The organism is Actinacidiphila yanglinensis (assembly GCF_900107965.1).
GTDB lineage: Bacteria > Actinomycetota > Actinomycetes > Streptomycetales > Streptomycetaceae > Actinacidiphila > Actinacidiphila yanglinensis.
In genome coordinates, this window is record NZ_FNVU01000003.1 from 288,358 (window position 1) to 345,503 (window position 57,146).

The 57,146-nt window shown below is 73.6% G+C and carries 48 protein-coding genes (2 of these 48 only partly in view); 19 read left to right on the forward strand and 29 right to left on the reverse strand.

Annotated elements, in window-relative coordinates:
• Positions 1–85, forward strand: the 3' portion of a protein-coding gene (locus tag C4U44_RS08225; protein WP_103884989.1) for a ThuA domain-containing protein. 1,166 nt of this gene lie to the left of the window's left edge; only the last 85 of its 1,251 coding nucleotides appear in the window; its start codon lies off the left edge, out of view; its stop codon occupies positions 83–85.
• A 72-nt stretch (positions 86–157) separates the two neighbouring features.
• Here the strand turns inward: C4U44_RS08225 and C4U44_RS08230 are convergent, their stop codons facing one another.
• The 11 genes from C4U44_RS08230 to C4U44_RS08280 all read right to left on the reverse strand — a co-directional run bounded on the left by C4U44_RS08230 (position 158) and on the right by C4U44_RS08280 (position 13,684).
• Positions 158–1,318 (reverse strand): NAD-dependent formate dehydrogenase, encoded by a 1,161-nt coding sequence (locus C4U44_RS08230; protein WP_103884990.1) that lies wholly within the window; start codon positions 1,316–1,318, stop codon positions 158–160.
• A 102-nt stretch (positions 1,319–1,420) separates the two neighbouring features.
• Positions 1,421–2,347 (reverse strand): LysR family transcriptional regulator, encoded by a 927-nt coding sequence (locus C4U44_RS08235; protein ID WP_103884991.1) that lies wholly within the window; start codon positions 2,345–2,347, stop codon positions 1,421–1,423.
• 24 nt (positions 2,348–2,371) lie between these two features.
• A complete protein-coding gene (locus C4U44_RS08240; RefSeq protein ID WP_407642815.1) occupies positions 2,372–3,538 on the reverse strand; it encodes an ABC transporter ATP-binding protein in 1,167 nt (388 codons plus the stop codon).
• Between the two features lie 68 nt (positions 3,539–3,606).
• Positions 3,607–4,467, reverse strand: coding sequence for an ABC transporter permease (locus C4U44_RS08245; protein WP_407642803.1), 861 nt, complete (start codon positions 4,465–4,467; stop codon positions 3,607–3,609).
• Entirely contained in the window at positions 4,464–5,333 is an 870-nt protein-coding gene (modA, locus tag C4U44_RS08250) for a molybdate ABC transporter substrate-binding protein (RefSeq protein ID WP_407642804.1), read from the reverse strand. Before modA ends, C4U44_RS08245 begins: the two co-directional genes overlap by 4 nt.
• A 185-nt stretch (positions 5,334–5,518) precedes the next feature.
• The gene (locus tag C4U44_RS08255; RefSeq protein WP_103884994.1) at positions 5,519–6,202 is read right to left on the reverse strand and encodes a response regulator; all 684 of its coding nucleotides are present in this window, start codon (positions 6,200–6,202) and stop codon (positions 5,519–5,521) included.
• A 2-nt stretch (positions 6,203–6,204) separates the two neighbouring features.
• Entirely contained in the window at positions 6,205–6,801 is a 597-nt protein-coding gene (gene kdpC, locus C4U44_RS08260; RefSeq protein WP_265737313.1) for a potassium-transporting ATPase subunit KdpC, read from the reverse strand.
• 25 nt (positions 6,802–6,826) lie between these two features.
• The gene (kdpB, locus tag C4U44_RS08265) at positions 6,827–8,968 is read right to left on the reverse strand and encodes a potassium-transporting ATPase subunit KdpB (protein ID WP_103884996.1); all 2,142 of its coding nucleotides are present in this window, start codon (positions 8,966–8,968) and stop codon (positions 6,827–6,829) included.
• Positions 8,968–10,632, reverse strand: a complete 1,665-nt coding sequence (kdpA, locus tag C4U44_RS08270) for a potassium-transporting ATPase subunit KdpA (RefSeq protein ID WP_103884997.1) — start codon at positions 10,630–10,632, stop codon at positions 8,968–8,970. The genes kdpB and kdpA overlap by 1 nt, the downstream gene beginning before the upstream one ends.
• A complete protein-coding gene (gene kdpF, locus C4U44_RS08275) occupies positions 10,632–10,721 on the reverse strand; it encodes a K(+)-transporting ATPase subunit F (RefSeq protein WP_103884998.1) in 90 nt (29 codons plus the stop codon). The genes kdpA and kdpF overlap by 1 nt, the downstream gene beginning before the upstream one ends.
• Positions 10,722–11,023: 302 nt before the next feature.
• On the reverse strand, positions 11,024–13,684 hold the full coding sequence (locus tag C4U44_RS08280; RefSeq protein ID WP_103884999.1) for a sensor histidine kinase: 2,661 nt from the start codon (positions 13,682–13,684) through the stop codon (positions 11,024–11,026).
• A gap of 241 nt (positions 13,685–13,925) precedes the next feature.
• Here C4U44_RS08280 and C4U44_RS08285 point away from each other — a divergent pair, with 241 nt between their 5' ends.
• The 3 genes from C4U44_RS08285 (at position 13,926) to C4U44_RS08295 (ending at position 17,601) form a co-directional block, all read left to right on the forward strand.
• Positions 13,926–15,446: a metallophosphoesterase family protein gene (locus tag C4U44_RS08285; RefSeq protein WP_103885000.1), complete on the forward strand. Its 1,521-nt coding sequence runs from the start codon at positions 13,926–13,928 to the stop codon at positions 15,444–15,446.
• 225 nt (positions 15,447–15,671) lie between these two features.
• On the forward strand, positions 15,672–16,373 hold the full coding sequence (locus C4U44_RS08290) for a GOLPH3/VPS74 family protein (protein WP_103885001.1): 702 nt from the start codon (positions 15,672–15,674) through the stop codon (positions 16,371–16,373).
• An 85-nt stretch (positions 16,374–16,458) separates the two neighbouring features.
• Positions 16,459–17,601 carry a cytochrome P450 gene (locus C4U44_RS08295; protein WP_103885002.1) on the forward strand — a complete coding sequence of 381 codons (1,143 nt, stop codon included), beginning with the start codon at positions 16,459–16,461 and terminating at the stop codon, positions 17,599–17,601.
• 52 nt (positions 17,602–17,653) lie between these two features.
• Here C4U44_RS08295 and C4U44_RS08300 read toward each other — a convergent pair whose 3' ends face one another.
• On the reverse strand, positions 17,654–18,877 hold the full coding sequence (locus tag C4U44_RS08300) for an AAA family ATPase (protein WP_103885003.1): 1,224 nt from the start codon (positions 18,875–18,877) through the stop codon (positions 17,654–17,656).
• A gap of 204 nt (positions 18,878–19,081) precedes the next feature.
• Here C4U44_RS08300 and lhgO point away from each other — a divergent pair, with 204 nt between their 5' ends.
• Positions 19,082–20,281: an L-2-hydroxyglutarate oxidase gene (lhgO, locus tag C4U44_RS08305; protein WP_103885004.1), complete on the forward strand. Its 1,200-nt coding sequence runs from the start codon at positions 19,082–19,084 to the stop codon at positions 20,279–20,281.
• A gap of 63 nt (positions 20,282–20,344) precedes the next feature.
• Here lhgO and C4U44_RS08310 read toward each other — a convergent pair whose 3' ends face one another.
• The 4 genes from C4U44_RS08310 to C4U44_RS08325 all read right to left on the reverse strand — a co-directional run bounded on the left by C4U44_RS08310 (position 20,345) and on the right by C4U44_RS08325 (position 24,988).
• Positions 20,345–22,090, reverse strand: a complete 1,746-nt coding sequence (locus tag C4U44_RS08310; protein ID WP_103885005.1) for an ABC-F family ATP-binding cassette domain-containing protein — start codon at positions 22,088–22,090, stop codon at positions 20,345–20,347.
• A gap of 331 nt (positions 22,091–22,421) precedes the next feature.
• Positions 22,422–22,616: an FHA domain-containing protein gene (locus C4U44_RS08315; protein ID WP_103885006.1), complete on the reverse strand. Its 195-nt coding sequence runs from the start codon at positions 22,614–22,616 to the stop codon at positions 22,422–22,424.
• Between the two features lie 198 nt (positions 22,617–22,814).
• On the reverse strand, positions 22,815–23,612 hold the full coding sequence (locus C4U44_RS08320) for a maleylpyruvate isomerase N-terminal domain-containing protein (protein WP_103885007.1): 798 nt from the start codon (positions 23,610–23,612) through the stop codon (positions 22,815–22,817).
• Between the two features lie 119 nt (positions 23,613–23,731).
• Positions 23,732–24,988: a YbfB/YjiJ family MFS transporter gene (locus tag C4U44_RS08325; protein WP_103885008.1), complete on the reverse strand. Its 1,257-nt coding sequence runs from the start codon at positions 24,986–24,988 to the stop codon at positions 23,732–23,734.
• An 81-nt stretch (positions 24,989–25,069) separates the two neighbouring features.
• On the opposite strand from C4U44_RS08325, the gene C4U44_RS08330 reads away from it, so the two are divergent.
• Together C4U44_RS08330 and C4U44_RS08335 are read left to right on the forward strand one after the other, a co-directional pair.
• A complete protein-coding gene (locus tag C4U44_RS08330; RefSeq protein ID WP_103885009.1) occupies positions 25,070–25,570 on the forward strand; it encodes an RrF2 family transcriptional regulator in 501 nt (166 codons plus the stop codon).
• 250 nt (positions 25,571–25,820) lie between these two features.
• On the forward strand, positions 25,821–26,630 hold the full coding sequence (locus tag C4U44_RS08335) for a trypsin-like serine peptidase (RefSeq protein ID WP_103885010.1): 810 nt from the start codon (positions 25,821–25,823) through the stop codon (positions 26,628–26,630).
• Positions 26,631–26,836: 206 nt separating this feature from the next.
• On the opposite strand, the gene C4U44_RS08340 is transcribed toward C4U44_RS08335, so the two are convergent.
• Together C4U44_RS08340 and C4U44_RS08345 are read right to left on the reverse strand one after the other, a co-directional pair.
• Complete coding sequence (locus tag C4U44_RS08340; RefSeq protein ID WP_146088218.1) at positions 26,837–28,309, reverse strand: glycosyl hydrolase family 79 C-terminal domain-containing protein; 1,473 nt, start codon at positions 28,307–28,309, stop codon at positions 26,837–26,839.
• Positions 28,310–28,398: 89 nt separating this feature from the next.
• Entirely contained in the window at positions 28,399–29,001 is a 603-nt protein-coding gene (locus tag C4U44_RS08345) for a TetR/AcrR family transcriptional regulator (RefSeq protein ID WP_103885012.1), read from the reverse strand.
• A gap of 56 nt (positions 29,002–29,057) precedes the next feature.
• Between C4U44_RS08345 and C4U44_RS08350 the strand changes: the two genes are divergently transcribed.
• Both C4U44_RS08350 and rsgA read left to right on the forward strand, forming a co-directional pair.
• Positions 29,058–29,483, forward strand: coding sequence for a VOC family protein (locus tag C4U44_RS08350; RefSeq protein WP_103885013.1), 426 nt, complete (start codon positions 29,058–29,060; stop codon positions 29,481–29,483).
• A 279-nt stretch (positions 29,484–29,762) separates the two neighbouring features.
• Positions 29,763–30,875 (forward strand): ribosome small subunit-dependent GTPase A, encoded by a 1,113-nt coding sequence (gene rsgA, locus C4U44_RS08355; RefSeq protein WP_103885014.1) that lies wholly within the window; start codon positions 29,763–29,765, stop codon positions 30,873–30,875.
• A gap of 40 nt (positions 30,876–30,915) precedes the next feature.
• Here rsgA and C4U44_RS43210 read toward each other — a convergent pair whose 3' ends face one another.
• Both C4U44_RS43210 and C4U44_RS08360 read right to left on the reverse strand, forming a co-directional pair.
• Positions 30,916–31,047 (reverse strand): hypothetical protein, encoded by a 132-nt coding sequence (locus tag C4U44_RS43210; RefSeq protein ID WP_265737314.1) that lies wholly within the window; start codon positions 31,045–31,047, stop codon positions 30,916–30,918.
• 196 nt (positions 31,048–31,243) lie between these two features.
• Positions 31,244–32,278: a LacI family DNA-binding transcriptional regulator gene (locus C4U44_RS08360; protein WP_103885015.1), complete on the reverse strand. Its 1,035-nt coding sequence runs from the start codon at positions 32,276–32,278 to the stop codon at positions 31,244–31,246.
• 245 nt (positions 32,279–32,523) lie between these two features.
• Between C4U44_RS08360 and C4U44_RS08365 the strand changes: the two genes are divergently transcribed.
• The gene (locus tag C4U44_RS08365; RefSeq protein ID WP_200823175.1) at positions 32,524–32,922 is read left to right on the forward strand and encodes a PPOX class F420-dependent oxidoreductase; all 399 of its coding nucleotides are present in this window, start codon (positions 32,524–32,526) and stop codon (positions 32,920–32,922) included.
• Positions 32,923–33,073: 151 nt separating this feature from the next.
• Here C4U44_RS08365 and C4U44_RS08370 read toward each other — a convergent pair whose 3' ends face one another.
• Entirely contained in the window at positions 33,074–33,559 is a 486-nt protein-coding gene (locus C4U44_RS08370) for a DUF456 domain-containing protein (protein ID WP_103885017.1), read from the reverse strand.
• Between the two features lie 132 nt (positions 33,560–33,691).
• Positions 33,692–34,678 (reverse strand): helix-turn-helix domain-containing protein, encoded by a 987-nt coding sequence (locus C4U44_RS08375; protein ID WP_103885018.1) that lies wholly within the window; start codon positions 34,676–34,678, stop codon positions 33,692–33,694.
• 261 nt (positions 34,679–34,939) lie between these two features.
• Between C4U44_RS08375 and C4U44_RS08380 the strand changes: the two genes are divergently transcribed.
• Positions 34,940–37,114: a protein phosphatase 2C domain-containing protein gene (locus C4U44_RS08380; protein ID WP_103885019.1), complete on the forward strand. Its 2,175-nt coding sequence runs from the start codon at positions 34,940–34,942 to the stop codon at positions 37,112–37,114.
• A gap of 28 nt (positions 37,115–37,142) precedes the next feature.
• The gene (locus tag C4U44_RS08385; protein ID WP_103885294.1) at positions 37,143–38,885 is read left to right on the forward strand and encodes a pyruvate dehydrogenase; all 1,743 of its coding nucleotides are present in this window, start codon (positions 37,143–37,145) and stop codon (positions 38,883–38,885) included.
• Positions 38,886–38,936: 51 nt separating this feature from the next.
• Here the strand turns inward: C4U44_RS08385 and C4U44_RS08390 are convergent, their stop codons facing one another.
• A complete protein-coding gene (locus C4U44_RS08390) occupies positions 38,937–41,765 on the reverse strand; it encodes a fascin domain-containing protein (RefSeq protein WP_103885020.1) in 2,829 nt (942 codons plus the stop codon).
• A gap of 350 nt (positions 41,766–42,115) precedes the next feature.
• Between C4U44_RS08390 and C4U44_RS08395 the strand changes: the two genes are divergently transcribed.
• Complete coding sequence (locus C4U44_RS08395; RefSeq protein WP_407642805.1) at positions 42,116–42,559, forward strand: ATP-binding protein; 444 nt, start codon at positions 42,116–42,118, stop codon at positions 42,557–42,559.
• Positions 42,560–42,625: 66 nt separating this feature from the next.
• Here the strand turns inward: C4U44_RS08395 and C4U44_RS08400 are convergent, their stop codons facing one another.
• Together C4U44_RS08400 and C4U44_RS08405 are read right to left on the reverse strand one after the other, a co-directional pair.
• Positions 42,626–43,765: a DUF2637 domain-containing protein gene (locus C4U44_RS08400; RefSeq protein WP_103885022.1), complete on the reverse strand. Its 1,140-nt coding sequence runs from the start codon at positions 43,763–43,765 to the stop codon at positions 42,626–42,628.
• Positions 43,766–43,945: 180 nt separating this feature from the next.
• A complete protein-coding gene (locus C4U44_RS08405; RefSeq protein WP_103885023.1) occupies positions 43,946–44,767 on the reverse strand; it encodes a (2Fe-2S)-binding protein in 822 nt (273 codons plus the stop codon).
• A gap of 198 nt (positions 44,768–44,965) precedes the next feature.
• Between C4U44_RS08405 and C4U44_RS08410 the strand changes: the two genes are divergently transcribed.
• Both C4U44_RS08410 and asnB read left to right on the forward strand, forming a co-directional pair.
• Positions 44,966–45,634: a GntR family transcriptional regulator gene (locus C4U44_RS08410; protein ID WP_235031914.1), complete on the forward strand. Its 669-nt coding sequence runs from the start codon at positions 44,966–44,968 to the stop codon at positions 45,632–45,634.
• A gap of 449 nt (positions 45,635–46,083) precedes the next feature.
• On the forward strand, positions 46,084–47,925 hold the full coding sequence (asnB, locus tag C4U44_RS08415; protein WP_103885025.1) for an asparagine synthase (glutamine-hydrolyzing): 1,842 nt from the start codon (positions 46,084–46,086) through the stop codon (positions 47,923–47,925).
• Between the two features lie 75 nt (positions 47,926–48,000).
• Here asnB and C4U44_RS08420 read toward each other — a convergent pair whose 3' ends face one another.
• Positions 48,001–48,609 (reverse strand): TetR/AcrR family transcriptional regulator, encoded by a 609-nt coding sequence (locus tag C4U44_RS08420; protein WP_103885026.1) that lies wholly within the window; start codon positions 48,607–48,609, stop codon positions 48,001–48,003.
• Between the two features lie 97 nt (positions 48,610–48,706).
• Between C4U44_RS08420 and C4U44_RS08425 the strand changes: the two genes are divergently transcribed.
• The gene (locus tag C4U44_RS08425; RefSeq protein ID WP_103885027.1) at positions 48,707–49,630 is read left to right on the forward strand and encodes an NmrA family NAD(P)-binding protein; all 924 of its coding nucleotides are present in this window, start codon (positions 48,707–48,709) and stop codon (positions 49,628–49,630) included.
• A 60-nt stretch (positions 49,631–49,690) separates the two neighbouring features.
• On the opposite strand, the gene C4U44_RS08430 is transcribed toward C4U44_RS08425, so the two are convergent.
• The 3 genes from C4U44_RS08430 to C4U44_RS08440 form a co-directional block, all read right to left on the reverse strand.
• Positions 49,691–50,398 carry an SDR family NAD(P)-dependent oxidoreductase gene (locus C4U44_RS08430; protein ID WP_103885028.1) on the reverse strand — a complete coding sequence of 236 codons (708 nt, stop codon included), beginning with the start codon at positions 50,396–50,398 and terminating at the stop codon, positions 49,691–49,693.
• A 124-nt stretch (positions 50,399–50,522) separates the two neighbouring features.
• Positions 50,523–51,329, reverse strand: a complete 807-nt coding sequence (locus C4U44_RS08435; RefSeq protein WP_407642806.1) for a hypothetical protein — start codon at positions 51,327–51,329, stop codon at positions 50,523–50,525.
• 192 nt (positions 51,330–51,521) lie between these two features.
• Positions 51,522–53,378 carry a PucR family transcriptional regulator gene (locus tag C4U44_RS08440; RefSeq protein ID WP_103885030.1) on the reverse strand — a complete coding sequence of 619 codons (1,857 nt, stop codon included), beginning with the start codon at positions 53,376–53,378 and terminating at the stop codon, positions 51,522–51,524.
• 457 nt (positions 53,379–53,835) lie between these two features.
• Between C4U44_RS08440 and C4U44_RS08445 the strand changes: the two genes are divergently transcribed.
• The 3 genes from C4U44_RS08445 to C4U44_RS08455 all read left to right on the forward strand — a co-directional run.
• Positions 53,836–54,705 (forward strand): FAD binding domain-containing protein, encoded by an 870-nt coding sequence (locus tag C4U44_RS08445; RefSeq protein WP_103885031.1) that lies wholly within the window; start codon positions 53,836–53,838, stop codon positions 54,703–54,705.
• A gap of 99 nt (positions 54,706–54,804) precedes the next feature.
• Positions 54,805–55,281 carry a (2Fe-2S)-binding protein gene (locus C4U44_RS08450; protein WP_103885032.1) on the forward strand — a complete coding sequence of 159 codons (477 nt, stop codon included), beginning with the start codon at positions 54,805–54,807 and terminating at the stop codon, positions 55,279–55,281.
• Between the two features lie 2 nt (positions 55,282–55,283).
• On the forward strand, positions 55,284–57,146 hold the 5' portion of the coding sequence (locus C4U44_RS08455) for a xanthine dehydrogenase family protein molybdopterin-binding subunit (protein WP_103885033.1). Its footprint extends 576 nt past the window's final position; only the first 1,863 of its 2,439 coding nucleotides appear in the window; its start codon is at positions 55,284–55,286; its stop codon lies beyond the right edge, outside the window.

Sequence of the window (57,146 nt, forward strand, 5' to 3'; positions counted from 1 at the left end):
CGGGCCCAGCTCCGCCAACGGCACCCGGCTGCAGATCTGGAGCTGCACCGGTTCCGCCAACCAGGTCTGGAACCTGCCGGGCTGACCGGCACCCCGCGTGCGGCCCGGACCGACGGGCCCGGGCCGCACGCCGAACCGGCCCCGCCGGCCGGGCCGTTCAGCCGCGGGTGGAGTACGAAGCGGCGCCGGTCCCGGCCAGGCCGCCGCCCGCCACGATCAGGTACTCGTCGCGGATCGGGCTGCCGTCCAGCCAGTCCTCCAGGATCTCCCGGGTGCCGGCCGCGTAGCGGGCCTGCGCCGACAGGGTGGTGCCGGAGATGTGCGGGGTCATGCCGTGGTGCGGCATGGTCCGCCACGGGTGGTCGGCCGGCGCCGGCTGCGGGAACCACACGTCGCCGGCGTACCCAGCCAACTGGCCCGAGCGCAGCGCACGTTCGACCGCATCGCGGTCGGCTATCCGGGCCCGCGCGGTGTTGATCAGGTACGCGCCGCGTTTCATCCGCCCGATCAGCGCGTCGTCGAACATCCCCTCGGTCTGCGGGTGCAGCGGCGCGTTGATCGTCACCACGTCGCAGTGCGGCACCATCGCGGCGCCCGACTCGTGGAAGACCAGGCCGAGTTCGCGCTCCACCGGCTCGGGCAGCCGCTTGCGGTCGGTGTAGTGCAGCGTCACGTCGAACGGGGCCAGCCGGCGCAGCACCGCCAGCCCGATCCGCCCCGCCGCGACCGTTCCGACGTGCATGCCCTCCAGGTCGTACGACCGCTGGGCGCAGTCCGCGATGTTCCAGCCGCCGTCCAGCACCCACCGGTGCGACGGCAGGTAGTTGCGGACCAGCGACAGCGTCATCATCACCACGTGCTCGGCGACGCTGATGCTGTTGGAGAAGGTGACCTCGGCGACCGTGACGCCGTGCGCGATGGCCGCGTCCAGGTCGACGTGGTCCGAGCCGATGCCCGCGGTGACGGCGAGCCTGAGGTTCCGCGCGGTGGCCATCCGCTCCGCGGTCAGGTACGCCGGCCAGAACGGCTGCGAGATCACCACGTCCGTGTCGACCAGTTCCCGCTCGAAGACCGATCCCGGCCGGTCCTTGTCCGAGGTGACCACCAGGGTGTGGCCGCGGCTCTCCAGGAAGGAGCGCAGGCCCAGCTCGCCGGACACGCTGCCGAGCAGCTGCCCGGGCGTGAAGTCGGTGCCCTTCGGGGTGGGGGCGGTCTGCCCGTCGGGGTAGCGGTCGATCACCGGCAGGTCGTCGCGGGCGTAGCCGGACGGGTATCCGTCCACCGGGTCGTCGTACAGCACACACAGCACCTTTGCCATGACGGCGGCTCCTCAACTGGGGTGCGGGAAGGTGCACTTCACGTTCCTCGGGAGCGCGGGGGAGCGTCAAAGCGAACGTTTCTATGCCCGGATAGGCGCCGGCTATCCGGAGGTGTGGGCGGCCAGCAGCAGGTCGAGGCGGTTCCGCACCCGCACCTGCCGGGCGACCGCGAGCAGCGCCCGGGTCAGGGCGGGCACCGGGGCGCGGTCGGCCAGGACCAGGCCGACCCGGGGGCCGTGCGCGGGACCGGCGAGCGGCACCGCCCGCATTCCGGCCGGCACCCCGAACATGTGCAGCCAGGCGTGGGCGATCACGCACGACCAGTGGCCCGCGTCGAGGTGGGCGTAGAGCCCGGCGACGGTGTCCGCCTCCACCGCGGGCGCCGCCACCAGACCCTCGGCGGCGAAGTAGTCGTTCATGATCCGCCGGTTGCGCATCGTCGGCGCCAGCAGGCACAGCGGCAGCGCGGCCACCTCCGCCCAGCTCACCTCGGCCCGGCCGGCCGCAGGGCCGTCCACCGGGGTGAGCAGCAGGTACCGCTCCTCGTACAGCGGTATCTTGCGGACCTGCCGCAGCGTCTCGTCGTCCAGGTAGGTCATGGCGACGTCGAGTTCGGCGTCGGCCAGGCCGGCGGTGATCTCGCGCGAGGACAGCGAGCGCAGCGACACCCGCGCCCGCGGGTGCGCGGCGCAGAACGGCGAGGTCAGCAACGAGGTCGCGGTGAGCGCGGTCGGGATCGCGCCGATCCGCAGGGTGCCGGTCAGCCCGCCCCGCATCACCGACAACTCCTGCTCCAGCGCGTCGCGTTCGGCCAGCACCTGGTGCGCCCAGGCCAGCACCCGCTCGCCCTCGGGGGTCAGCCCCTCGAAGCGGCGCCCGCGCCGGACGATCGGCACGTCCAGTTCGTGCTCCAGCTTCGCGATCGCCGCCGAGAGCGACGGCTGCGAGACGAAGCAGGCCGCGGCCGCCCGCGCGAAGTGCCGTTCCCGCGCCAGGGCCACCAGGTACTCGAGCTGGCGCAGCAACATGGGAGCGGCCCTCCGGACGGGATGTCAGGCAGGATAGGCGTGCGTCTGGGCGGCCTTCACCGACGCCCACACCTCCGTGCCCTCGCGCAGGTCGAGTTCGGCGACCGCGGGCGCGGTCAGGTCGGCGGCCAGCGGCAGCCCGTCCTCGGCGCCGGCCAGCGCGATCCGGAACTGGGCGCCGTGCGACTCCATCCCGGTGATCCGGGCCCGCCACGCGTTGCGTGCGCTGGACTCCGGACGGTCCCGGTGCAGGGTGACCGCGCTCGGCGGGAACGCCACGAAGGCGGGCCCGGCCAGCTCCTCGCTGCCGGTCAGCACGAACTCCGGCCCGACCCGGACCTGGTGGCCCTCGGCCTCGCCCCGGTACAGGTTCAGGCCGACCAGCCGGGCGATGTAGTCGGTGCGCGGGTGGCGGGCGATCTCGACGGGCGTGCCCTGCTGCACCACCGTGCCGTTCTCGACCACCACCAGCCGGTCCGCGAGCACCATCGCGTCCAGCGGGTCGTGCGTGACCAGCACCGCGACCGCCTCGAATGCGGCGAGGTGGCGGCGCAGTTCGGCGCGGACGTCCAGCCGGGCGCCGGCGTCCAGGGCGGCCAGCGGCTCGTCGAGGAGCAGCAGGCGGGGCGCGGTGGCCAGCGCGCGGGCCAGCGCGACCCGCTGGGCCTGGCCGCCGGACAGCCGGCGCGGCTTGGCGTGCGCGTGCGCGGCCAGGCCCATCCGGTCCAGCAGGTCGGCGGCCAGGGCCCGCGCCTCGGACCGGCCGGCGCCGTGGCAGCGCGGCCCGAACGCCACGTTGTCCAGGGCGCTGAGGTGCGGGAAGAGCAGGTAGTCCTGGAAGATCACGCCGACCGGGCGCCGCTCGGGCGCGATCCGCACCCGTCGCTCCGGCTGCTCCAGCACCTGGCCGTCCAGCCGCAGATGGCCCTGCGTGAGCCCGGTCAGCCCGGCGAGGGCGCGCAGCGAGGTGGTCTTGCCGGCGCCGTTGGGGCCGAGCAGTGCCAGGACCTCGCCGGGGGCCACCGACAGCCGCACGTCGAGCCGGAAGTCGCCGCGGTCGACGACGAGATGGGCGTCCAGTCCGAGGTCCGCGCCCGGACCCGCGCCCGTGTCCGGACCCGCGCCCGTGTCCGGACCCGCGCCCGTGTCCGGACCCGCGCCCGCGTCCGCGCCCGCCTCGGTGCCGGACACGCCGCCGTCACGCGCGCCCGTACCCGCGCCCGTACCCGTGCCCGCCTCGGTGCCGGGATCGCCCCCGCTCATACCGCGCCCGCCCCCGTCCAGCGGTCGCGCAGCCCGGCGAGGACCGTGATGGAGACCGCCAGCAGTACCAGGCTCAGCGCGACCGCAGCGTCCGGGTCGTCCTGGAGCGCGAGGTAGACCGACAGCGGCATGGTCTGGGTGCGGCCGGGGAAGCTGCCGGCGAAGGTGATCGTCGCCCCGAACTCGCCGAGCGCACGCGCCCAGGCGAGCACGGCGCCCGCCGCCACCCCGGGCGCGATCATCGGCAGGGTGACCCGGCGGAAGGCGGTGAACCGGGAGGCGCCCAGCGTCGCCGCCGCCTCCTCGTACCTGCTGTCGGCGGCGCGCAGCGTGCCCTCGACGCTGATCACGAGGAACGGCATCGCCACGAACGCCTCGGCGACGACCACCCCGGCCGTGGTGAAGGGCAGGGTGATCCCGAACCACGAGTCGAGCCACTTCCCGACGACCCCGTTGCGGCCGAGCGCCAGCAGCAGCGCCACCCCGCCGACCACCGGCGGCAGCACCAGGGGCAGGGTCACCAGGGCGCGGACGATCCGGCGGCCGGGGAAGCGGGTCCTGGCCAGCAGCCAGGCCAGCGGCACCCCGAGCACCAGGGCCACGGCCGTCGCGGAGGTCGCCGTCTCCAGCGACAGGCGCAGCGCCTGCCACACCGCGGAACTGGTCAGCAGGTCGGGCATGCCCCGCCAGGGGGCCCGGATCAGCAGCGCCAGCAGCGGCACCAGCAGGAAGGCCAGGCCGACCACGGCGGGCAGCAGCAGGGGCAGCGGGACGGCGCCGCCCCTGCCGCGCGGGCGCCGAGCCCGGGCGCGCGGCCCCGGCGGCTCGACGTCCGCGTTCTTCAGTGCGGGGATCACGGGTTCAGGAAGCCCGCCTGGGTGAGCACCTTCTGGCCCTCGGCGGACTTCACCAGCGCGATGAACGCCGCGGCGCCGTCCGGGTTCGGCGCGCCCTTCAGCGGCGCGATCGGGTACTCGTTGATCGCCTTCGCCGACTCGGGGAAGTTGACGCCCTGCACCTTGCCGCCGGCGCTGTTCACGTCGGTCTTGTAGACCACCGCCGCGTCGGCCTCCTTCAGCTCCACTTTGGTCAGCGCGGACTTCACGTCCTGCTCGTACGACTTCGGCGTCAGCTTGAGGCCGCTGGCGGTCAGCGCGGTCTGGGCGGCGGCGCCGCACGGGACCGTCTTGGCGCACAGCACCACCGACAGGCCGGACCCGGTCAGGTCCTTCAGGCTGCTGATGTGCTTGGGGTTGCCCGGCAGCGTGGCGATCTCCAGCTGGTTGCGGACGAAGTCCGAGGGCGTGCCGCTCGCGTCGCCCTTGTCGGTGACGGTCTTCATCGTCGCCGGGCTGGCCGCCGCGAACACGTCCGCGGGTGCACCGCCGGTGATGCTCGCCGCGAGCTGGTCGCTGCCGCCGAAGCTGAAGACGACCTTGGTGCCGGGGTACGCCTGCTGGAAGTCCTTGCCGAGCGTGGTGAAGGTCTCCTTCAGCGATGCCGCCGCGAAGACCACCACCGTGCCGGAGACCTTCTTCTGCGCGCCGGTGGCCGACGCGCTGCCGGACGGCGCGGCCGACGACGACGGGTCCGAGGAGGACGTGTCCGAGGAGGAGGAACACGCGGAGAGCGCGAGGAGCAGCGCGGCGCCGCCGGCGATCGCGCACAGGCCGGGCGCACGCCGTATGTGGGGGTGGGCCGGTCGCGTACGTCGTGTGGTCACAGAAAACTCTCCCTCTCTGCCGCGCCGCAGGACGCGGGCACGGGCACGATGATAGTTCCGCATCTGCCAGGGGAAAGTCTGCTGTCGCATCGCATAATCCAAACAACCGGGAGCCCCACCCTGGCCTGTGCGATCGCACGACGATCGCTTTCAGGCCAGGGTGGGGCCGCCGTCACTGCGGGGGGTCACGGTTCGAAGCGGTACCCCATCCCGGGCTCGGTGACGAAGTGCCGGGGGCGGGTGGGGTCGTCCTCCAGCTTGCGGCGCAGCTGCGCCATGTAGACCCGCAGGTAGTTGGTCTCCGTCCGGTAGGTGGGGCCCCACACGTCCCGCAGCAGCTGCTTCTGGCTGACCAGCCGGCCCGGGTTGCGGACCAGTGCTTCCAGCAGGTGCCACTCGGTGGGGGTCAGCCGGACGTCCACACCGTGCCGGCTGGCCTTCTTGGCGGCCAGGTCCACGGTGAAGGCGTCCGTCTCCAGCCGGGCGGCCGACGGCTCCTGCTCCTGGTCGGAGCGGCGCCGCTCGGCCGCCCGCAGCCGGGCCAGCAGCTCGTCCATCGCGAACGGCTTGGTCACGTAGTCGTCCGCGCCCGCGTCCAGCGCCTCCACCTTCTCGTCGGAGCTGTGCCGGGCCGACAACACGATGATCGGTACCCGGGTCCAGCCCCGTATGCCGGCGATGACGTCCACGCCGTCCATGTCGGGCAGGCCGAGGTCGAGCAGCACCACGTCCGGGTGCCGGTCGGCGGCCATCCGCAGGGCGGTGGTGCCGTCGTAGGCGGCATCCACCTCGTAGCGGCGTGCCCGCAGGTTGATCACCAGGGCCCGTACGATCTGCGGTTCGTCGTCGACGACGAGGATGCGCGTCATGGTCAACCCAGCTTCGCCAGGGCCAGGTTGAGGGTGACCACGTTGACGTACGGCTCACCCAGGAAGCCCACCGCGCGGGTGTGGGTGTTCGACGAGACGAGGCTGCGCACCTTCGCCGGGCTCAGGTCGCGGGCGTTGGCGACCCGGTTGACCTGCTCGGCGGCGTACGCCTTCGAGATGTCCGGGTCCAGGCCGGAACCGGAGGCGGTGATCGCGTCGGCCGGTACGTCCTTCGGGTTCACCCCGTCGAACGCGGCGACCGCGGCGCGGCGCTCCTTGATCGTCTTGACCAGGCCGGGGTCGTTGGGACCCAGGTTGGACGCGCCCGACGCCGTCGGGTCGTAGCCCCCGGCGGACGGCCGCGGCTGGAACCACTTCGGGTCCGGCGACGGCGTCGTCTGGCCCTTCTTGAGCGGCAGGTTGAAGTTCTGCCCGATCAGGCTGGAGCCGACGGTCTTGCCGTCCAGCTTCACCTGCGAGCCGTTGGCCTTGCCGGGGAACGCCGCCTGGGCGACACCGGTGACCAGCAGCGGATAGGCCAGGCCGCAGATCACTGTGAACACCAGGAGCATTCGCAGGGCGGCCAGATGGTTGCGCACGATACGCACGATGACTTGCCCTTTCTCAGTTCAGGCCGGGGATGAACTGCACGACGAGGTCGATGAGTTTGATGCCGGCGAACGGCAGGACCAGCCCGCCCAGGCCGTACACCCATATGTTGCGGCTGAGCAGCGCGGAGGCCGAGGACGGCTTGTAGCGCACGCCGCGCAGGGCCAGCGGGATCAGGGCCACGATGATCAGCGCGTTGAAGATGATCGCGGAGGTGATCGCCGAGGTCGGGCTGTGCAGGCCCATGATGTTGAGGTGGTGCAGGCCCGGGTACACGCCGGCGAACATCGCGGGGATGATCGCGAAGTACTTCGCGACGTCGTTGGCGATGGAGAAGGTGGTCAGCGCGCCGCGGGTGATGAGGAGTTGCTTGCCGATCTCGACGATCTCGATCAGCTTGGTCGGGTTGGAGTCGAGGTCCACCATGTTCCCGGCCTCCTTGGCGGCCGAGGTGCCGGTGTTCATCGCCACGCCGACGTCGGCCTGGGCCAGCGCGGGGGCGTCGTTGGTGCCGTCGCCGGTCATCGCGACCAGCTTCCCGCCCTCCTGCTCCCGCCGGATCAGGGCCATCTTGTCCTCGGGCGTGGCCTCGGCGAGGAAGTCGTCCACGCCGGCCTCGTCCGCGATCGCCTTGGCGGTCATCGGGTTGTCGCCGGTGATCATCACGGTGCGGATGCCCATCCGGCGCAGCTCGTCGAACCGCTCCCGCATGCCTGCCTTGACGACGTCCTTGAGGTTGATGACGCCGAGCACGGTGGCGACCTTGGTCCCCTCGCGCTCGACCACCTCACCGACGACCAGCGGGGTGCCGCCGGCCCCGGCGATGGCGTCGACCATCGGGCCGATCTCCTCGGTGGGGTGGCCGCCGTTCTCGCGGATCCACTGCATCACCGCGGTCGCGGCGCCCTTGCGCAGGCTGCGCTGGTCGCCGTCCTCGACGAGGTCGACACCGCTCATCCGGGTCTGCGCGGTGAACGGCACGAACTGCGCGCCCCGCAACTCGCCCTCGGCGCGGCCGCGCAGGGCGTACCGCTCCTTGGCCAGGACCACGATGGAGCGGCCCTCGGGCGTCTCGTCGGCCAGCGACGACAGCTGGGCGGCGTCGGCGAGTTCCTCGATGGTCACCTTGCCCGCGGGCACGAACTCGGCCGCCTGCCGGTTGCCCAGGGTGATGGTGCCGGTCTTGTCCAGCAGCAGGGTGTTGACGTCGCCCGCCGCCTCGACGGCACGTCCCGACATGGCCAGCACGTTGCGCTGCACCAGCCGGTCCATGCCCGCGATGCCGATCGCGGACAGCAGCGCCCCGATCGTGGTCGGGATCAGTGCCACCAGCAGCGCCACCAGGACCACGATGGTCTGCTCGGCGCCCGCGTAGATCGCGAACGGCTGGAGGGTCACCACGGCCAGCATGAAGATGATGGTCATCGACGCCAGCAGGATGTTCAGCGCGATCTCGTTCGGCGTCTTCTGCCGTGCCGCGCCCTCGACCAGGGCGATCATCCGGTCGATGAAGGTCTCACCCGGCTTGGAGGTGATCTTCACGACGATCCGGTCGGACAGGACCGTCGTACCGCCGGTGACCGCGGAACGGTCGCCGCCGGACTCGCGGATGACCGGTGCGGACTCGCCGGTGATCGCCGACTCGTCGACCGAGGCGACGCCCTCGACGACGTCGCCGTCGCCGGGGATGATCTGCCCGGCCTCGACCACCACGTGGTCGCCGAGCCGGAGTTCGGCGGCCGGCGCCGACTCCTCGCGCGGGTTCGCGGCGCCGTGCCGCCAGTCGACCAGCCGCCGCGCGACGGTGTCGGTCTTGGTCCGGCGCAGCGTCTCGGCCTGCGCCTTGCCGCGGCCCTCGGCCACGGCCTCGGACAGGTTGGCGAAGATCACGGTCAGCCACAGCCAGACGGCGATCACCCAGGCGAAGACGCTCGGGTCCTTGATCGCGGACAGCGTGGTCAGTACCGAGCCGACCTCGACCACGAACATGACCGGGTTGCGGACCATGGTGCGGGGGTCGAGCTTCCGGCACGCGTCAGGAAGCGAGACGAGCAGTTGCTTCGGATCGAGCATCCCGCCGGAGACCCGGTGCCGCTCGGGCGGCTCCGGGGTCGCCCCCGGCGATACGGGGGGTTCGAGGGTGGTCACGGACGACATCAGTGGAGACCTTCCGCAAGCGGCCCCAGCGCGAGCGCGGGGAAGTACGTGAGACCGACGACGATGATGACCACCGCGGTCAGCAGGCCGACGAACTGCGGCCGGTGGGTGGGCAGGGTGCCCGCGGTCGCCGGCACCGGTTGCTGCTTACCGAGCGAGCCGGCCAGCGCCAGGATGAACACCATGGGCAGGAAGCGGCCGATGAGCATGGCCAGGCCCAGCGCGGTGTTCCACCAGTTCGAGGTCACGGTGATACCGGCGAACGCGGAGCCGTTGTTGTTGGCGGCCGAGGTGAAGGCGTACAGCACCTCGGAGAAGCCGTGCGCGCCGGTGTTGAGCATGTTCGCCCGCTCGCCGGGCAGCGCCATCGCGATGCCCGCGCCGACCAGCACCACCGCGGGGGTGGTGAGGATGTACAGCGAGGCGAACTTCATCTCCCGGCCGCCGAGCTTCTTGCCCAGGTACTCCGGGGTGCGGCCGACCATCAGACCGGCCACGAAGACCGTGATGATGGCCAGGATGAGCATGCCGTACAGGCCGGAGCCGGTACCGCCGGGCGCGATCTCGCCCAGCATCATGTTGAAGATGGTCGTGCCGCCGCCCAGCGGCGTGAACGAGTCGTGGAAGGAGTTGACGGCTCCGGTCGAGGTGAGCGTGGTCGACGCCGCGAACAGCGCCGACCCCCAGACCCCGATCCGCTGTTCCTTGCCCTCCAGCATGCCGCCGGCCGCGTGGCCCGCCGCGCTGTGGTAGCTGTGCAGCTCGTTGACGGTGATGATCGCCACCGAGGCGGCCCAGATCAGCGCCATCACCGCGAGGATCGCGTAGCCCTGGCGCTTGTCGCCGACCATCGTGCCGAAGGTGCGCGGCAGGCAGGCGGAGATCACCAGCAGCAGGTAGATCTCGACGATGTTGGTGAAGGCGTTGGGGTTCTCGAAGGGGTGCGCGGAGTTGGCGTTGTAGAACCCGCCGCCGTTGGTGCCGAGTTCCTTGATGGTCTCCTGCGAGGCGACCGGACCGCCGGTGATGCTCTGGTGGTCGCCGACGATCGTGGAGATGGAGTGGACGCCGTGGAAGTTCTGGATGGCGCCGCACGCGACCAGGATGATCGCGAAGACGAAGGCCATCGGGAGCAGCAGCCGCAGCACGATCCGGGTCAGGTCCACCCAGAAGTTGCCGACCCGGTCGGTGCGCCTGCGGGTGAAGCCGCGGATCAGGGCGGCGACGACCGCGATGCCCACGGCGGCCGACACGAAGTTCTGCACCGCCAGACCCGCCATCTGCACCAGGTGGCCCATGGTCGACTCACCGGAGTACGACTGCCAGTTGGTGTTGGTGACGAAGGACACGGCGGTGTTGAAGGACGTCGCCGGGTTGACCGCCGCCATCCCTTCGGCCAGCGGCAGGTGGTTCTGCAGCCGCTGGAGCCCGTACAGGAACAGCACGGACATCGCGGAGAACGCCAGCACGCTGCGCAGGTAGACCGGCCAGCGCTGGTCGGCGTCACCGTCCACCCCGCCGGCCCGGTAGAGGAACTTCTCCACCTTCCAGTGCCGCGGCGAGGTGAGGATGTGGGCCATGTAGTCGCCCAGCGGCCGGTAGGACAGGGCGAGTACGGCGAGCAGCGCGAGGATCTGCAGCCAGCCCGCAAGGGTGTCGTTCACTAGAACTTCTCCGGGTGGATCAGGGCCAGCACCAGGTATCCGACCAGGGCCACCGCGACGACGAGTCCGACGACGTTCTCCACGCTCACAGCCGCTCCACCCCCTTGGCCACCAGGCCGATGACGGCGAAGACGACGACGCTCAGGAGAATGAATAGAAGGTCTGGCATGCGAAGGCACCCCGGGAAGTCATTCGATGAGGGACGGAACCGCCCGCCTGCCGTGGTGGGGCAGGTGGGCGACGCCGACCGGTTCACCGGTCGGCCCCCCTACTGAATCCCGCCGCCACCCGACCGGCGGCCCGCGTTAGCGCCTTCCTGACGCGCCCACCTGCGGCCTTGACGGTGTCTTGACGCCCGTGACCGGGGCGTGATGACCCGCAGGGCGGACGGCTACTGGTAGAGCTCCGACCGGGACGGGTCGGGCTCGGGCACCGGGCCCGGTTCCGGCCCCGCCGAGGGCAGCGAGAGCACCATCGTCAGGCCGCCGCCCGGGGTGTCCTCGGGGGTCAGCGAGCCGTGCATCGCCTCGGTCAGGCCGCGGGCCAGCGCCAGGCCGAGACCGAGGCCGGTGCCGTTGTCGTGGTCGCCCATCCGCTGGAAGGGCTCGAAGGCGCGCTCCCGGTCCCGCTCGGGCAGGCCCGGGCCGCGGTCGACCACCCGCAGCTCCACCCGGTCGCCCAGGGCGCTCGCGGTCAGCACCACCGGGTGCTGGGCCGGCGCGTGCCGTACCGCGTTGGCCAGGAGGTTGGCGATGATCCGCTCCAGCAGCGGCGGATCGGCCAGCACGGCCGGGGCCCGCTCCAGGCCGTGGGTGTCGATGCCGGGGGCGTCCGCGGGCAGCGACTCCAGCGCGGCGGGCAGCACCTCCTCCAGCGCGGTGGCCCGCAGCCGCAGCCGCAGGGCGCCCGCCTGGAGCCTGCTCATGTCCAGTAGGTTGTCCACCAGCCGGCTCAGCCGCGCCAGCGACTCCTCCGCGGTGGCCAGCAGCTCCTCGCGGTCCTCGGCGGAGAACTCCACGTCCTGGCTGCGCAGCGAGCTGACCGCGGCCCAGCCCACCGCCAGCGGGGTGCGCAGGTCGTGGCTGACCGCGGCCAGCAGCGCGGTGCGCATCCGGTCGGCCGCCTTCACCGGCTCCACCTCGGCGGCGACCTCGGCGAGCCTGGCCCGCTCGGCGGCCCCCGAGACGTGCGCGGCGAACGCGGCCAGCACCCGCTGGTCCGACGCGGACAGCGAACGGCCGCGCAGCACCAGCACCATCCCGTCGCCCGCCGGCACCCGGACCTCGCTCGTCCCGCCGGGGCCTTCGGGGCCTTCGGGGCCGGCATCGGAGGCGGCGCCCGGTTCCGGCGGACCCGGATCCGCCGCGACCAGCTCCGCGCTGTCCATGCCGAACGTCTCCCGCGCCCGGTCCAGCAGCGCCGGCAGCGCGTCGCCGCCCCGGACGATGCTGCCCGCCAGGGACGACAGCGTCTCGGCCTCGGCGGTGGCCCGGGCCGCGCGCCGGGACAGCCGGAGCGAGCGGTCCACGACGGCCGCCACCGTGCCGGCCACGACCACGAACACCGCCAGCGCCAGGATGTTGTTGGGCTCGGCAATGGTGAACTTCCCGACCGGCGGGATGAAGTAGTAGTTCAGCAGCAGCGACGCCGTCACCGACGCCACCACCGCGGAGACCACCCCGCCGAAGCACGCGACACCGACCACCGCGAGCAGGAACAGCAGCGCCTCGCTGGTCAGGTTGAGGCTGCCGCGGCTGTTGGCGAGCACCGCGGTGAGCGCCACCGGCAGCACCAGCCCGCTCACCGGGCCGGCGACCAGCCGCCACGTGGTGAGCGTGCGGCGCCGCGACGGCAGCAGCCGGCCGTGCCCGGCCCGCTCGTGCGTGACCATGTGCACGTCGATGTCGGCCGAACTGCCCACCGTGGTCTCGCCGATGCCCCGCCCGGTCAGCAGCCGCTCCCACCGCCGGCGGCTGCTGGTGCCCAGCACCAGCTGGGTCGCGCCCACCCCGCGGGCGAACTCCAGCAGCGCGCCGGACACGTCGTCGCCGACCACCGAGTGGTAGCTGCCGCCCAGGCTCTCCACGAGCTGCCGCTGCCGGGCCAGCGCGGCCGGCGACGCGCCCACCGCGAGCCCGTCGCTGCGCGCCACGTGCACCGCGAGCAGGTCCCGGCCGCCGTCGATGCCGGGCGAACCCCCGCCGGCGGACCGGTCGGCGATCCGGGCCGCCCGGCGGATCAGCGTCTCGCCCTCCGGGCCGCCGGTCAGCGCCACCACCACGCGTTCCTTGGTCTCCCAGACCCGCCCTATGCCGTGCTCGCTGCGGTAGCGGTGCAGCGCCTCGTCGACCCGCCCGGCCACCCACAGCAGTGCCAGCTCCCGCAGCGCGGTCAGGTTGCCGATCCGGAAGTAGTTGGCGAGGGCCGCGTCGACCTTCTCCGCGCTGTAGACGTTGCCGTGCGCCATCCGGCGGCGCAGGGCCTCCGCCGGCATGTCCACCAGCTCGATCTGGTCGGCGCGCCGCACCATCTCGTCGGGTACGGTCTCGCGCTGCGGCACCTCCGTGATCTTCTCGACCACGTCGTTGACGGACTCCAGGTGCTGGATGTTGACGGTGGTGACCACGTCGATACCCGCGGCGAGCAGCGTCTCCACGTCCTGCCAGCGCTTGGCGTTGCGCATGCCGGGCGGGTTGGAGTGCGGCAACTCGTCCACCAGCGCGACCTCGGGGCGGCGGGCGAGCACCGCCTCCAGGTCCATCTCGCTGACCACGGTGCCGCGGTACTCCCGCTCCAGCCGGGGCACCACTTCGAGGCCGTCGACCAGCGCCAGGGTGTGCCGCCTGCGGTGGCACTCCACCAGCGCGACCACCACGTCCGTGCCGCGCTCGGCGCGGCGGTGGCCCTCGTCCAGCATCCGGTAGGTCTTGCCGACGCCGGGCGCCGCGCCGAGGAACACTTTCAGCACTCCGCGGCGGCCCTGCCGCCGTTCCCGTTCCCAGAGGTCGGACGGGGTGGGTGACGGCAGCCGGCCGTCCGTGGCGTCGGGCATGGACACGTCTCCAGGTGCCGGGCAGCGGGCATCGGGCCCGGTCAGGCTGGTTGCCGGGATCATCGTCCCCACGCAAGCCGACGGGGTGGCCCGCGGCCAGATCGTTGACGTTTTCCTGGCACCGGAGCCCGGAATCTTGACGCGCCGTTGACGCCGCACCCGGACCCGCCGGGTGGTACGGGCCGGGCGTGGAGCCGGAGTTGAGGCGACGGCCGGGGGCCACAGTTGTTACTCTGCGTCGATGTCCGCCTCCTCGCGTGAATCGCTGGCCGGTGCCGGCTGGCAGGATCAGGAACCCGGCGCCTACCGGGAGTTGATGCCGCCCAAGGTCGTCAAGCTGTCGTGGCTGGACCCGTCCACCCTGTGGCGGGCCCGCAACGGCCCGCTCGCCTCGATGTTCGGCGACCCCACCGGCACCGACCGGCAGCGCTGGGTCCGGGCCCAGGTCGCGCGCGGGGACGCCGAAGAGGACCTGGTGATCACCCGCACCGACCCGGACACCTTCTCCTTCATGCTGCTCGGCGACACCGGCGAGGGCGACGGCCCGCAGTACGCGGTGGTGCCCGGATTGCTCGAGGCCGGTGCCGGCACCCGCTTCGCGGTGGTGTGCAGCGATGTGCTGTACCCGGTCGGCAGCGGCAACGAGTACCCCACGAAGTTCTTCCGCCCCTACCGCGACTACGCCGCGCCGATCTACGCGATACCCGGCAACCACGACTGGTACGACGGCCTGACCGGCTTCATGCGGGTCTTCTGCCGCGCCCCCGCCCTGCCGCCCGCCGCCCGGCCCCGGCCGCTGTCGCGCGCCTGGTGGCGCGGCCTGCTGTGGGCCCGGCCCGACACCCCCGACGACGCGCTCATCGACGAGGCCAGGACGCTGCGCTCCGCCCCCGAACAGGCCGCGTCGCAGCCGGGCCCGTACTGGGCGATGGACGCCGGGCCGATCCGGATCATCGGCATCGACACGGGGCTGCTCGGCGACATCGACCGGGAGCAGGGGGAGTGGCTGCGCCGGGTCGCACGCGGCCCGCGGCCGAAGATCCTGGTCACCGGCTCGCCGATCTACGTCGACGGCGAGCACCACCCGTGCGCGATAGGTGGCGGCGGGACGGTGGACGACATCGTCCGCGACCCCGCGCACCACTTCGTCGCCGCGATCGGCGGCGACATCCACAACTACCAGCACTATCCGGTCGACGTGGACGGCCGCCGGATCGAGTACGTCGTCTCCGGCGGCGGCGGGGCGTTCATGCACGCCACCCACACCATCCCGCGGGTCGGGGTCGGCGGTGTCACCGAGGACGACTTCCGCTGCTACCCGATGCGCGGCGACTCGCTCGCCTTCTACAGCCGGCTCTACGGCCGCCGGCTGCGGCTGCGCCGGCTGTTCGACCTCACCCCGGACCAGGCGGCCGCGGTGGTCGCGGCCCGGCTCGGCATCACCCCGGTCCGCGCCTCGGCGGACTCGGAGGGCAAGGTCACGCTGCGCGCCCGCTTCGTCGCGTCGATGCTGGGCGTCGCGACCCGCCCGCACCGCCGCCGCCGCGTGCGGCTGCCGGTCCGGCACGCCCTCACGCAGGTGCTCTCCCCGGGCTCGGCCACCTACAGCCCGCCCTTCTTCAAGAACTTCCTGCGGCTGGACGTCGGCCCCGAGGCGATCCGGATCCGCTGCTACGCCGCCACCGGCCTGCGCGCCCAGGAGGTGGATCCGCCGGTGGAGGACGACTTCACGATCCCGTTGCGGCCCGGGGACGGCGGTTGATCCGCGCCGGGCGCCTGACCCGTGTCCGGCGCCAGATCCCCGGCGGGCGGGGCGCCCGGGCATCCCGTGACGCCCGCCCGGCCGCGGTGCCGCCGGGTCGGGCCGCAGGCCGGGGGACCGCCGGGTCGAGCGCCCGGCCGGTCCGCGGGGAGGGATAATCGGCCGGGTGAGCCGGCGGAGGGACCACCCGACACCGGCTGCCGTGCCCTCAGCGGGGAGCCTGCCATGACCACAGCGCGAGATCTTCTGACCGTCACCATGGACATGCCGTCCAGCCGGACCGTGGAGCGGGGCGACCTCTCGCTGGCGCTCGCCGGCGCCGAACTGGCCGACCTGCTGAGGGCGGGCGCGGCCGACGTGGACCGGGGCCGGATCGTGCCGGGCCCGCGCTCCCCGCACGACGACCGGCTGCTGGGCGAGGCGGCGACGGCGATGTCCCGCACCCTGCCGTTCGAGACGGTCGACGACTGGCTGTGGCGCCGGGGCCGCGGGCTGCCCGCGGCGTACCTGGCCGCGCTCACCGACGAGGGCCGGCTCGCCCGGCAGCGGGAGCGGCGCTGGCTGGTCTTCGGCAGCAGCCGGATGGTGCTGCTCGACTCCGCGGACCGGCAACGCGCCGCCCACCGCTGGGCGGCCGAGGAACCGGTGCTGGTCGCCCTCGCCACCACCATCGGCGTCGCCGGGCACCGGCCCGAGCCCGCGCCACCGGACACGTCGGTCGAGGCCCGCCCGGACCTGCGCCCGCACCTCCCCCCGGAACTCCCGTCCGCGCTGCCGCCCGACCTCGCCGCGGAACTGCCGGACCCGGCCGTCGAGGCGGTGCTCTCCGCCGTGGTCCACGCCGTCGCCGAACTGTCCGAGGAGCGCCGCCGCCGTGCCAACCGCCTCAAGGACGCGCATGCCACGACGCTGCGCCGCGGCTACTGACCCGACGCCCGCCGCCTGCCGCCCCGGAGGTGGCGGCGCCGGGGCACCCTGAGGGCGGCGCGGCAGGTGCGCATAGGGTCGGGGCATGGTCACCCTTGCCGAACTCGCCGACGATCCGCACGCCCACCTGGCGGAACTGCGCGCGCAGGGGCCCGTGGTGTGGCTGCCCGCGCTCGGCGGGTGGATGGTGACGGGGCGGGCGACGGCCCTCGAAGTGATGCGCGACGCGGCCGCCTTCACCGTCGACGATCCCCGGTTCACCACCGCGCGGGTGGTCGGCGCGAGCATGCTCTCCCTGGACGGGCCCGCGCACGCGCGGCACCGCGAGCCCTTCGTCGAGCCGTTCAAGCCGCGGGCGGTGCACGCGGCGTTCGGGGAGACCGTGCGGCGCGAGGCGGACCGGCTGCTGGACGGGCTGGTGCCGCGGGGCGCCGCCGAGTTGCGCCGCGACTTCGCCGGGCCGCTGGCGGCGGTGGTGATGGCCGAGGTGCTCGGTCTGACCGGCACCCCCGTCGCCGCGATCCTGGCCTGGTACGACGCGATCGTGCGGGCCGTCGACCGGCTGACCCACGGCGACGACGCGGGGACCGAGGGCCCGGCGGCGTACGCGGCGCTGCGCGAGGCGGTCGCCGGCACCCTCGACGCGGGCCACGCCGACTCGCTCCTGGTCCGCGCCGCCGCCGACGGCCGCCTCGGCCCGCCCGAACTGGCCTCCAACGCCGCCGTGTTGCTTTTCGGCGGCATCGAGACCACCGAGGCGATGATCGCCAACGCGCTGCTGCACGTGCTGCGCGAGCTGGGCCTGCCCGCCCGACTCCTCGCGGACGCCGACCTGCTGGACAACGCCATCGAGGAGTCCCTGCGCCTGGAGCCCGGCGCCGCCGTGGTTGACCGCTACGCCACCCGCGACGTCGACCTCGCGGGCGTACGGGTCGGCGCGGGCGACCTGGTCACCGTCTCGCTGGCCGGCGCCAACCGCGACCCCGGGGTCTTCCCCGACCCGGACCGCTTCGACGTCCACCGTCCCAACGCCCGGCTCCAGTTGGCGTTCGCCCACGGCCCGCACTACTGCGTCGGCGCCCACCTGGCCCGCCTCGAAGCCCGCACCGCGCTGCGCGCCTGCTTCGAGCGGCTGCCCGGACTCCGGCTCGACCCGGATCTGCCGAGCGCGCCGCGCGGCCTCGTCTTCCGCAAACCGCCCGCTCTGGCGGTGCGTTGGCAGGGCTGATGCCCTGACGGCCCGACGCGGGCGGGCCCCGCCCGCCGGGCGGGAGCCGGGGTCAGCGCTGTGCCGCCCGCGGCGCGTCGTCGGAGTCCGCGGCCAGCGCCGGGCGCGGGACCAGCCCATCGGTGCGCAGCAGGTGCCCGGCCGTGTCGAGCCCGGCGCGCAGCGCGAACGCGGCCGGCTCGTCGAGCACGCCGATCACCGAACGCCCGTCCTCCGCGCGGACCGCGCGCACGCTTCCGGCGTCCACCTCCTCGTGGTCGAGCAGGTCGGGGCTGTGGCTGGTGACCAGGACCTGGCGCCGGTCGGCCGCGTCCCGCAGCGCCTCCCTCACCACCGCGGCGGCCGCCGGGTGGAGGGCTGTCTCCGGCTCCTCGATCGCGACGGGGCCGTAGCGTCCGCCGGCGGGGGCGAAGAGCGCGAGCAGGACGCCCAAGGCGCGCAGCGTGCCGTCCGACACCGACGGCGCGGTGAACTTCCACGGGTGGGCCGCACCGGCGGTGTCCTGGGCGAACTCCACCGTCTCGGCGCCGTCCAGCACCCGGCGGCGGGTGCCGCGCAGGCCGGGCACGATCCGCTGCAGGTAGCCGTCGAGGCGGCGCCGGTCCGCGCCGTCGGCGACCCGCCCGAGGCGGTGCAGCACCGCGCCGGCGTTCGTGCCGTCGCGCAGCAGGGCCCGGCCGTCGCGCGGTGGCGCGAGCCCCCGCATGGCCGCCGGGTCGAGGCTGAACGCGCGGAAGCCCGCCAGCCCCGCGTGCACCCCGGCGAACGACTTGTGCCGCCCCAAGTCCGCGAGCAGCAGCCGCCCGGGGGCGGGCGCCGGCACCTTGCGCTCGGTACTGGCGGTCAGTTCGCCGTCCTCCACCCGGAACGCCGACCGCACCCCGCCGGCGGTCACCTCGCAGCGCTCCCGCACGATCCGGAACGACCCGCTGCCGCCCTTGCCCGCGATCTGCACGCCGTACGTGCCGGTGACGGCGCCGGAACCGGGGCCGCGTTCCCCGCCCGGGCCCTCGAAGGACAGCCGCACGGAGAAGCGGTCCGGATGACCGGGCGCCCGGCGCCGCACCTGCGCCGCGCCGCCCCGCTCGCGCAGCGCCTCCTCCAGCGACCCGCCGATCCCCTCGGAGACCAGGCGCAGGGCGTCCAGGAAGTTGCTCTTCCCCGCGCCGTTCGGGCCGACGAGGAAGACCAGGTCCTCCAGGCGCACATCTGCTTCGGCGAAGCTGCGGTATTGCTTGAGCCGGACACGCGTGACACGGAAGTGGCTGGGCTCCATCGCCTCAGTCTGGCAGCAACCCGCCGCCGGAGGGAGATGACCAGGCCGGTGGACCGCCCGGTTGCGCGGTGGCCGCCGTCCCCGGAAGGAGCCCCACCCGGCCGGGTCGGCAGGCCACCGCGTGTCCGGACGGCCGGCCGCTCCCGGCGCCGCTTCTATGCTCGGAGGGCCGGAGGCGGTCCGACGGAGGAAGGGAGGGCGCCCATGGATGCGAGCAAGCCCGTGGGGGTGGTGGGGGCGGGCCTGATCGGCCTGGCCGTGGCCCGCCGGCTCGCGCTGCGCGGCGAGGAGGTGGTCGTCTTCGACAAGGAGGACGACGTCGCCGTCCACCAGTCGGGGCACAACTCCGGTGTCGTCCACTCCGGCCTGTACTACCCGCCCGGGTCGCTCAAGGCCACGCTGTGCCGGCGCGGGGTGGGCCTGCTCAAGGACTTCTGCGCGGAGCACGACCTGCCCTACCGCGAGATCGGCAAGGTGGTCGTCGCGCGCTCGCCGGTCGAGGTGGAGCGGCTGGGCGTGCTGGAGCAGCGGGCCCGGGCCAACGGCGTGCCCGGCGTGCGCCGCCTCGACCCCGCGGCGCTGCGCGAGATCGAGCCCGAGGTGCGGGGGCTGGCCGCGCTGCACTCCCCGACCACCGCGATCGTGGACTTCCGCGGAGTGGCCCGCGCGATGGCGGAAGAGATCACCGCGGCGGGCGGCCGGGTGCTGCTCGGCCACGAGGTGACCGCGATCCGGCCCGGCCCGCGCGGCGGCACCACCGTGAACTGCGGCGGGCAGGAGTACGCGCTGCGCGGCGCGGTGATCTGCGCGGGGCTCCAGTCCGACACCGTGGCCGGGCTCGCGGGCGACAGCCCCTCGCCCGCGATCGTCGCCTTCCGCGGCGAGTACTACCGGCTGCGGCCCGAACGGGCCGGTCTGGTCCGCGGGTTGGTGTACCCGGTGCCGGACCCGGCCTACCCGTTCCTCGGCGTGCACCTCACGCCCCGCGTGGACGGGACCGTCGACGTCGGCCCCAACGCCGTGCTCGCGCTGGCCCGCGAGGGATACCGGCGCCGGGACGTGCACCCGCGCGAACTCGCCCGGGCGCTGGCCTGGCCCGGTACCCGCCGGCTGGTCCGCAGGCACTGGCGGACCGGCCTGCGCGAGCTGCGCGGCTCGCTGTCCCGGCGCGCGTTCGCCGCCGAGGCCGCCCGCTACGTGCCCGCCCTGACCGCCGCCGACCTCGTGCCCGCGCCGGCCGGTGTCCGCGCGCAGGCCCTGGACGAACGGGGCGCCCTGGTCGACGACTTCCGGATCTCCGTGCTGGGACCGGTCACCGCCGTACGCAACGCCCCGTCGCCCGCCGCCACTTCCTGCCTGGCCATCGCCGAACACGTCACGGACCGGCTCGACCTCAGCACCTGAGCCCGCCTCCGCCGCCGACTGCCTTTTGACAACGGTCCGTTGTGGGCCGCCACCCGGCGCCGGTCACACCTCGGGTGCGCCGATCTCGGTCAACTCGCCGCCGGCCAGCCGCAGCCAGCGGTCCACGCCGATCCGGGCCAGGAACCGCTCGTCATGGCTGACGACCACGAAGGCGCCCTGGTACGCCGCCAGCGCGCTCTCCAGCTGGCCGGCGCTGACCAGGTCGAGGTTGTTGGTCGGCTCGTCCAGGAGCAGCAGTTGCGGGGCCGGTTCCGCGCACAGCACGCAGGCGAGGGTGGCGCGCAGCCGCTCGCCGCCGGAGAGCACCCCGGCGGGCAGGTGGGCGCGGGCGCCGCGGAAGAGGAAGCGGGCGAGCAGGTTCATCCGGTCCGCCTCCGCACGGTGCGGGGCGAACGCGGCGAAGTTCTCGGCCACCGTGCGATCCAGATCGAGCAGGTCCAGCCGCTGGGAGAGGTAGGCGATCCCCCCGTCGGCACGCCTGATCGTCCCGCCGTCCCCGCCCTCGCCGCCGCTGTCCCCGCCCGACGCCGGCCCCGCCGCGGTTCCGTGCGCGCTGCCGGTGGCGTCGCCGGCTTCGGTGGCATCAGGGGCATCGGCGGCGGACCCGGTGCCGAGGTCGCCGTGGATCAGCCGCAGCAGCGTGGTCTTGCCCGCGCCGTTGGGGCCGGTCAGCGCGATGCGCTCCGGGCCGCGGATCGTCAGGTCGACGCCCGGCCCCGGGAAGACCTCCCGGTCGCCCAGCCGTACCCGCATCCCCTCGCCGAGGAAGACGGTGCGTCCGGCGGGGACCCCGGTGTCCGGCAGTTCCAGGGTGATGCGCTGCTCGTCGCGCAGGGCGCGCCCGGCGTCGTCGAGCCGGGATCGGGCCTCGCCGACCCGGGCCGCGTGCGTCTGGCCCGCGCGGCCCGCGGACTCCTGGGCGCCGCGCTTCATATTGCCGGCGAAGATGCGCGGCAGGCCCGCGCTCTTGAGGTTGCGGGCCGCGTTGCTCGCTCGGCGCTCGGCGCGCTCGCGGGCCTGCTGCATCTCGCGCTTCTCCCGCTTCAACTCCTGTTCCGCGTTGCGCACGTTCTTCTCGGCGACCTCCTGCTCGGCCCGCACCGCCTCCTCGAACTGCGTGAAGTTGCCGCCGTGGAAGCGGAGTTCACCGCGATCGAGTTCGGCGATGCGCTCCATGCGGTCCAGGAGTGCCCGGTCGTGGCTGACCAGCAGCAGGCAGCCGTTCCACTCCTCCAGCACGTCGTAGAGCTGGTGGCGGGCGTCGAGATCGAGATTGTTGGTGGGCTCGTCGAGCAGCAGCACGTCGGGCCGCTTCAGCAACTGCGCGGCCAGACCCAGCGAGACCACCTGGCCGCCGCTGAGGGTGCTCAGCGTCCGGTCGAGCGCGAGGCCGGCCAGACCGAGCCGGTCGAGCTGGGCGCGGGTGCGCTCCTCGACGTCCCAGTCGTCGCCGATGGTGGTGAAGTGCTCCTCGCTCACGTCCCCGGACTCGACCGCGTCCAGGGCGCGGATCACCGCGGCGACGCCGAGCACCTCGGCCACCGTGAGGTCGCCGGTCAGGGGGAGGGTCTGCGGAAGGTAGCCGAGCGTGCCGTTGACGGCCACCGCTCCGCCGGTGGGCGCCAACTCGCCCGCGAGCAGCCGCAGCAGCGTGCTCTTGCCGGCGCCGTTGGGCGCGACCAGGCCGGTCCGGCCCGCCCCCACGGAGAAGGTCAGGCCCTCGAAGACAGGTGTGTCGTCGGGCCAGGAGAAGGACAGGTTGGTGCAGACGACGTTGACGTCGGACATGGCGGGGACCTCGGGAACGGAAGAGGGCAGCGCGGACAGCTCTGCCCTGAGGGGCATGGGAACGAGGGAACGACGACACCGCGACCGCCACGGCGGCTGCGTTCGTACGCGCCTGCCGGTGGCCGGTCAGCTCCGGGTCTCACCCGGAGATGTCGTCGTCACCTGCCATGCCTGGTCTCCTCGCGTGATGGGGGCGGCCGATCGTCCCGCGTAAGGAGCCTGCCCCGCTCGAGTTTAGCAGCGGCGGTGTCGCGGCGATCCGTGCGCCGCGTGCCGCGGTGTCCTGCCGGGCGCCGTCCGACGCGGTGCCCGGGGGCCGGACCCGCCTCGTTCAGAGGCCCAGGTCCAGGACGCCGAAGGACGAGGAGACCCACGACGCCTCGGCGGAGTACTGGCCCGCCGCGGGGTTCTGCGACTCCGACGGGGTCTCCATGACCATGTCCTCGACGCGGATGCGCGCCGGCAGCCTGCCGAACCGCGCCTGCCGTGCCGCCGCCGCGCTGTCCTGGATGCGAATGCTTTCCATGGTCGACCTCCGCTCGGTCGGTGACGGCCCTCTCGCCGTACCGCTCTGGCTCTGACACGACATACGTTCGCACCCCTTGCGTCACCTGTCAAGATGGTGACGCAAGGGGAATCGAGGACGGATGCGAGCGGGTGGCCGTTCGGTCGCCGGGGCCCTACGCCCCGGGGGCGGGGGAGGGGGCGGGCCGTCGCGTGCTGCTCACTCCGGTTCCCATGCCACGAGCCGGTCGAACACGCGCCGGTCGCCGTCGAGCGCGGGGACGTCCACCGGGAGGCGGCCGTACATGGTCATGAGCAGCTCGTGGGCCGTCCCGCGGGCGGAGGCGTCGGGCGTACCCGGTTCGGCGCCGGACGCGGACGCGGACGCGGCGCCGGGTGCGGGGAGGCGGGCGGCCTGTGCGCCCTCGGCGGAGAGCCGGAGGCGCCAGCTGCGGCCCTCGGTGGCGTGGTAGTCGACGGTCGCCGGCGCGTGCGGCCAGGCGACCGTCGTCGCGACACAGGTGGACAGGAACTCGTCGACGCCGTCGAGTGCCACCTCCTGCGGCAGCGACTGCGGTGCGCCGATGGTGAGTTGGGCGTCGTAGGTGTGCAGCGCGATCTCGTAGAGCTGGTGCCGGGCGACGGCGCCGCAGTTCTGCGGTGACTGCGAGGTGCCCCACCACGTCCAGCAGCCGCGATCCGGGCCGGACTCCCGCAGCGCGTCGAGGAGTTGCTCCGTGGACGCGGCCAGCCAGGCCACCTGGGCCGCGCGCTCCCGGGGTACGGGCGGCGCACCCTGCGGGACGGCCTTGGAGGTGGCGGTCGGCCCGGCGGCGACGGTCGCGGCCCAGGCCCGGCGCCCCTCGCCCAGGTGCCGCACCAGGTCGAACAGCGTCCACTCGGGGCAGGTCGGCACCTGCGCGTCGAGGTCGGGCGCGGCGGCGACCGCGGCACGGAAGGCGGTCGAGCGCTCGTCGATCAGCCGCAGCAGGTCGGGGAAGTCGGGAGTCGTTTGCACCCCGGCTGTCTATCACCGGGCTCCCGTCGGGGGACAGCGATTTCCGCAGCTCACCCGGTACCCGCGGGCCGCGCGCCGCGGGCGCCCGCGCGGTCCGCCCGGCCCCAACCCGCCCCGTCCTACGTCGCTTTCGCCCGTGCGGCTTCCGCTGCCGTCGCTTCCTGCACCGGACGGGTGGCGTGCGGGCGGCGGTGGTGGCGGTGCGGCTCGCCGTGGTGAGGGAAGCGGACCCGCAGGAGAGCCGCGCCGGCGCCGGCGAGCAGCACGAGACCGGCGCCGATCAGCAGCGCGGTGTGGTAGCCGCTGCCGAGCGTCGGCGCCACGACCTGCGGGCCGACCACCTGTCCGACGCCGTACCCCGTGGTGAGGATCGCGATGGCGCGCGGCACCCGGAGGTGGCGGCCGGTGGCGAGGGAGAGCGTGGTGATGCCCACGAAGGTGGCCCCGAAGAGCAGCGCGGAGACCACCGCGGCCGGTGCGGCCGCGGTCAGGGCGGGCAGGGCGATGCCGACCGCCTGGAGGACGAGTGCCCCGGTGATCAGGGTCGGCCGCGACATGCGGGTGCTGAGCCAGGTCCACGCCGCGCAGGACGGGACGGCGGCGACGCCGACGAGCGTCCACACGCTGCTGGACAGCCAGCCGGGGCCGGACGCGGTGACGGCCGCGACGAGGAAGGTGCCGGCGATGATGTAGCCGGCTCCTTCCAGGAAGTACGAGGCCGCCAGCACGGCGAACCAGCGGTGGTGCCGCGGTCCGTCCGGTGTCCTGGTCGCCGCGGGCGCGGGAGCCCGCCCGGCCGACGGCTCGCCGACGGACCAGCCGAGCGCGAGCAGCAGCGCGGTGAGGCCCGCCGCGGACCACCAGGCCGCCTGCCAGTCGCCGATCGAGCGGATGACGGCGATCAGCACCCCGGACGCGGCGATGCCCGCGCCCACCCCGCCGTACGCCCAGCCGACGACGTGCGCGCGGGCGCCGGCCAGCCGGGTGAGGATCGTGTTCCCCGCCACCATGAACACCACCGCGCTCGCCAGGCCGGCGATCCCGCGGATCGCGACCCATGCCGCCAGGTCGTGGGTCAGCGGCATCGCCGCCAGCGAGGCGACCAGGACGACGCCGGAGACCCGGGAGGCGAGCCGGGTGCGGCTGAGCGACGGCACCGCGACGCCGAGGAGGGCCCCCAGCAGGTAGCCGAGGTAGTTGCTCGTGGCGAGCGTGCTCGCCTGGGACGGCAGCAGATGGGCCTGCGCCTCCATCAGCGGCAGGACCGGGGTGAACACGAACCGCCCCACGCCCATCGCCGCGGCCAGTGCCGCGCCGGTCTGCGCGACGACGGACCACCCGGTGCGTGCGGACACGCTCGCCGGCGTGTCGGCCATGGCGCCTCCTTTATCGTGGACATTCGTGGTCGATAATCGAACCGAGCATAACAGGGACGTCGAAGGTCTATGATTGGCCTCATGGAGATGCCTCAGACGGTCGAGTGGGCGCTGCACTGCTGCTGGCTCCTCGCGCAGAGCGACGGCGAGAGCCCCGTTCCGAGGCGTCGCATCGCGGAGTTCTTCGACCTGCCCGAGCCCTACCTGGCCAAGGCGCTCAAGCAGTTGGTCGCCGCGGGGATCCTCACCTCGGTCCCGGGGGTGAGCGGCGGGTACCGCCTGGCCCGGCCGGCGGACCGCATCACGGCACTCGAGGTCGTCCAGGCGATGAGGTCCGAGGCGACCATGTTCCGCTGCACCGAGATCCGGCAGCAGGGTCCGGTCGGCCTCACCGCGCAGCAGTGCACCAGGCCGTGCGGCATCGCCAAGGTGATGCACCAGGCCGAACTCGCCTGGCGCGCCGAGCTGGCCAGGACCACCATCGCCGGCCTCGTCGAGAACGCGCCCGGCGTCTCGGAACGCCGCGCGGCGAAGTGGCTCGGCCCCCAGTCGCGTCTCCGGCGCGGGACGCCCACGACCTGAGTTCGGCGGCACTGAGCCCGTCCGTCCCGTTCGGACCGTCCGGCGTCCGGAGGACCCGGCACCCGCTGACATCCCCGGAAGGCCCCGGTGCCTCCTCAGGCCCCGGGATGCCGTCCGCGCCCGCCGCGGAAGATCCAACACCCCTGTTCCACCAGGCGATTGCGGGGTAGCGTTCCCGGTCGTGTCACGGCAGCGGCGGCCCGGCAGTCCGGGGCCGGTGCGGCCGGCCGTTCGAGCGAAGGGGCCACACATGGTCAGGTTCTCCCGCGCGCGGGTGCTCACCGTGCTCGCGACCGCGCTGGCGGCGGTGGGGGTGCTGTCCGCCGGCCCCGCGCTGGCCGACCCACCCGCGCCACCCGGGACTCCCACGGCGACGGCCTTCGACGGCACGTCCACCGTGGGCCCGCTCTTCCGCAACGGACTTGCCCAGAACCACGGTTGCACCGCCAGCGTGGTGGCGAGCCCCCGCCACGACCTCCTCCTGACCGCCGCGCACTGCGTCTCGGGAACCGCGGCCGGCTGGCAGTTCGCCCCCGGCTACCGCGCGGGTCAAACGCCTTACGGGGTATGGACGGTGACCCACGCCTACGTCGACCCCCGGTGGAGCAGCAGCCAGGACCCGCGGTACGACTACGCGGTCCTGCAGGTCGCCGACCGGTCAACGGGCCACCGTACGAACGCGATCCAGGACGTGACCGGGGCCGAGGTCCTCGGCACCGCGCCGCGCGCCGGCCAGGCCGTCACCGACGTCGCCTACAACGCCGGCATCGACGACCTCCCGATCCACTGCGCCACCACGGTCACGTACACGGACGGGTCCCCCGGCTTCAACTGCCATGGCTACGTGGGCGGCAGCAGCGGCAGCCCCTGGCTGTCGACGGTGCCCGGCACCCACCGGACCGAGGTGGTCGGCGTCATCGGCGGCCTGCACCAGGGCGGTTGCTACGAGTACACCTCCTACTCCTCGCCCTTCACCGTGCAGGCGGAGACGCTGATCCTCCGCGCGACGCTGGGGCTGCACCCCGATGTGGTGCCGGCCGCGGGCAGCGACGGCTGCTGACGCGTCGCCCACCCCGGCGCCCGATCCGATCCGGGCCGGGCCGGGGGACAGGCGGGTGCCCGGCCGCGGGTCGTGCGGCCGGACACCGCCGGCACCGGGCACCGCCGGCACCGGACACCGCCGGCACCGGGCGCCGCCGTCACCGGCGCCGGGCCGGAAGCGGGTGCCGTCCCGGCGCCACCGCTTCGGACCGTGGGCCGGGCGGTTCAGCCGAACTGGATGATCGCGGCGCTGCCCGCGGACACCGTGACGGTCGCGGACCGGCCGTGCACGGCCACCGGAGTGGACCGCGGCTTTGCGAACGCGCCGTGCGCGCCGACCTGTTGGCCGCCGAGGGTGATGCCGGTCGTCGCCGACAGGCCCGCCGCGGACGAGGTGGTCAGCGCGGTGAGGTGTCCGGCGCCGAAGTCACCGCCGAGATCGAGCGTGACGGTCTTCGCGCCGTTCGCCGCCGGGTCCTGGACGTCGTCGAGCACGACGGTCAGGCGGTGGCCGTTCCGCAGCGCGTACGCGCGGACGTCCGCCGCGTCGGGGTTGTCCAGCGCGGCGAAGCGGCCGGTGCCCACGAGTTCGGTCGCGAGCATCCCGTAGTAGACCGGCTCGGCGGTCAGATCACCGGTGCCCGGGCAGAGCGGGGAGTAGGGGTCGCAGCCGGCGGCGTTGGTGCCGTCCATGAAGTCGGCGTTGACGATGCCCTGTTGCGCGATCAGCAGGTTGTAGTCCAGGGCCCACAGCGAGGAGGCGAAGGCGTCGCTCACTCCCGGAGTCCCGGCGCAGACCACGGAGTTGGTCTCGGTCATCGCGGCCGGGACGCCCAGCTGCGCGGCGGCGGCGAGCGCGGCCTGCGCGTTGGCGGTCTCGTACTGCACCGAGCCGGTGCCGAGCAGTTCGGGAATGGTCGCGACCGAGTCGCCGCAGGTGCTGGCCGGGTAGGTGTGGTCGGAGATCTCGGTGACGTCCGGGTGGCCCGCCTCCAGCCCGGCGAAGTCGCCGAGCCACGAACTGTGGTTGGTCTCGGCGTCCGGGCCGGTGATGCCCACGCCGGGCACGGCCTGCTCGATCGCGGCGGCGTCGGACTCGAAGTCGGCGTAGTACGCGGCGGGGGTGCTGTAGTAGAAGTTCGGCTCGTTGCCGATCTCGATCGCCAGCAGCGAGTCGCCGAGGATCTGCCGCGCGTACGTGGCCTCGTCCGCGGCCCTGGCCGGGTCCGGGTGCTTGAGGTTGACCGCGAGGATCATCTTCCAGCCGGCGCCCCGCACGATGGTGGCGAGGTGGCGCAGCTTGTCGGGGGTGATGGTGCCGCTGGTCGCCCAGGACGGCGCGGCCTCCCCGGTGGAGGTCCAGAAGGTGGCGTCACCGGAGTTGCCGCCGACCCGGATCACCCCGTGGGGGCCCAGCGTCCGCAGGTAGCCGGCGAAGTCCGTGTCGGCGTAGCTGTCCGACGCGACCGTGGCCGCGCCGAAGGAGAAGCCGACGAAGCCGGCGTTCAGCTGCTTGCCGAGCTGGTCCGGGTGCACCGCGATCGGCAGGGCATCCGCTGACGCACCGTCAGCGGATGCCCGGGTCGCCGCGTTGACCGGGCCGGTGCCGAGCAGCGTCGCTCCGGCGACCGCGGCGGCCACCGCGAGAGTGGTGAGGCGGGTGCGCCTGAGGCGTCGTGGAGTCAGAGAGATTGTCACGGACCCAACCTCGGGCGAGCCGTGCCCGGTGACAAGAAGTCGAACGGCAAAATCTTCAGATCAGTGACCGATGCTCATGTATGTGAACGTCAGCTCGCCGCGTCGGCGATCTCCCGCGCGGTCCGCGCCGCCCGTTCCGCGGTGGCCTCGACGGTGTCCCCGGAAACCCCGAACAGGCCCTGCCGGAGGAAGAGCGCGATCCCGTGCGCCGCGGACGCCACGCGCAGCAGCAGGTCGTAGGCCGCGTCCCGGCCGGGGGTGACGCCGCCGGCGACCGGCAGCAAAGCGGCCAGCAACTCCTCGCCGGCGGCGGCCATCCCCGGGTGCGCGGCCTTGTCCAGCCCCGCCGAGAAGGTGATGTCGAACAGGGCGCGGTCCTCCACGGCGAAGCGCACGTAGGCCGCCGCGAACGCGGCCAGCCGCTCGACCGGGTCGCCGGCGCGGGCCATGGCCGAGGTGAAGCGGGCGCGCTGCTCGCGGTAGCCGCGCTCGGCCAGTGCCGCGAGCAGGGCGTCGCGGTCGGCGAAGTGCTTGTAGGGGGCGGCGACGCTGACCCCGGCCCGGCGGCTCGCCTCGGCCAGGGTGAAGCCGTGCGGCCCGCGCTCGGCGACCAGTTCCAGCGCCGCTTCCTCCAGGGCCTGCCGGAGATTGCCGTGGTGCCGGCCGCTGGGTCGCTTGACAGGGGGAGTCACGTCCGTAAGGTTAACAGTATTCACCAGGTAAATATCATTAACCTCGGAGGTACTCCATGCGATTCCCCGACGCCCGGTTCCATCACGTCAGCCTCTCGGTGGCCGACCTGGCCGCCCTGGAACGCTGGTACGGCGCCGCCCTCGGCCTGGACCGGGTCGAGGAGCGCGTCGAACTGCCCGAGGCGGGCGTGCGGACCGCCGTCCTGTCCGACGGCCGCGGCCTGCGCGTCGAGCTGATCGAGCGCACCGGGTCCCGCCCCGTCTCCCACCCCGACCCGCTGGCAGCCGCGGCCGACCGCACCTTCGGCCACCTCGCGCTCCAGGTCCCCGACCTCGACGCGGCGTTCACCCACCTGACCGCGGACTGCGGCGCCCGGACCGTCTCGCCACCCGCCCCCGGCGCCTCCCCGGGCATGCGCTACGCCTACGTCCACGACCCCGAGGACAACCTCCTCGAACTCGTCGAGGTCCGCCACGCCTGAGCGGGCGCCCCCGCCGGATCGACTCAGGGGATCAATCCGGTGGCGGCCCCCGCGGGGGAGGCGCTACGGTGCGGGTGTTCGCAGAGCGGCGCCCCGCTGGGGTGGCCGCGTCGGTCGTGTGTGTGATCTGGGAGGTGTGACCCGATGGCTGTCTTCGTGATGGGCGTTGCCCGCATTCAGCTGTTCGTGCAGTTCACTTCCGTGGTCTCCGGCTGACCTCTCTTCTGCTTCGCCGCGCGTGGCGCGCGGCGCCGGGGCCACCCGCTTGAAGGGTTTCCCTTGTCTTTCTCTTTTCGTGACGACTCCTCGCATGCCCTGGTGCCCTTCGGCTGGGACGACGTGTGGGAGGCGGAGTTCGTGCCGTACGCCGAGCGCGGGTGGGTGCCCGGGCGGGTGGTGCGGGTGGATCGTGGGCTGTGCGACGTGTTCACGGCCGAGGGTCTGGTGCGCGCCGACACGGAGTACGTCGTGCCGAAGGACCCGATGAGCGTGGTGTGCACCGGGGACTGGGCCGCGCTGGACCCGGCCGGCCGCGACCCCCGGTTCGTACGGGAGCTGCTGCCGCGGCGCTCCCGGTTCGTGCGGTCCACCTCGTCGAAGCGCTCCGAGGGCCAGGTGCTGGCGGCGAACCTGGACCACGTGGCGGTGTGCGTCTCGCTCGCCGCCGAGCTGGACCTGGGCCGGCTGGAGCGGTTCGTGTCGCTGGCCTGGGAGAGCGGCGGCGAGCCCCTCGTGGTGCTCACCAAGGCCGACCTGGTGCCGGACACCACGCACCTGCTCGCGGACGCGGTCGCCGCCGCGCCCGGGGTGCCGGTGGTGGTGGCGAGCGCGGAGACCGGTGAAGGGCTCGACGACTTGCACGAGGTGCTCGCCGGGGGCAGCACGGTGCTGCTCGGGCAGTCCGGCGCCGGGAAGTCGACGCTCACCAACGCCCTGGCCGGAGTGTCGGTCCAGGAGGTGCAGGCCACCCGGGACGCCGACGGCAAGGGCCGGCACACCACGACCACGCGGGACATGGTGCCCCTGCCCGGCGGCGGGGTGGTCATCGACACCCCGGGGCTGCGCGGGGTCGGGCTGTGGGACGCCGAGAGCGGGCTCGGTCAGGTCTTCGCCGAGATCGAGGAGTTGGCCGGGCAGTGCCGCTTCCCGGACTGCTCGCACCGGGCCGAGCCGGACTGCGCGGTACTCGCCGCGCTGGAGGACGGCACCCTGTCGCCACGCCGCCTCGACAGCTACCGCAAGCTGCTGCGCGAGAACGCCTGGATCGCCTCGCGCACCGACCAGCGGCTGCGGGCGGAGATGCGCCGGGAGTGGAAGCAGCGCTCGGCGGCCGGCCGGGAGATGTACGAGCGCAAGCGCGGCGGAGGCGGCGGCCACCGCCGGGTCTACTGACCGGCGGCTCGCCCCCACCCGGCCCTCGCGCCGGGGCGCCTCATCCGGCGCCGCCGTCACGCCCGTGGCGGCGCCGGATCGCGATCGGACTTCCCTCGCTCCAGAAGGAACCGATGACCCCGGCGATGACGAGCGCCACGATCACGACCCCCAGAATCACGCTGTACGCCATGCCACGGCCTCCTCACCTCCGCGCGGTCTTCACCGCACCGTCACGTTCGCTGCCCGATCGTGACCTTCCCGTCGTGAAGAGGTCTCAACCTCTTTCCCAACGGGACCTTCTTGAAGCGAAGTTGGCGGGAACGGTCGATATGACGATATGCAAGGCGGTGCGGGTGCACGGGGGATGGAGCGCCCGGGTCGGGCCGTCACGCCGAGGCGCGCACCACCAGCTGCGTGCGCGTCACGATGGACGACAGCGCCGGCGCGTCCGCCCCCGCCGCGCCCGACTCGATCCGGCGCAGCAGCAGCCGCGCCATCATCCGGCCCATCTCCTCGATGTCCTGCCGGATCGTGGTCAGCGGCGGGTCGGTCCATTCGGCGACCGACACGATGTCGTCGAAGCCGACCACCGCCACGTCCTCCGGCACCCGGCACCCCCGGGTGCGCAGCAGCCGCAGCGCCCCTGAGGCCATGACGTCGGACGCCGCGAACACCCCGTCCAGGTCCGGGAAGTCGTCCAGCAGCCGGGCCATCGCCCGGGAGCCGCCGTCCGGCGTGAAGTCGCCCTCGGCGACGAGCCGCGGATCGATGTCCGGCAGCGCGTCGCGGAATCCGTCGAGCCGGTCGACGGAAGCGGTCTGGTCCAGCGGTCCGGCGATGTGCCCGATCCGGCGGCAGCCCAGGTTCAGCAGGTGCCGGACCGCGTCGCGGGCGCCGCCGCGGTTGTCGCAGTCGACGTACAGCGTGTCGCCGTCGGACCAGTCGGGGCGGCCGCCTATCACCGTCGGCACCCCGGCCCGGCGGGCCAGCGCGGGCAGCGTGTCGTCGTCGTGCAGCGAGAAGATCAGCGCGCCGTCGACGTGGCCGCCGCCCAGATAGCGGCCCACCCGCTCGTAGTCCGCGGCACCTTCGGTGAGCAGCAGCACCAACTGGTTGTCGTACAGGGTCAGTTCACGGCTGATGCCGCGCACCTGCTGGGCGAAGAACGGGTCGGCGAAAAACCGCGTCTCCGGCTCGGCCACGACCACCGCGATGGCGTCGTTCCGCCGCGTCACCAGGGCTCGGGCGGCCTGGTTCGGGACGTAGCCCAGCTCGTCGACGGCCCGTTTGACCCGCTCGGCGAGCGGCGCGCGCACCCCCTCGCTGCCGTTGACCACGCGGGAAGCGGTCGCCCTGGACACCCCGGCCCGTGCGGCCACGGCCTCCAGCGTGGGGCGGGGCGCGAAGCTGGGGTCGGACAACGGAGGGCTCCTTCGCACGCGGATAACGAAAATTTCCGGACCATTTCTCGTTGCCCACAGCGTATCGGGTCGGCGCGGCGGAATGAGAGCGCTCTCTCGGCGCGTTCCGGGTGATCCGGGGTCTCCGGCCCGGGGAATCGCCGTGCGCGGCGGCGGCCGTACCGCCGTCGCCCTAGGTCTTGGGACGGGGTCCCTTCAGCCGAGCGCCTGATGCCGCGCCGGGCATGCCGCGCGAGGATAGCGGTATGACGACCAAGAGCGCACGGACCGAACTGAACGAGGCCGAACTGGCCTATCTGCGCGCGCAGTTCCTCGGGCGGCTGGCCACGGTGGACGCGAAGGGGCGCCCGCAGGCGAACCCGGTGGGGTACTTCCTGCGGGAGGACGGCGCGGTGGACATCGGCGGCTTCGCCATGGGCACGTCGAAGAAGTGGCGCAATGTCGCCGCGAACCCGAACGTGTCCCTGGTGGTGGACGACATGTCCCGCCCCGGCGACCCCCGCACCGCCCGCGGTGTCGAGATCCGCGGCACCGCGGAGCAGGTGGAGGGTCCGCACGAGTACGGCGAGCACATGAGCCCGGAGCTGATCAGGATCCACCCGTACAAGATCATCAGCTGGGGGGTCGAGCGGCCGGTGCACTGACACCGCCGGTGCCGGAGCCGCCCGGATGCCGATCCGGGCGCACCCGGGCGCACCGTGGTACACCCGCGCACGCCCGGGCGCGCCCGCCACGAGGGGGGGCGGGTCCTGCGTCGTGCGGGGCGCGCCCCACCGGGGCACCGTGCGGCCGGGTCTAGCCGGCGGCCACCGCCCAGACCCACGCGCCCGCGACCAGCAGGCAGGCCATCAGCTCGACCAGGACCGACCAGCCGACCGTCCGCATCACCCGGCGGGTCGCCGTCCACGCGGTCCGGTGCCCGCCGCCGAGCCGCAGCCGCTCGTGGACGTAGACGGCCCCGGCGAAGCCGAGCGGCGCGCCCACCACTGGGAGCACGAAGAAGCCGGGGACCGCCACCCCGGTCGCCGTCATCACCGTGCGCCAGGTCACGCCCGAGTCGCGGATCCGCCGGGGCGGCAGCAGCCAGACCACCATCTGGGCGACCAGCAGCAGCCCGGTGGCCCCCGCGAGGACACCCCAGGTCAGCGTGGTGTGCTCCGAGGTGGCCCACCACAGCACCGCGGCCCAGCAGAGCAGGGTCCCGGGTACGCCGGGGGCCGCCACGCCGACGACACCGAGCAGCATCACCGCCCCGATCAGGATCACCTGTGCGGTCCCCATGAGAGCCACCCTGCCGGAATCCGGCCCCGTTCGCCGTTCGGCGGCGCGCCCGAGGCGGCGGTGTTACCGGATCGCGTCCGGCCACCGGGTACGAACCGGTCCGGCTCGCCCCATAGCGGACCGTGCGCCGGGTCAGGAGCCGTCGCGCGCGATCCAGCCGCGCTCGTACGCGTGCCAGCCGAGCTGGAGGCGGGTGGACACCCCGGCGATCTCCATCAGCCGCTTCACCCGCCGCTGCACCGTGCGCAGGCCGAGGTCGAGCTGCTTGGCGGTGGAGGAGTCGGTCAGGCCGGCCAGCAGCAGCGACAGGATGCGCAGATCCGTGCTGTCGGGCTGCGCCGACACGTCCTCGGAGAAGCTGCCGCCCGGGTCCGTCCGCAGCGGCATGGCCTGCCGCCACACGCCCTCGAACAGCTCCATCAGCGCCTCCAACAGGCCGCTGGCGTGCACCACGAGCGCCGCCGGCTCGGCGCGGAGGCCCAGCGGCACCATCGCCAGCTTCCGGTCGGCCACCACCAGCTTCGTCGGCACCCGGTCCACCACCCGCACCTGCTCGTTGCGGTCGAGCGCCGCGGCCACCTCGGCGAGGCCGGTCCGTCCGGTGACGACCTCCCGTTCCAGCACCACGCGGTACTCCACCCCGCGGTTCGCCGCGTCGGCCTCCGCGTCGTTGTCCGTCCCGGTGACCGCGACGGGCTGGCCGGTGACCAGGGCGCACACCTCGCGCTCGGCCCCGAACTGGAGCTGCAGGAAGCGCTGCGCCACCGCGCTCGCGCCGGTCACCACTTCGACGAGGTCGTGCGCGGCCGGCTCGGCCGCCTCGGCGCGGAACTCGGCGGCGAGCACGGTCGCGGCCAGCTCGGCCTGCTCCAACTCGTGCCGCCGGCTGGTGAGCAGCGCGGACAGCGCGACCGAGGGAGGGGCGACCACCCAGCGGCCGGGGCGCGCGGACGACTGGGCGACCAGGCCGTGCCCCTCCAACCGCCGCAGCAGCCGGGCCGCGTCCTCCTCGGACAGCCCCAACCGGTCAGCCAGCTGGCCGAGTTCGGCCGCACCGAGCGCCACCAGGGCGCGATACGCCGATTCCTGTGCTTCGTCGAGGCCGATGGCGCCGAGCAACGAGGCCCCTCCTTGGATGGGCGACGGGGGGCCGCCTGCCGCCGTCGGCGACGGCATGGCGGGAATGAGCCGCGGCGGTTTCCCGCCGTGCACATACTTTCCTCCTTCCGGACTCCTCCGCCACTGTGATCCGTCTCGCAGCGGATGTCCTGCACGGAGATCACCGGCGGACCCCGCGCGCCGGGTCGGCCCGTTCCCGCCGCGCCGGTCCCGCCCGGCGTTTCGCGTTTCCCGGTCCGCCTGGCGGTGGACAATAGGGGCATGAGCCAGCAGGGCGACGCGCGTGGGAGCCAAGAGGACGACTGGTGGCGGCAGTTGTACGACGAGGAGGTCGCCGCCGGAGCCTCGGGCGCCGGAAACGACTCCCTTGACGCGCACTTCGACTCGGCGCTGAACGCGATGACGCCACCGCCTCCGCCCCGGACGGAGACGCTGCGGCTGCGGCGGCCGACCCCGCCGCCCCCTCCGCCGTCGTGGCAGCGCCCGGCCCACTCGGCGCCCCCGCCGCCCGCGCCCCGCGACGCGCCCTCGGCGCCCTCGTCCCCGCCCGCCTGGGACCCGTGGGTGGCGGCGCCGACCTTCGCGGAGCCGGCACCCATGCCCGAGCAGCGGGAGCCCGTGCCGGAGCCGGAACCCCGATCTCGGTGGGAGCCGCAGCCGGAGGAGCCCCGGTGGGAGCCGGAAGCGGAGGAGCCCCGGTGGGAGCCTGAGCCGTTCGACGTCCAGCCGCCGGCCGTTGCGGACGAACCGCTCGCGCCTCCGGTCGAGCAGGCGCCACCCCAGCGCGTGGACGACGAGGCGCCGGTAACGGAGATCAGCGCGGCGCCGGAGCCGGAAGCAGGGGCGCGCGCGTACGCCGAACCCGTACCCGCGCCTGAGCCCGTACGGTCACCGGCACCCGAGCCCGCACCCGGACCTGAAGTCGCCGCCGACGTCCCCTTCGCCGTCGCGTACGAGGCCGAACCCGGGCCTGCGTCCGAGGCCGCGCCCGCGTCCGAGGCCGCGCCCGTGCCCGAAGCCGAGCTCGCGCCCGCCGCGGAGCCCGTGCCCGCGCCGCCCGACCCGCGTCTCACGGACGCCCACGACCCGCCGCCCGCCCGGCCCTGGGACGCGTGGGTCACCCCGCGTACCGAGGCGCCGCGGTCCCCCAACCCCGCCGAACCCACCGCGCCCGCGCCGGCCGAGGGCTGGTCGGACCTGGTCGCGCGGCAGCCGGACCCGCCGCAGGAACCGCCCGCCGCGCCCGACGTTCCCGACGCGTCTCCCGTGGAGGAAGCCGCGGCGTCCTCGGAAGCGCCCGAACCCCTCGCACCCGCCGAGGCTCCCGAACCCCCACTGGTCCCCGTGACCGAGGCGCCCCCCGACGCCGGTCCGGCCCGGACCGACGTCCCCCCGCAGGACGTATTGCCTGCTGAGGCTCCAACGCAGCTTCCCAGCCAGCAACGTGACGTACCGTCAGCCGCAGATGAGCCGGCCCCGGGCCACGCGCCCGGCGCGACCGTCTTCGCGGAGGGCGACGTGCGCTGGGCGCCGGAGCTGCCGCCGGGCTGGGTGCCCGCGGCTGAGCCCGTACAGGTCGCGGAGGACGCCGGCGCGGAGGTCGGGGTGGTGGGCGGCGGCCCGCCGACGTACGGGCCCGAGCCGACCGCGTGGCCGGAGGCGGACCCGGACGGGCTGGACGCGCTCGTCCCCGACACCGTGCTGGACGGCGCGGCGTACGGCGCGCTGACGCTGCGGACCGCGGCGGTGCGCGGCGACTCCGCCCGCTACCGCGGCCAGCCGCGCCGGGACGCGCTGCTGACCGCGCGCTTCGGCTCCGGCGACGGCGCGCTGCTGCTGGTGGCGATGGCGAGCGGGGCGCGGGGGGCCGACGACGCGCACCGGGCCGCGCAGGACGCGGTGCGGTGGATCGCGGGCGCGGTGGGCCGCAGCCGGGCGAGGCTCGCCGACGACCTGCGGGCCGCGCGCCGGGGCTCGCTGAAGTCGGGGCTGCACCGGCTGACCGACCGCTGCTACGGCAGGCTGCGCGCCCGGGGCGAGGACCTCGGGCTGGACGAGGGCGCGTACACCGCCTCGGTGCGCTGCCTGCTGCTGCCCGCCGACCCGGAGTGCCGGATCCGGCTGTTCTTCGGGGTGGGCGAGGGCGGCCTGTTCCGTGTCCGGGACGGGGCCTGGCAGGATCTCGACCTCGCACCGGACGAGGCGTCCGCGCCGTTCCGGTTCCGGGCCACCGTCGCCCAGCCGGGTGACGCGCTGCTGATGTGCAGCGCCGGACTGGCGGAACCGCTGCGGGGCGAGCCGCAGCTCGCCGCGCACCTCGCCGAGCGCTGGGGACAGGGCCGCCCGCCGGGCCTCGCGGCCTTCCTGGCGGACACCCAGACCCGGGTGAAGGGCTACGCCGACGACCGTACGGTGGTGACCGTCTGGGATGCGTGATCGCCCCATCCGTGGGGAGATGGTCACCATGGCGAAGCAGACGGTGGCGGAGCAGTTCGTCGACATCCTGGCGCGCGCGGGGGTGGAGCGCCTCTACGGGGTGGTCGGCGACAGCCTGAACCCCGTGGTGGACGCGGTGCGCCGCAGCCGTGCCGTGGAGTGGGTGCACGTGCGGCACGAGGAGACCGCCGCCTTCGCGGCGGGCGCGGAGGCCCAGCTCACCGGGCGGCTGGCGGCCTGCGCGGGCTCCTGCGGGCCGGGCAACCTGCACCTGATCAACGGGCTGTACGACGCGCACCGCTCGATGGCGCCGGTGCTGGCGCTCGCCTCGCACATCCCGAGCAGCGAGATCGGCACCACCTACTTCCAGGAGACCCACCCGGACCGGCTCTTCCAGGAGTGCAGCCACTACAGCGAACTGGTCTCCAACGCCGCCCAGATGCCCCGGGTGCTCCAGACCGCGATCCAGCACGCGGTCGGGCAGGGCGGGGTGTCCGTGATCGCGCTGCCCGGTGACATCGCCGCGCATCAGGCGCCGCAGCGCACCGAGGAGCACGCGCTGGTCACCCGGCGCCCCGCGATCCGCCCCGGCGACGCCGAGATCGACGAACTGGCCCGGCTGGTGGACCGCGCGCAGCGGGTCACCCTGTTCTGCGGCAGCGGCACGGCGGGCGCGCACGACGAGGTGATGGCCCTCGCGCAGAAGATCAAGTCCCCGGTGGGGCACGCGCTGCGCGGCAAGGAGTGGATCCAGTACGACAACCCCTTCGACGTCGGCATGAGCGGGTTGCTCGGCTACGGCGCCGCGTACGAGGCGATGCACGAGTGCGACCTGCTGATCCTGCTGGGCACCGACTTCCCGTACAACGCCTTCCTGCCGGACGACGTGACCCTCGTCCAGGTCGACGTGCGGCCCGAGCACCTGGGGCGGCGATCGAAGCTGGACCTCGCGGTGTGGGGCGACGCGGGGGAGACGCTGCGCTGCCTGATCCCGAAGGTGCGGGAGAAGGAGGACCGCAAGTTCCTGGACCGGATGCTGAAGAAGCACAGCGACGCGCTGGAGGGTGTCGTCAAGGCCTACACCCGCAAGGTGGACCGGCACGTGCCGATCCACCCGGAGTACGTGGCGTCGGTGCTGGACGAACTGGCCGACGACGACGCGGTGTTCACCGTCGACACCGGCATGTGCAACGTGTGGGCGGCGCGCTATCTGACGCCCAACGGGCGGCGGCGGGTGATCGGGTCGTTCTCGCACGGCTCGATGGCGAACGCGCTGCCGCAGGCGATCGGCGCGCAGTTCCTCGACCGCCGGCGGCAGGTGGTGTCGATGTCCGGCGACGGCGGATTCAGCATGCTGATGGGCGACTTCCTCACCCTCGTGCAGTACGACCTGCCGGTGAAGGTGGTGCTGTTCAACAACTCCTCCCTCGGCATGGTGGAGTTGGAGATGATGGTCGAGGGACTGCCCGCCTACGGCACCACGAACCACAATCCGGACTTCGCCGCCATCGCGCAGGCGGCGGGCGCCTACGGGGTGCGGGTGGAGAAGCCGAAGGACCTGCCCAAGGCGCTCAAGGACGCGTTCCGGCACAAGGGGCCCGCGCTGGTCGACGTGGTGACGGACCCGCACGCGTTGTCCATCCCGCCGAAGGTCACCGGCGAGCAGATCGGCGGCTTCGCGCTGTCGATGGGCCGCACCGTACTGGACGGAGGGGTCGGCAAGATGGTCCAGCTCGCCCGCTCCAACCTGCGCAACGTGCCGCGCCCGTGAGGAAGTTCGCGGGCGCGGCACGGGATGTCCTGCCCCCGGAAGGGGCGTTGCTCAGTCGTTGATCAGGTCGAACTCCTCCCACGGGCCGATCGAAGTGCGGTTGGCGATCAGCGCCGACGCGCCGGCGTCCTCTGCGGTCACGTAGTCGCCGTTGATCCGGGCCTTGAGGCTGACGCTGCCGTCGCCGTTGTGGACGAGCTGGAACTGTTCCCAGGTGCCGACGGAGTCCACCTTCGCCAGCAGCGGCGAGGCACCGGCGTCGTCGGCGGTGACGTACTTGCCGTTGGCGTGGGCTCGCAGCGCGACATAGCCGCCGCCCTCGTCCACCAGGTCGAACTGCTCCCAGGGGCCGATCGCGGTGCGGTTGGCGATCAGCGGCGAGGCGCCGGCGTCGTCCGCGGTGACGTAGTCGCCGTTGGCGTGGGCCTTCAGGGAGATCACCGAGCCGTCACCGGGGGTGGTGGCGCCGGCGGTGTCCAGGCCGATCTGCACGTTGCCCAGGTGCTTCGCGGCCGTCGCGGGCGTACCCGAGACCTGTGCGTAGGGCAGGGACGTGGTGGGGGAGCCCACCTCCTCGACCAGGTAGGACTGGCCGGAGGTGACCGGCACGCTGATCGTGCTCGCCGTGGTCGAGGGGACGACCACCGCGTTGCTGGAGCTGTTGACCACCTGGACGGCCTGGCCCGGCCACGGGCTGCGGACCTTCATGGTGCGCGACGAGCCGGCCTGGATGGCGACCGTGACCGGGGTGCCGTTCTGCACCTGGACGTCGACCTTGGTGCTGCCCTGCACCGACACGGTGCCGCTGACGTCCCAGCCGCTCGGCCAGGCCGGCGCGATCCGCAGGGTGCCGTCGTAGTCCTGCACCAGGGCCTCGTCCAGCGCGGTGGCCACGCCGGAGACCTGCTCGATGTAGCCCTCGGTGCCGACGGTGCTGCCCAGGTCGGACAGGCCGTTGATGTACACCTGGTGGCTCTCGGTGATGGACACCAGCCGCGCGGCGACCTCGCTGGACAGCCCCAGCCGGGCCGCGTCGATCGCGTCCATGCTCCAGTCGTTGCCGCCGGTGAACTGCCGGTGGTTGTAGCTGCGCACCGCCAGGTCGTGCAGCGTGCCGGGATCGTCGGTGATCAGGTCGTACGGCCACACCGGCTCCAGGTCGATGTTCTCGCCGTTCCTGATCTGCGCGGTCGGCTGGTAGGAGTACGCGATGACGTCGTTGTTCGAGGCGTCGGCGGAGGGCGCGAGCACCTGGGTGCGGCCGTAGTCGGTCCGCGCCCAGGCCGGTATCTGGCCCTCGGCGGTCGTCAGTTGGGACTGGAGCGAGGTGTCGGTGCCCAGCAGCTGCGCGGCCTGCACCACCACCGGGAACAGCGCGGCGTCCGCGGCGAGGTCCGTGGTCGGGTCCTGCACGGCCCACTGCGTCTCGTGCGCGTTGGCGACCGCGTGCAGCTTCCCGTCCGAGCCGACCTTCTGGTACGCCAGCAGGAAGGTCGCCGAGTCCTTCATCAACGGGTAGTACGTCCGCAGGAAGTTGAGGTCGCCGGTGTCCTGGTACTGCTGCCAGACGTAGAGGCTGATCTCCGCGCCCGAGGTGATGTCGAGCGCGTTCCAGTTGGGGCTGCCGGGCTCGCTGCAGGCCGCGTTGGCGCCCGCACCCGGGTCGCCGCCGTTGCCGTTGAACCGCATCACCTCGGGTACGCAGGCGCCGGGCAGGCCGCCCATCTGCTGCTTCGTCCATGCCTCGATGGCGCTGAGGTTGTTCTGGTACAGGTTGAAGATCGGCGTGTTGAGGGCGAAGTTGCCGGTGCTCATGTTCGCCGAGATCTGGGTGCGCAGGTTCCACAGCCAGGTCGCCGACGGGGTCCACGCCTGCTGGTCCTGGCCGAAGTTGAACATGTCGGCCACGCCGGCCTGGCTGCCCGGGATGGTGCCGCGCATCGACGCGGCCTCCATGAACAGGTAGATGGTGCGCAGGGACTCCATGTACTGGGCCTGGCCGTCGGAGGAGTTCGCCTCCAGCAGTCCGCTGTTCGCCCAGTAACCGGCCCACCAGGACTGCTGCGAGGACAGCAGCGACGACTCCGTGGCGGTGGCGTCGGAGCCGAGCAGGGCCGAGGCGGTGCTCGCCGCGTTCCCCCCGGTCCAGGTCGGCGCGCCGACGATCACCCGGTACGAACCGTCGGTGTTCGGGGTGAAGTTCACCTTCACCTGGGTGCTGCTGACGACCTGGGTGGAGACGTTGCGGCCGCCGGCCGACAGCGCGGCGAGCGAGCCGAAGGTGCGGCCGGAGTTGCCCGCCTCCTGGTTGTCCACCCAGGTCTCGGCGAGCGTGCCGATCGCACCGGACGCGGCGGCCTGCGGGCTGCGGCCGGACCAGAGGCCGACCGTCGCGGACTGGGCCGTGCCGGGATCCGCGCCGGTGACGTCCACGACGAGTTCGTCCTTCGTCGCCGACACCCATGCCTTGAGGGTCATGCCCCCGCCGGACTCGCTGAGCACCCCGGTGTAGAGGTCGAGGGTGCCCTTGAAGTCGGAGGCGCCGGTGAGCTTCGACAGGCCCGGGATCTGCACCTGCCCGGGGGACTTGCGGCCCGGCAGGGTGTCGGCCCGGTTGAGCTGGGCGGTGAATCCGTTGGCGGCCCACGCGGCCACGCCCAGCGACCCGTTGCCGAGCGGCAGCGACTGGGCGCCTTGGGTGTTGGGCGCGCCGAGCACGATGTCCGAGCGGCGGACGACGTTCGGGGTGTCGAGGTGGAAACTCCCGTTCTGCCACGCGGTGGTGGCGCTCGCGGCGGCGGCGGGCGGCGCGGCGGCGACGGGGACGAGGAGGCCGGCCGTGAGGAGCGCGGCGGCGACCAGAGCGGGTGGTCGGATCATTCTGCTCATTCGGCGAAGTCCGAATGCGCGGTGCTGTGAGTGCACGGCCCCTCCCGAGGGCAGCGGAACAGACGACACAAGCGGCGCAACATCCGTGAAACACAGGGGATGAGTGCGCCACACAGTGGCGGGCGGGTCCGGGGGTGTCAAGAGTTCCACCGAGTAGACATCGGAGGTATGGCGAAATCTGATGGCACGTCGGGGACCTGTCAAGCCATCGGATGAGTGGACGCATCCGGGGTGGGCATGCCTATCGACAGGGGATACGGACCTGGTTGAACGGGGGAAGCAGGACGAATATCACGGGGTACCGGTTGCGGCGCGCGGTACGGCGGGCGGATCTGCCCGCGGTGGCCGAGACTCGCAGGATCCTTCGGGACAGCCTGCGGGAGTGGGGCGTGGCCGCACTGGTGGACACAACGGAGCTACTGGCCACCGAACTTCTCACCAACGCACTCCAGCACACCGGCGGCGGAGCGGTGTTGACCGCGACGCTCTCGCCCGGCGTGTTCCCGGAGGTAAGGACGCGTGCGGTCGTGGGCGCGGAACCCGGGCCGGACCCGGCACCGGGTCCCGGCAGGCTCGGGCCGCGGCTGCGGGTCGAGGTCGTCGACACCCTCGCCCGCCGCCCCACGCCGCGCCTGCCGCGGCACGGCGCCGGACCGGCCGACGACTACGGCACGTCGGGCCGCGGGCTGCTGCTGGTCGACGCGCTGGCCGACGACTGGGGCGTGCAGCCGTGTGCCGCCGGGGGAAAGGCGGTGTGGTTCGAACTCAACGCGGAAGCGGCGTGACCCCGGGCGGACCTGCGTCGCCCGGCGATCACGCCGCCGCACCGTTTCTGCTGCTCGGTCTCCTGCTCAGCCGAACTGGCGCTCCAGGTCCTCGAGCTTGCGCTCCAGGGAGTCCAGCCGGGGAAGCGTCAGCGTGTCGTCCTCGGCGATCAGGTCGATCGTCGGGCGCGACGCGGACTCGGTCGCCGGCGACCCGGGGTCGGAACCGGTCCTGGTGGCGAACGGGTCGCGCGCGGAGCCGGTGGACGGCGCCTCCTCGCGGACCGGCTGCAGCGCGGGGCGCGCCCGCACCGGCAGCTCGCCGGACGGCAGTTCGGCCGAGGCGGATATCGCGGGCTCCGAAGCGGCCTGGCCGCCGCCCGGCGCCCCGGTCGGGGGCAGTTCCACCTGGCGGCCACCCCGGCCGCCGCGCGGCCACGGCCGCCCCTGACGGGTGAGGGCCTTGATCTTCGCCCGCTCCATCCGGTCGTGGTCGCGGCGCCGCAGGTCGTTCTGCTCGCGCTGCCGCTTGTCCTCGCGGACCTCCTCGACCGCCTCGTCCAGCGACCGCACGCCCTCCAGCAGCATCAACGACCAGGCGCCGTAGGTTTCGCGCGGGGCGCGCAGCCACCGCACCATCCGGATCTGCGGCAACGGCCGCGGCACCAGGCCCTGTTCGCGCAGCGCCGCCCGGCGGGTCTGCTTGAGCGCGCGGTCGAAGAGCACCGCGGCCGACAGCGACATGCCCGCGAAGAACTGCGGGGCGCCGGCGTGCTCCACACCGCGCGGCGCGTGCACCCAGTTGAACCAGGCCGCCGCCCCGGCGAACAGCCAGACCAGCATGCGCGAGCCGAGCGCGGCGTCACCGTGGCTGGCCTCGCGGACGGCCAGCACCGAGCAGAACATCGCCGCCCCGTCCAGGCCGAACGGCACGAGGTACTCCCAGCCGTTGCCCAGGCCGAGGTTCTGCCGACCGAAGCCGACCAGGCCGTGGAACGACAGCGCGGCGGCCACCGCGGCGCAGCAGAACAGCAGCACGTACGAGGCGCTGCCGTAGACCGCTTCCTTGCGCCGCCGCCGCTCCTCGCTGCGCTCCCAGGAATCGGTCTGGGCGGTGCTGTCGCCGGACGTGCGGCGGTTGCGGAAGACGAAGACGCAAGCCGCGAGGACGATCAGGCCGATGCCGGCCGAGATCATCCAGTCCAGCGATATGTCGGTGATTCTCATATGCGATTCCTCGTGTCGCTTCCGTCGCGCTCGGGTCGTGGGGACTGCTTACGACCGCCATCATCGTGCAGAGCGTTGGTGGGTGCAGACGTTACGGCACAAGAGCACGCTTACGGGTTCCGAGGTGCTCGAACTCGCGTGCCAGAACGGCTGAGTTGAGCGTGATCGTAGCGCGGTCGGTCACGCCGCGGACGCGCGGCGGTCGATCCGGTCCGGTACCCGCCGCCGGGGGCAGGTGGTGCAGGTGTCGGTGGGACTGATGGTGTAGTAAAGACAGCAGGTGAGACGCGTGCGCGACGGCGCCGCGCCGTCCGTATCACATGACGGTCCGTCAGAATGCGTAGTCCGGCGGAAGCCCGCACCGCCCGCGAACGGGGGCGTGCGGCCCGGCAGGAGGGCGGCCAGCTCGGTCCTCGCGCGCTCCTCCTGGTCGAACAACCGGCCGACGTACCAGAGCCCTTCGGTGATCTCGTCGGTGACCATGCCCCACAGCGCGTGCCGCCCGCGCCGCAGCAGCGGACCGAAGCCGGCGAGCACCGGCGCGGCGTGCTCGGCCACGGCGGCCCGCAGTTCGTCGCGCAGCGCGGCCGGGTGCGGCAGCGACCGCGCGCCCGGCAGGGTCGCGGCCGGATCGTCCGGCAGGCACCCGAACGACCGGGTGCGCACCGTCACCTGCCCGGTGGCCGGGTGGAAGGCCACGTCGTCGACCGGCAGCCGCGGCACCCGGCCGTGCAGGAACCACGGCACCGTGAAGAGCAGGCACGCCGGCCACAGGTACCGGTGCAGGGCGAGGGTCGCCGCCACGTCCGGTCGCGGCGGGCGGCCCCTGTCCCCGGTCAGCTCGGCCGTGGTGTTCGTCACGTACGCCGCCAGCGCCGCGCCGCCCTCCGCCAGATCGCGCGCGCCGATCCAGCCCGTGCCGGACGGCGGGGGAGCGGTGGTGACGCGCAGATCCGGGAAGACCGCGGACAGCCGGGCGTACGAAGCGCTGGTCGCAAGCATGGTAAGGCTTACCTTAGCGGCACGGATGAGGGTTTACGCTGACCGCTGTACGCCGAACGGGTGAGCGTGTCGGGAGGCCGGCGCGCGTCCCGGTCGGCGGAGGCCCGAGGTGGACCCGGACGCGGCGGTGGACGCACGTCCGGAAGGGCCACCGGGTCGGCGGTGGACCGGGACAGTTGTGGAGAGGGGCAGGACACGGTGGAGCGAGCCGCGCCCACGGAGCCGCCCGCGCGCCTGCCGGAGCGGCTGTCCGTACGGGACCAGGTGCTCGACGCGCTGCGCGCCGCGATCGTCTCCGGGCGGCTCGCGCCGGGCACCGTGCACTCCGCCCCGGCGCTCGCCGAGCGGTACCGCGTCTCCGCCACCCCGGTCCGCGAGGCGATGCAACTCCTCGCCCGCGAGGGCGCCGTGGAGGTGCTGCCCAACCGCGGTTTCCGGATCGCCGAGCACACCGCGCGCGACCTCGCCGAACTGGCGGAGGTGCGAGCCCTGTTGGAGGCCCCGGTGGTCCTGGGGCTCACCCGCAGCGTGCCCGCCGCCCGCTGGGAGCGGCTGCGGCCGCTGGCCGACGAGTCGCTGGTGGCCGCCGTCGGCGGCGACCGCGCCGCCTACGCCGAGGCCGACCGCGCCTTCCACCGCGCCGTCCTCGACCTCTCCGGGAACCTCCATCTGGTCGCCGTCGCCGACGAGTTGCACCGGCGGGCGCAGTGGCCCGCGAGCGCCGCGCAGCGCAAGGGCGGTGCCGCGGGCGCGGGGCTCGTCGCCGACGCCACCGAGCACTGCGTGCTGCTGGACGCGATCGCCTCGGGCGAGGAGGCGGCCGTCGTCGACGTCGTGCGCCGCCATTTCGCCGCCGGGCGCCCCTGACACCGCTGCCGGCCCGACCCCGCTCGACGCGTGCCCTGTCCGCCGCGCCGGGGATGCCCGCGGCGACGTACCGGCAGGGATTCGGCCGTTTGCCGGGCGGTCCCGGCGGCGCGAGTGGCCCGTCCGCGCCGGCCCCGTCCTGGCCCGGGCGCCGGGACGGTGTATACGAACCGCGCCGTGGAACGCATTCCTCCGCTTTTCGGGCCCGGGTGCGCCAAGGGGTCGCAAAGTCATGACCATGCCCTCGACGGAGGGTCATCGATCCGCGGCCGACGAGGCGTTCATGCAGGCCACTCGCATGATGACCAGAAGTTGCCTCTTACACCCGCCTCCGGCCGGGTCCCCGTTGACGAGCGTCCGGCGGCGGGCCGACCATCCGTTTAGGTGCTCAATACACATGAATTCGTGTTGCGGGCGCATTGCGATGCGCGAGTGGACGGAGAAGACGCATGTGCGGAATCACCGGATGGATCTCCTACCAGCGTGACCTGGCGACGCAGCGGCCCGTCGTCGACGCGATGACCGAGACCATGTCCTGCCGCGGGCCCGACGACCGGGGCACGTGGATCAGCGGACCGGCCGCGCTCGGCCACCGCCGGCTCGCCATCATCGACCTGCCCGGCGGCCGCCAGCCGATGAGTATCGACGCCGAGGGCGGCACGGTCGCCATGGTCTACTCCGGGGAGACCTACAACTTCACCGAGTTGCGCGCCGAACTGGTCGGCCGCGGGCACCACTTCACCACCGACTCGGACACGGAGGTGGTGCTGCGCGGCTACCTGGAGTGGGGCGAGGACGTCGCGACACGGCTCAACGGGATGTACGCCTTCGCGATCTGGGACGACCGCGTGAGCAGGCTCGTGATGATCCGGGACCGGATGGGCATCAAGCCCTTCTACTACCAACCGACCGCCGACGGCGTGCTGTTCGGCTCCGAGCCCAAGGCGATCCTGGCCAACCCGCTGGCGGAGCGGACGGTGTCCCTCGACGGCATGCGGGAACTGCTGGTCCTGGTCAAGACCCCCGGGCACGCCTTCTGGGACAACATGCGCGAGGTGGAGCCGGGGACGGTGGTGACCGTCGACCGCGGCGGCGTCCGCGCCCGCCCGTACTGGTCGCTGGAGACCCGGCCGCACACCGACGACCGGCAGGCCACGATCGCGCACGTCCGTACCCTGCTGGAGGACATCGTGCGCCGGCAGCTCGTCGCCGACGTGCCGCGCTGCACGCTGCTGTCCGGCGGCCTGGACTCGTCCGCGATGACCGCGCTGGCCGCCCGCCGGCTCGGCGAGTCGGGGGAGACCGTACGCAGCTTCGCGGTGGACTTCGTCGGGCAGGCGGAGAACTTCGTCGCCGACGAGCTGCGGCTCACCCCCGACACCCCGTACGTGCACGACGTGGCCCGCACCTCAGGCACCGAGCACCAGGACATCGTGCTCGACTCCGACCAGCTCGCCGACCCCGCCGTCCGCTCCCAGGTGATCCGCGCCAGGGACGTGCCCGCGGGCTTCGGCGACCTGGACGCCTCGCTCTACCTGCTGTTCAAGGCGATCCGCGAGCACTCCACGGTGGCGCTGTCGGGGGAGTCCGCCGACGAGGTCTTCGGCGGCTACCTCCAGTTCTTCGACCCCGACGCCCGCGCGTGCACCACGTTCCCCTGGCTGACCAGCTTCGCGCGGCACTTCGGGGACGACGAGAGCGTCCTCACCGAGGAGTTCGCCCGCAGCCTCGACCTGGACGGCTACGTGCGGGACACCTACGCCACGGCCTCCGCCGAGGTGCAACGGCTGCCGGGCGAGAGCGACTTCGAGTTCCGGATGCGCACCCTCTGCTACCTGCACCTGACCCGTTTCGTGCGGGTGCTGCTCGACCGCAAGGACCGCGCCAGCATGGCGGTCGGCCTGGAGGTGCGGGTGCCGTTCTGCGACCACCGCCTGGTGGAGTACGTCTACAACGCCCCCTGGGCCCTGAAGTCCTTCGACGGCCGTGAGAAGAGCCTGCTGCGCGAGGCGACCGCGGACGTGCTGCCGCGCTCGGTCTACGACCGGGTGAAGAGCCCGTACCCCTCCACCCAGGACCCGGCCTACGCGGTCGCCCTCCAGGGCCACGTCAAGGAGGTGCTGTCCCGGCCGGGCCACCCGGTGTTCGACCTCATCAGCCGCAAGCGGATGGAGCAGCTGGTCCGGATCGACACCCCGCAGATCATGCAGGCGTCGCGCCGCGGCCTGGAGCGGACCCTCGACCTGGCGCTGTGGCTCGACATGTACAAGCCGACGCTGAAGCTGGCCTGACGCGCACCGGGCCCGGGAGAGGGGGCGCCCGCCGCCCGCTCCTCCCGGGCCCGTCGTGCGGGACCGCGGGCGCGGCTACGGCAGGTGCGCGGCGACCGCCCGGCGGATCGGGGCCAGGTCCAGGTCGGTAGCGATCGCCGTCTCGTCCGGTGCCTCGTCGCGCGGCTGCTCGACGCCGAACAGGGCGCGGGCGAAGCGCGGGTAGACGGTGAGGCCGAGCAACTCGTCGGTGACCGCGGCGCTGGCGGCGGGGGACATCCGGTGGCGTTCGGTGAGGAACGCGGCCAGGCGTTCGTGGACGGTGGTGAAGATCGCGTCGAAGTAGCGGGCCGCCGCGTCGGGTTGCCGGTCGGCCGCCGCGATGCCCAGCCGGGAGGTGCGCAGCGTGGGCGACCACAGGAGCATCTGGAGGAAGCGCCCGCAGAACAGGACGACCGCCTCCGCGGTGTCGTCGCTGTAGTCCGCGGGCGTCCTGAGCTTGTCGAGGTACAGCTCGCGCACCAGGTCGACGACGGCGAGGAAGAGGTTGTCCTTGCTCTCGAAGTGCGCGTACAGGGTCCGCTTCGAGGTCTCGGCACGCGCGGCCACCACGTCCATCGACGCGCGCTCGAAGCCCATCTCCAGGAAGACGTCCTTCGCCGCCCACAGGATGTGCTTCCGCAGTTCGTCACCGCGCTTCGCCATGCGGCGTCCTCTCTTGCTGCTGTTCTCGGGCCGCGAAGTAAACGGTACGGTAGAGTTTACTTCGTTCGCCGCCGCCGTCACCGGTCAGGAGAGGTACATGATCGTCGTCACCACACCCACTGGCAACATCGGGCGCCAGGTCCTCGGCAACGTCCTGGCCCCGCACTCCTCCGCTGCCGGACATCCTGCCGAGCCGGTCCGGGTGATCGCACGCGACCCCTCCCGCCTCGCCCCCGACGTGCGCGGACGCGTCGACGTCGTCCAGGGTTCGATGAACGACCCGGAGGTGCTGGCCCGTGCGTTCGCGGGCGCGGACACCGTGTTCTGGCTGGTGCCGCCGTACTCCGAGGGCGCGGAGGCCGACGGGTACGCGGTGGACTTCACCCGGCCGGCGTGCGCGGCGATCACCGCGCAGGGCGTCCGGCGCGTGGTCGCGGTGACCGGGATCGGCCGGGACGACGCACCGGGCGCGCCCGGTCCGGGGGCGCCGGTCCGCGGCGGGCTGGGCACGCGGGCCCTGGACGAGCTGATCCGGAGCACCGGCGTGCACTACCGGTCGCTGCGGCTGCCCGCCTTCATGGAGAACCTGCTCCGGCAGGTCGCCCCGATCCGCAGCCAGGGCGCGTTCTTCCTGCCGGTCTCCGGGGACCGGCGGATCCCGACCTGCGCCACCCGGGACGTCGCCGCCGTCGCGGCCGGGTTGCTGCTCGACGGCTCCTGGACCGGCCAGGAGGGCGTCCCGGTGCTGGGCCCCGAGGACCTGTCGTACGACGAGATGGCGACGGTCATGTCCGACGTGCTGGGTCGGCCCATCCGGTTCCGGCAGGTCCCCGGGGAGGTCTTCAAGGCCGACCTGATGCGGCACGGAATGCCGGACGCGTGGGCACAGTCGGTCGTGGACCTGCTCGCGGAGGTCGATCACGGCCTCTACGACGCCGAGCCGCGCACCCCGGCGTCGACCACGCCGACGAGCTTCCGCCAGTGGTGCGAGGAGGTGCTCAGGCCGGCCGTGGCCGGCTGAACAGGGGGCTGAGTGCGGGCGCGGGCCTGGGCGCGGGCCGCACGCCTGCGCGGCCGGCGGCTACCAGGGCAGCGGACCGTTGACGTCGAAGTACCCTCCGGTCGGGCCGTCCGGGCCGATCCGCGCCATGCGGACGATGATCTCCGCGCCCTGCTCGACGGTCTGGAAACCGGTGCGCCCGTTCAGATCGGTCGCGGTGTAGCCGGGCTCCACCGCGTTGATCCGGAACTCCGGGAACGCCTTCGCGTACTGCACCGTCAGCGCGTTGACCGCGCTCTTCGACACGGGATAGGCAACTCCCGGGTACGCGTGCGTCGGTGTGCCCACGTCGGTGAGCCGGCTCATCGAACCCAGGCCGCTGCTCACGTTCACCACGACCGGGGCGGCCGACCGCCGGAGCAGCGGCAGGAACGCGTGTGTCACCCGCACCACGCCGAAGACGTTCGTCTCGAACAGCGTGCGCATTCCCTCGGCGGTGATGTCGGCGGCGCCGATGATGCCGTTGTCCGCCGTCCGCGCCTCGATGCCGGCGTTGTTGACGAGGACGTCGATCCCGCCGTCGGCCTCGACGGCCTTCGCGGCGGCAGCGACCGACGCGTCGTCGGTGACGTCGATGACGACGGCCCGCGCGCCCAGTTCCTCGGCGGCGCGGCGCCCGCGCTCGGCGTCGCGGCTGCCGATGTAGACGGTGTGGCCCGCGGCGACGAGCCGGCGGGCGGTCTCGCGGCCGAGCCCCCTGTTGGCTCCGGTGATCAGTGTGGTGGTCATGCGTCCAGCCTGGTGCAGGCCGGCGCGACCGGCCAGGCTCCTCTCTTCCTGGGACGGCGGGTACCGGGCTGGACGGCGGGTGAGGCCGTGACGGGCGCCGGCTCACGTGCCGGCCGGGCGCCGGTCAGGCCGCGAGGTCGGCGGCCAGCCAGGTGGGGACGCCGCCCAGCAGGGTGTGCAGGCGGGCCGCCTCGGTCCGCAGCCGCTCGGACTCGGCCGGGTCCGTGGTGACGGTGGCCAGGGACAGCAACGCGGGCGCGGTGCCCACGAGGTGGCCCAGCGAGACGCGGATGCGCAGCGACTCGGCAAAACCGTGCCGGGCCTCGGCGAGATCGCCCTCGGCCGCCGCCAGGCCGGCGAGGTGGCGCCAGGTGGACGAGGTCAGGAGCGAGTCGCCGTGGGCGACCGCGCCCGCGTGGGCGCGGCGGTAGGCGGCGCGGGCCGCGGCCGGGTTCTCGGCGATGTTCTCGGCGACCAGGCCGCGCCGGAAGTCCAGCAGCGGCCGGCCGGGGGAGCCCGGACCGAGCAGCGCGGCGCTGCGGCCGAACGCCGCACGTGCCTCGTCGGCGCGGTCGCGGACCGAGAAGACCGTCGCGCCGTAGGCCAGGCAGCCGCGCTCGGACGCGGCCGCGCCGCGCTCCTCGTCGGTGCCGGCCAGCGCCTCGGCGGTCCGCAGCGCGTCCTCCGCCTCGGCCCATCCGTCGACCTGGTAGAAGCACGCCTCGACCAGGAGTTCCGCCCTGCTCAGTGCGGCCCCGGCGTCGTCGGAGGTGAACGGCGCGAGGAGCGCCGCGGCCTCCGCCCAGCAACCGCGTGCCCGCAGCCGCCACACGTCCGGTACCCCGACCACCGATTCCGACAAGGCGGTGTCCGCCACAGCATCTCCCCCAAGCGCGTCTTCGAGCCAGTGCGAGCAAGTGCGGGTGTGCATGCGCGGTCCGTGCAGGTGTGAGCGTGCACACGCGCAGTGGCGGAAGTTCAGCACGCGGAAGGGGCCCGCGCCAAGGGGTCGGAGATCACTTCTTGTGAAAGGGATCACTTTCACTAGCGCACGAACGGCGCACACCGGAGGCACCTCACGGCCACAATCCGGCAGCCGTCAGCTCATCTTTCCGTTGATCTCTCAGCTCATCCGCAGGGCGAGGAAGAAGTCCAGCTTGTCCTCCAGCCGCGCCAGGTCCCGCCCGGTGAGCTGCTCGATCCGCCCGATCCGGTACCGCAGCGTGTTGACGTGCAGATGCAGCCGGCTCGCGCACCTGGTCCACGATCCGTCGCAGTCGAGGAACGCCTCCAGCGTCGGGATCAGCTCGGCGCGGTGCCTGCGGTCGTACGCGTGCAGCGGGTCGAGCAGGCGGGCGGTGAAGGCACGGCGCACGTCGTCGGGAACGAAGGGCAACAGCAGGACGTGGGAGGCCAGTTCGTCGTCCCCGGCGACGCAGACCCGGCCGGGTCGGGCGGCGGCCACCCGGCGGGCGTGCCGCGCCTCCTCCAGAGCGCCGCGCAGGCCCTCGGGGGAGTGCACGGCCGCGCTCACGCCGATGGTCAGCCGGCCGTCCTCGCCCAGGCCCCGGGCCAGCGGGCCGCGGACGGCCGCCAGCAGCCGGTCGGCCCGCAGCGGGACCGGTTCGGCGCCCGCCGGGGCACCGTTTCCGGCCGGGCGGTCGGCTCGGGCGCCCGAGCCGAGTGAGCCCGGGGAGCCCGCGGATTCGGGCGAGTCGGGGGCGTCGGCGGCGCCGCCCACGCCCGACGGGGCCGCCGGACCTTGGACCGCGCCGGGCGCGTCCTCGTCCGAGCCGGCGCTGCCCGCGCCCGGTGCGCCCGCGCGGGCCGGTGCCGGCCGGCCCGGCGGGACGAGCGGGACCAGCGCCATCGCCCGGTCGTCCGCCACCGCCACCGCCACCCGGTCCGCCGCTTCCGCGCCCGGCTCCGCGGGTTCCGCCAGCAACTCCTCCAGCAGGGCCCGCGCCACCGGTCCGGGTGCCGCCTCGGGGCCCGCGTCGTCCCAGTCCACCCGGGCCACCACGATCTGCCACTGGGGCGGCGCCCCGCCGCCCGGCAGCAGCACCGGTGTCGCCGCCCGCAGCCGCGCGCCGATCTCGGACGGCGCCGCGCCGCCCCTGACCAGCTCGAACACCTCCGTGGCCAGGCGCCGCCGGACCGCACGCGCCGCGTCCCGGCGTTCCCGCTCCACCCCGATCAGCCGGGTCACCCCGCGCAGCAGCTCCAGCCGTTCGGCCGGCCAGTCCCCGGCGTCCGCCTCCACCGCCAGGAACCAGTCCGACAGCACCGTGGCGCGGACGTCGGCGCCCGGGGCGGTCCGCACCGGGAAGAGCGAGTACGTCCGGCCGCCCTGCGCGGTGGCCCGGTACGGCGCCGGCCGCCCGGTCCGGCTCGCCGCCTGCTGGGCGCCGGCCAGTTCCGCGCGCACCGGGGCGGGGAGCGGCTGCCCGGCGCCGCCGATCTCCCGCCCGGTCGAGGACAGCACCCATGCCCGCAGGTCCAGGTCGCTGCCGAGCAGGTCGAGCACGGCGTCGGGCCCGCCGCCGGCCGGCCCCGCGGACATCAGCCGGCGGTGCCGGTCCACCACCGCCGCCAGGTCCCCGGCACGCTCGCCGGACACCTGCCGGACCACGTACTCGGTGATCGTCGCGAAGGCCACCCGCTCGTCCACCGCGAACAGCGGCAGCCGGTGCCGTGCGCACGCGTCCACCAGGTCCTGCGGGATCGGGCCGACCCCGGCCTCGCCCGCGGCCAGCGCGGCCACCCCCGCCGCGGACAGCAGCCGGACGAAGGGCTCGGAGTCCTCCGGTCCGTGCCGCCACGCGAGCCCGGTGAGCACCAGCTCGCCACCGGTGAGGTAACGGCTCGGGTCGCGCAGGTCGGTGGTCATCACCCCGCGCACGGTGCGGTCCAGTTCGTTCTCGCCGCCGAGCAGCCGCAGACCGAGTGCGTCGGTGTCCCGCAGGGTGCTCAGCCGCATCGTCCTCGCCTCGTCCTTGCTCTCAGCCCGTCGGACAGCCCGCGGGTCCGCCGGTGCGGCGGCTCGCCGGTCCGCCGGTCCGCCGCGGCGACGGCCGGCCGCCGCTCCGGTGCCGGTGCGTGCCGCTGCCGCCGTCCGCTGCCACCGCGCCGTGTGCTGCACCCTTCCGGGTGCCGCGTGCGTGCCGCCGCTACGCCGTCCGGGGTGTCCCGCGCCGGGTGATCACCGGCGCCACCCGCGAAGTGTGCGGCACTCGTGTTGCCGGTGGGATGCGGCGACGTTTCGCGACAGCCCCTTTCGGAGGAATGTACAAGACCTACCGGCTGGCCAGCCAAGTGCTTCATGCGTTCGGTGACTGCACTCGGACGGCCCCGCGGCCGTGTACTGGCCGCACGCCGCGTGTACAGGACAGGAACAGCCCCGCCGCCATCCGGATTCAGCCCGAGAAGAGACCCTCATGGAATTCCTGCGCCCCGCCAGCTGGCAGGAGGCGCTCGCCGCAAAGGCCGAGCACCCCGCGGCCGTGCCCATCGCCGGCGGCACGGACGTGATGGTCGAGATCAACTTCGACCACCGCAGGCCCGCGTACCTGATGGACCTGAACCGCGTCACCGAGCTCCAGGAGTGGGAGATCGGCGCGGACACCGTACGCCTGGGCGCGTCCGTCCCCTACACGAAGATCATGGAGCACCTGCGGACCGAACTGCCGGGGTTGGCGCTCGCCTCCCACACCGTGGCCTCCCCGCAGATCCGCAACCGCGGTGGCGTCGGCGGCAACCTCGGCACCGCCTCCCCGGCCGGCGACGCGCACCCCGCGCTGCTGGCCGGCGGGGGACAGGTGGAGGCCGCGTCCGTGCGGGGCACCCGGATGATCCCCCTCGACGACTTCTACCTCGGGGTGAAGCGCAACGCGCTGGAGCCCGACGAGCTGATCAGGGCGGTGCACCTGCGCAAGGCGAGCGGCCCGCAGCAGTTCTCCAAGGTGGGCACCCGCAACGCCATGGTGATCGCGGTCTGCGCGTTCGGCATCGCGCTGCACCCCGACACCCGTACGGTGCGCACCGGCATCGGCTCGGCCGCGCCGACCCCGATCCGGGCGAGGACCGCCGAGGAGTTCCTGACCGCCGCGCTGGACGAGGCCGGGCTGTGGGACAGCCGCGGGCCCGTACCGCCGTCGGTGGCAGGGCAGTTCGCCGACCTGGTGGCCGGCGCGGCCAACCCGATCGACGACGTACGCGGCACCGCCTCCTACCGCCGGCACGCGCTGGGCGTGATGGCCCGCCGCACCCTGGGCTGGACCTGGCAGGAGTACCGCGATGCGAACTGACGCCCCAACTCACGCCAGGGAGAACCGAGTTCGGCACGCGGCCGCCCGCCCGAACGGCGCGCCGGAGGGATCGACGACGAAGGCAGCGAGGAGAGAGCCATGCGCGTGACGATGACCGTCAACGGGCGGCCGCAGGAGGCGGACGACGTATGGGAGGGCGAGAGCCTGCTGTACGTGCTGCGCGAGCGCATGGGGCTGCCGGGCTCCAAGAACGCCTGCGAGCAGGGGGAGTGCGGTTCCTGCACGGTCCGGCTGGACGGCGTGCCGGTCTGCTCCTGCCTGGTCGCGGCCGGCCAGGCGCAGGACCGCGAAGTGACCACGGTGGAGGGCCTGTCCGGCGAGGACGGCGAACTGTGCACCGTCCAGCAGGCGTTCGTGGACGCGGGCGCCGTGCAGTGCGGCTTCTGCACGCCCGGACTGCTGGTCGCCGCCGACGAGTTGCTGGAGCGCAACCCGGAACCGACCGACGGCGACATCCGCGAGGCGCTGTCCGGCAACCTGTGTCGCTGCACCGGCTACGAGAAGATCCTCGACGCGGTCCGCCTGGCGGCCGCCCGTACCGGGCAGGCGGTGTGAGCATGGCCGACCAGCCCCGTACCGCTCCCGCCCGGCCGGGTACCTCCGCCGCCGCGCCCGGGCGGATCCCGACCAGCCTCACCCAGGGCACCGGGAGCGCCACCACCAAGGGCGGCATCGGCGAGTCCACGCTGCGCCCCGACGGCATCCTCAAGGTCACCGGCGAGTTCGCGTACTCCTCCGACCTGTGGCACGAGGACATGCTCTGGGGCTACACCCTGCGCAGCACCGTCGCCCACGCGAGGATCCTCTCGATCGACACCGGCGAGGCGCTCGCCACCTCCGGTGTCTACGCCGTGCTGACCTACGACGACCTGCCCACCGAGGTCAAGAACTACGGCTTGGAGATCCGCGACACCCCCGTGCTCGCGCACGGCAAGGTCCGCCACCACGGCGAGCCGGTCGCCCTGGTCGCCGCCGACCACCCCGAGACCGCCCGCCGGGCCGCCGCGAAGATCCGCGTGGAGTACGAGGAACTGCCGGTCGTCACCGACGAGGCGTCCGCCACCGCGCCGGACGCGATCCTGGTGCACGAGGGCCGCGACGACCACCACAGCGGGCACGTGCCGCACCCCAACGTGGTGCACCGCCAGCCGATCGTGCGCGGCGACGCCGACGCGGCGGCCGCCCGCGCCGACGTGGTGGTGCGCGGCGATTACGTCTTCGGCATGCAGGACCAGGCGTTCCTCGGCCCCGAGTCGGGCCTGGCGGTGCCCGCCGAGGACGGCGGCGTCGACCTGTACGTGGCGACCCAGTGGCTCCACTCCGACCTGCGGCAGATCGCGCCGGTGCTCGGCCTGCCCGAGAGCAAGGTCCGGATGACGCTGTCCGGCGTCGGCGGCGCGTTCGGCGGCCGCGAGGACCTGTCGATGCAGATCCACGGCTGCCTGCTGGCGCTGCGCACCGGCAAGCCCGTGAAGATCGTCTACAACCGCTTCGAGTCGTTCTTCGGCCACGTCCACCGCCACCCGGCCCGGCTCCGTTACGAGCACGGCGCCACCCGCGACGGCAAGCTCACCCATGTCCGCTGCCGGATCGTGCTGGACGGCGGCGCGTACGCCTCCGCCTCCCCGGCCGTCGTCGGCAACGCCGCCTCGCTGTCCATCGGCCCGTACGTCGTGGACGACGTCGACATCGAGGCGCTCGCCCTCTACACCAACAACCCGCCCTGCGGCGCCATGCGCGGCTTCGGCGCGGTGCAGGCGTGCTTCGCCTACGAGGCCCAGATGGACAAGGTCGCGGCCGAACTCGACCTCGATCCGGTGGAGTTCCGGCAGCGCAACGCCATGGAGCAGGGCACGATCATGCCGACCGGGCAGCCGGTCGACTCGCCCGCGCCGGTCGCCGAACTGCTGCGCCGGGTCAAGGCGATGCCGCTGCCGCCGGAGCAGCAGTGGCGTACGACCGAGGGTGCCGACGTCCGCGCGCTGCCCGGCGGCCTGTCCAACACCACCCACGGCGAGGGTGTGGTGCGCGGCGTCGGCTACGCGGTGGGCATCAAGAACGTCGGCTTCTCCGAGGGCTTCGACGACTACTCCACCGCGCGGGTGCGGATCGAGGTGATCAACGGCGAACCCGTCGCGACCGTGCACACCGCGATGGCCGAGGTCGGCCAGGGCGGCGTCACCGTGCACGCGCAGATCGCCCGTTCCGAACTCGGCGTCACCCAGGTCACCATCCAGCCCGCCGACACCCGGGTCGGCTCGGCCGGCTCCACCTCCGCCTCAAGGCAGACCTACATGACCGGCGGCGCGGTGAAGAACACCTGCGAGGCCGTACGGGAGAAGGTCCTCGACCTCGGCCGCCGCAGGTTCGGCACCTACCACCCGGCCTGGGCCACCGCCGAACTCCTGCTGGAGGGCGGC

Bases quoted from the DNA above. Each gene is read 5' to 3' on its own strand.
- C4U44_RS08285 (WP_103885000.1), top strand. From the start codon at position 13,926: ATGTCCGCCTCCTCGCGTGAATCGCTGGCCGGTGCCGGCTGGCAGGAT.
- C4U44_RS08390 (WP_103885020.1), bottom strand. From the start codon at position 41,765: ATGATCCGACCACCCGCTCTGGTCGCCGCCGCGCTCCTCACGGCCGGC.
- C4U44_RS08450 (WP_103885032.1), top strand. From the start codon at position 54,805: ATGCGCGTGACGATGACCGTCAACGGGCGGCCGCAGGAGGCGGACGAC.
- C4U44_RS08255 (WP_103884994.1), bottom strand. From the start codon at position 6,202: ATGACGCGCATCCTCGTCGTCGACGACGAACCGCAGATCGTACGGGCC.
- C4U44_RS08430 (WP_103885028.1), bottom strand. From the start codon at position 50,398: ATGACCACCACACTGATCACCGGAGCCAACAGGGGGCTCGGCCGCGAG.
- C4U44_RS08405 (WP_103885023.1), bottom strand. From the start codon at position 44,767: ATGCTTGCGACCAGCGCTTCGTACGCCCGGCTGTCCGCGGTCTTCCCG.
- C4U44_RS43210 (WP_265737314.1), bottom strand. From the start codon at position 31,047: ATGGCGTACAGCGTGATTCTGGGGGTCGTGATCGTGGCGCTCGTCATC.
- C4U44_RS08425 (WP_103885027.1), top strand. From the start codon at position 48,707: ATGATCGTCGTCACCACACCCACTGGCAACATCGGGCGCCAGGTCCTC.
- lhgO (WP_103885004.1), top strand. From the start codon at position 19,082: ATGGATGCGAGCAAGCCCGTGGGGGTGGTGGGGGCGGGCCTGATCGGC.
- C4U44_RS08230 (WP_103884990.1), bottom strand. From the start codon at position 1,318: ATGGCAAAGGTGCTGTGTGTGCTGTACGACGACCCGGTGGACGGATAC.
- C4U44_RS08335 (WP_103885010.1), top strand. From the start codon at position 25,821: ATGGTCAGGTTCTCCCGCGCGCGGGTGCTCACCGTGCTCGCGACCGCG.
- C4U44_RS08370 (WP_103885017.1), bottom strand. From the start codon at position 33,559: ATGGGGACCGCACAGGTGATCCTGATCGGGGCGGTGATGCTGCTCGGT.
- C4U44_RS08300 (WP_103885003.1), bottom strand. From the start codon at position 18,877: ATGGAGCCCAGCCACTTCCGTGTCACGCGTGTCCGGCTCAAGCAATAC.
- C4U44_RS08435 (WP_407642806.1), bottom strand. From the start codon at position 51,329: ATGCACACCCGCACTTGCTCGCACTGGCTCGAAGACGCGCTTGGGGGA.
- kdpB (WP_103884996.1), bottom strand. From the start codon at position 8,968: ATGTCGTCCGTGACCACCCTCGAACCCCCCGTATCGCCGGGGGCGACC.
- C4U44_RS08295 (WP_103885002.1), top strand. From the start codon at position 16,459: ATGGTCACCCTTGCCGAACTCGCCGACGATCCGCACGCCCACCTGGCG.
- C4U44_RS08385 (WP_103885294.1), top strand. From the start codon at position 37,143: ATGGCGAAGCAGACGGTGGCGGAGCAGTTCGTCGACATCCTGGCGCGC.
- C4U44_RS08400 (WP_103885022.1), bottom strand. From the start codon at position 43,765: ATGAGAATCACCGACATATCGCTGGACTGGATGATCTCGGCCGGCATC.
- C4U44_RS08440 (WP_103885030.1), bottom strand. From the start codon at position 53,378: ATGCGGCTGAGCACCCTGCGGGACACCGACGCACTCGGTCTGCGGCTG.
- C4U44_RS08365 (WP_200823175.1), top strand. From the start codon at position 32,524: ATGACGACCAAGAGCGCACGGACCGAACTGAACGAGGCCGAACTGGCC.
- C4U44_RS08235 (WP_103884991.1), bottom strand. From the start codon at position 2,347: ATGTTGCTGCGCCAGCTCGAGTACCTGGTGGCCCTGGCGCGGGAACGG.
- C4U44_RS08310 (WP_103885005.1), bottom strand. From the start codon at position 22,090: ATGTCCGACGTCAACGTCGTCTGCACCAACCTGTCCTTCTCCTGGCCC.
- C4U44_RS08350 (WP_103885013.1), top strand. From the start codon at position 29,058: ATGCGATTCCCCGACGCCCGGTTCCATCACGTCAGCCTCTCGGTGGCC.
- C4U44_RS08290 (WP_103885001.1), top strand. From the start codon at position 15,672: ATGACCACAGCGCGAGATCTTCTGACCGTCACCATGGACATGCCGTCC.
- C4U44_RS08325 (WP_103885008.1), bottom strand. From the start codon at position 24,988: ATGGCCGACACGCCGGCGAGCGTGTCCGCACGCACCGGGTGGTCCGTC.
- C4U44_RS08330 (WP_103885009.1), top strand. From the start codon at position 25,070: ATGGAGATGCCTCAGACGGTCGAGTGGGCGCTGCACTGCTGCTGGCTC.
- C4U44_RS08420 (WP_103885026.1), bottom strand. From the start codon at position 48,609: ATGGCGAAGCGCGGTGACGAACTGCGGAAGCACATCCTGTGGGCGGCG.
- C4U44_RS08280 (WP_103884999.1), bottom strand. From the start codon at position 13,684: ATGCCCGACGCCACGGACGGCCGGCTGCCGTCACCCACCCCGTCCGAC.
- asnB (WP_103885025.1), top strand. From the start codon at position 46,084: ATGTGCGGAATCACCGGATGGATCTCCTACCAGCGTGACCTGGCGACG.
- C4U44_RS08315 (WP_103885006.1), bottom strand. From the start codon at position 22,616: ATGGAAAGCATTCGCATCCAGGACAGCGCGGCGGCGGCACGGCAGGCG.
- C4U44_RS08380 (WP_103885019.1), top strand. From the start codon at position 34,940: ATGAGCCAGCAGGGCGACGCGCGTGGGAGCCAAGAGGACGACTGGTGG.
- C4U44_RS08445 (WP_103885031.1), top strand. From the start codon at position 53,836: ATGGAATTCCTGCGCCCCGCCAGCTGGCAGGAGGCGCTCGCCGCAAAG.